This window comes from Janthinobacterium violaceinigrum (assembly GCF_009208555.1).
GTDB lineage: Bacteria > Pseudomonadota > Gammaproteobacteria > Burkholderiales > Burkholderiaceae_D > Janthinobacterium > Janthinobacterium violaceinigrum.
The window spans coordinates 53742-108970 of record NZ_WFLI01000005.1; the positions used below are offsets into that span (position 1 = coordinate 53742).

Below are 55229 nucleotides of genomic sequence, written 5' to 3' on the forward strand. Positions count from 1 at the left end.
TTCGCCGGCCGGCAGCAGGGCGGTGATCGTCGGGCCCGTCACCAGCACGTGCATGCCGGCGCGGGGCGCCTTGCCCGTGCCGTCGAACAGGCGCAGATTGGTCAGCAGCAGCGGCCGTTGCTGCACTTGCGGCTGCTGGGCGATGGCGCTGCTGGTGGACAAGCCGATGAAGGGCGCCAGCATGGCGGCCGCGCCGCCCAGGAATTGCCGGCGCCGCATGTCCGCCATCACCCGCTGGTGCAGGATGGTGAAGACGGTGCCGCCGCAGTCGCAGGCGCGCGGCTTCAAGCCGCCCGTCTGCCAGGTGTCCGCCAGTTGCTGTTCCTGTGCCAGGGCCATCGCGCCATCCTTTCATCGCTGCCGCGCCGTGCGCTGACACGGGGGCAATGTTAATAAGTGGAAACAATGACCATTGAAAGCCTGACGCGGCGCCAAGTCAAGCGTGCACTTGCTTTACGGCAAAGAATGTAGCATCGGCCGTTCAGGGTGCATGGTGGCCGTTGTTTTCCCCGTCTTCCGCCGTGTATTCGACAAAGCCGTCGCGGCGGCAAAAGCTGGCCAGCTGCATGCCGGCCTGGCGCGCGATGCGGATGGCCAGCGAGGTGGGCGCCGAGATCGTGGCGACGAGCCCGATATGCATGCGCGCCGACTTGCGCACCAGTTCATAGCTGGCGCGGCTGGACAGGAAGACGAAGCCGTCATGCATGGCGATGCGGTGCAGGGCCAGGTAGCCGATCAGCTTGTCGAGGCCGTTATGCCGGCCCACATCCTCGAACACTTTGACGATGGCGCCCTCGGCCGTACACCAGGCGGCCGCATGCACGCCGCCCGTCTTGTGCATCAGCTCCTGGTAGGGCAGCAGCTCGCGCGCGGCACGGCCGATGATGGCGCTGCTGGCGACCAGCGGCGGCAGGGGCCGCGTGATCTTTTCCGGCACCAGGTCCAGCAGGGCCAGGCTTTCGATGCCGCACACGCCGCAGCCCGTGCGGCCGGCCAGGGTGCGGCGGCGGCCCTTGAGGCGCAGCAAATCGGGCTGGGCGATGGTCAGCCGCACTTCCGCGCCATCCTCGCCGCAGCACACGTCGAGGTCGTAGATGTCGCGCACGCTGCCGACGATGCCTTCGGTCAAGGTAAAACCGACGGCGAATTCCTCGAGGTCGCGCGGCGTGGCCATCATCACCGCATGGGCGATGCCGTTGTAGACGAGGGCCACGGGATACTCCTCGGCCACCATGTCGCGGCCTGCCGTGGCTTCACTTCCCTGGTGGCGCACGATGGGAACGTCCAGGTAGCCGTCGCGTTCGATGGTGGTGATGTCGCATTCCATGATTTTTTCCTCCGGTTAATCGATCTGATAGCGCGGGCAGGGCTGGATCGAGGGCGGCAGCGGCTCGCCATGCAATTCCAGCAGCGAGCGTTCCGTTTCCCGCGTCATGGCATTGAGGGCCAGGCAGTTGGGCGCCAGGCCGAACGGTTCGGCGATCTGCTGCGCGATGGCTTCCAGCGCAAACAGGGTGTAGGCGACGAACACGGAAATGAGGGGCGTGGCCACGCCGATGGCGTCCACCAGGCCCAGCGGCAGAAGGAAGCAGTACATGTACACGGTGCGGTGCACGAGCACGCCGTACGGATACGGGATCGGCGTGTTCTTGATGCGCTCGCAGCCGGCCACGGTGGCGGCCAGGTCGTTGAGCTGCGTGTCGAGCATCCACAGCAGCTGCGTCTGGCCCCCCTGGCGCTGCACGGCGTCGTGCAGCATGGCGCGCACCGTGTGCAGCACGGCGACGGGCTTGAAGGTCATGCCCTGCAGCTGCTGTACTTCGGTGGCGGGCAGGTAGCGCGCCAGGTCTTGCTGCGGGTCCGTCTGGCGCAGCTGGTGCTTGAGCGCGTACACGAAGGCGATCAGGCGGCGCAGCAGCAACTGCTGGTCCAGTCCGCTTGTTTCCTGGGGTAGGTAGGTGATCGCCTGCGAGGCCAGCGCCCGCGCGGCGATCAGCAATTGCCCCCAGATATGCCGCGCCTCGGCAAAGCGCGCATAGCTGGCATTGTTGCGAAAGCCGAGAAAGATCGCCAGGCTGATGCCGACCATGGGAAACGGTGCCGTATCGAGCGGAATCTTGACGCCGAAGATACGGCCGTCCGTCAGCAAGGCCAGCGAACTGACGACCAGCATCAGCAGCAATTGCGGGATGATGGCTTGCAGTACCGAGCCGTTCCAGACGAACAGCATGCGGAACCAGTTGGTGGTAGGCCGAATGATCATATGTGATGTCGCTCAATGCTTGCGGGGCACGACTTTGCCCTCGAAGACGTAGTATTGGAACAGGTTGTAGCCGATCATGATCGGCAGCATGGAACCCATGCCGATCAGCATGAAGATCAGAGTGGGCTCATCGGATGAGGCCGCCGCGATGCTCAGCTTGCCCGGTACCAGGTCGGGGAAGAAGCTGATGGCCAGGCCCGCGAACGAGGCCAGGAACAGCACGATGGCGCCGCGGAACGGCCCGCGCACGCCATTTACGTGCACGGTCCACAGGATGTAGATAAATGCGCAGGCGGCGACGCAGGCCAGCGACAGCAGCACGCCGAACACGCCCGGCTGCGCCCAGCGGTCGTGGCCGATGGCGCTGAAGACCATGGTGCCGGCCGACAGCACGATGGCGGCCGCGACCGTCGCCAGTACGCTGGCCGTGGCGTAGCGGCGCGCGGCCGCTTCCAGCACGCCGCCCGTCTTCTTGATCAGATACGTGCTGCCCAGCAGGCAATAGCCGGCCACCACGCCCAGCGCCGTGCACGCCGTGAAGACGCCGCTCAGCCAGCCAGGCTGCAAGCCCGTGATGACCTTGCCCAGCACCACGCCCTGCGCCACGGCGGCCAGCAGGCTGCCCGCGCCGAAGACCAGGTCCCACAGGCGCTTGTTGCCGGCCGCATGGCGAAATTCGATCGACGCGCCGCGCATGATCAGGCTGGCGATCAGCAGCATGATGGGAATGTACAGCTGTTCCAGCAAGGTGGCGTAGGCGCTGGGAAAGGCGCCGAACAGGGCGCCGCCCACTACCACCAGCCAGGTTTCGTTGGCGTCCCACACGTGCTCGATGGACTGGAAGATCAGGTTGCGTTCCTGCTCGCGGCGCGTGAACAGGCTGAGGATGCCCACGCCCAGGTCGAAGCCGTCCGTGACCACGTAAAACACCAGCATCAGGCCGATCAGGCCGAACCAGGCATTGCCCAGCATGGCATGCGAATTCATATCCATTTTATATTCCTCATACTTCTCATATTCCTTGATTGATGGGGCCGCATCTCAGCGCCGGGCTTGCAGCAGGGCGCCCACGGCGTGGGAGGCGTGCGGCGGCAGCAGCGTCACGTCCGGGCCTCGTTGCAGCCATTTCTTGGCGAACACAAAGAAGGTGGCAAACAGCACGATGTAAAACACGAAGAACATCAGCATGCTGCCGGCCACGGCGTGGGCCGCCACGTCGGACACGGCGTCGCGCGTGCGCAGCAAGCCGTACACGACCCAGGGCTGGCGTCCCACTTCGCGCACGATCCAGCCGCACTCGACGGCGATGTAGGGCAGCGGAATCGTCAGCACCCAGGCCAGCAGCAGCTTGCGGTTGCGCACGAATTCCTGCACCCGTCCGCCCACCTTGCGCCAGGCTACGAAGGTCCAGAACGCCAGCAGCACGAACCACATGCCGATGCCGGCCATGGCGCGGAACGCGTAGTACAGCAGCGGCAGCGCAGGCGGCTGATCCGCGCGGGCGATGTCGGCCAGGCCCGTGATCTTGCCCGTGGCGCTATGCGTGGCGATCACGCTGAGCATGCCGGGCACTTCGAGCGACCAGTCGTTTTTCTGCTCCGCCTGGTTGGGCCAGGCCAGCAGCGACCAGGCCGCTCCCTCGCCATCGCGGTTCGTGTGCCAGTGGCCTTCGATGGCGGCGCCCTTGGCGGGCTGGGTCTTGAAGACGTCGACGCCGCTCGAGTCGCCCAGCCAGACTTGCAGCGGCGCGATGACGAGCAGCAGCATCAGGGCCAGCTTGAACGAGCGGGCGAAGAAGGCCGGTTCGCGGCGCTTGAACATATACCAGGCGGAAATGCCGGCAATGACGAACAAGCCCGTTTCCACGGCGGCCACCCACATGTGGCCCACGGCCCAGGCCATGTCGGGATTGAAGATGGCGGCCACGTAATCGGTGACGATGATCTTGCCGTCCACCACGCGTACGCCGGCTGGCGTCTGCATCCAGGAATTGGCGACCATGATCCAGAACGAGGAAATGCTGGACCCGAGCGCCACCATGCCGGTGGCAAACAGGTGCACGCCCTTGGGGACGCGGCCCCAGCCGAACATCATGACGCCGATGAAGCCCGCTTCCAGCATGAAGGCCATGGCGCCCTCGAAGCCGAGGATGTTGCCGATAAACTGGCCCGAATGGTGCGAGAACGGCGCCCAGTTGGTGCCGAACTGGAATTCCAGGGGAATGCCGCTGACGACGCCGACGGCAAAATTGAGCACCAGCAGCTTGCTCCAGAAGCGCGCGTGGCGGTAGTACACGGGGTCGCTGGTGCGCAGCCACAGCGCCTCGACGACGAACAGGAACAGCGACAGGCTGATCGTCAGGATGGGCCACAGGATGTGGAAGATGGCCGTCATCGCAAATTGCGCGCGCGACAGGTCCAGGGTATCGAAACCGAACATGGCGTTCTCCTGTTCAGGCGATGGCGGCCGACGGCGCCAGCAGCACGGGGATGGACTTGAAGGTCGGCGTGCGCGAACCGTAACCCACGCTGTCGAGCGGCACCAGCGGATTGGTTTCCGGGTAGTAGGCGCCGATGCAGCCGCGGGGAATGTCATACTCGACCAGCAGGAAACGGTCGGCGCGGCGCTCGATGCCGTCATGCCACACGCCGATCAGGTCGACCCAGTCGCCGGCCGCAAAGCCCAGCATGGCCAGGTCGTCCTTGTTGATGAAGACGACGCGGCGCTGGCCGAACACGCCCCGGTAGCGGTCGTCCATGGCGTAGATCGTCGTGTTGTACTGGTCGTGCGAACGCGTGGTCATCAGCACCATCAGGCGCTCGCCATATTGCTGGCGCGCACGGTGGATGGGCGTGTCCAGTTCCACGGCGTTGACGAGGAATTGCGCCTTGCCGCTGGCCGTCTTCCACACGCGCTCGCGCGAGGCGATTTCCAGGTGGAAACCGCCTGGCTTGGCCACGCGCAAGTTGTAGTCGAAAAAGTCGTCAAACACTTGTTCGATGGAATCGCGCAGCAGCGCATAGTTGCCCGAGTAGCGCAGCCAGTCGATCTTCTCGCTGCCCAGGGTCGCTTGCGCCATGCCGGCCACGATGGCGATTTCCGAACGCAGATTGGGCGAGGCGGGCTGGTTCATGCCGAACGAGATGTGCACCATGCTCATCGAGTCTTCCACCGTGACGCCTTGCGCCACGCCCGCCTGCACGTCGATTTCCGTGCGTCCCAGCGTCGGCAGGATCAGCGCATCCTTGCCGTGCACGAGGTGACTGCGGTTGAGCTTGGTGGCGATGTGCACGGTCAGGTCGCACGAGCGCAGCGCGTCCCAGGTGCGCGGCGTGTCCGGCGTGGCCATCGAGAAATTGCCGCCCAGGGCGACGAACACTTTCACTTTTTTCTCCAGCATGGCTGCTATGGTGCCGACGGCGTCGTAGCCGTGGTGGCGGGGCGGTTCGAAGTTGAACACGAGGCCCAGGCGGTCGAGGAATTCCTTGGTCGGCTGTTCCTCGATGCCCATGGTGCGGTCGCCCTGCACGTTCGAATGGCCGCGCACGGGGCACAGGCCCGCGCCCCGCTTGCCGATATTGCCGCGCATCATCATCAAGTTCGACAGGATCTGCACGGTGGCCAGCGAATTCTTGTGCTGCGTCACGCCCATGCCCCAGGTGGCGATGACGGCCTTGCCGTTCACATAGATCTGCGTCAGCTCCTCGATCTTGTCGCGCGCCACGCCCGACTCGGCCAGCAGCAAGTCCCAGCTTTCCGCGCGCAGGTCGGCCGCGAAGGCGTCGAAGCCGCTCGTGTGTTCGGCGATGAAATCGCAGTCGAGCACGCGCTCCTGGCCGTGGGCGACGGCCTCGTCATCGAGCTCGACGACGCGCTTGGCCATGGCCTTGATCAGCGCGAAGTCGCCGCCCAAGGTGGGGCAGATGAACAGCGAACAGATGTTGGTGCTGCCGCCCGTCAGCATTTCCAGCGGATGCTGGGGGCTGGTGAAACGCTCCAGGCCCCGCTCGTGCAGGGGGTTGATGGAGACGATGACAGCGCCGCGGCGCGACGCTTCGCGCAATTCGCCCAGCATGCGTGGGTGGTTGGTGGCCGGATTCTGGCCGAACAGCAGCAGGGTGTCCGCATGCTCGAAGTCGTCCAGCAGCACCGTGCCCTTGCCGATGCCCACCGTTTCCGGCAAGCCCCGGCTCGTCGCTTCGTGGCACAGGTTGGAACAGTCGGGGAAATTATTCGTGCCGTAGGCGCGCACGAACAATTGATACAAAAAGGCCGCTTCGTTGCTGGCGCGGCCAGACGTGTAGAAGGCGGCCTGGTCCGGGTCGTCCAGCGCGTGCAGGTGGTGCGCCACGAGGGCGTAGGCATCGTCCCAGGAAATGGCCTGGTATTTGTCGCTGGCCGCGTCATACACCATGGGGTCCGTCAAACGGCCATGCTGTTCCAGGTCATAGTCCGACTGTTCCATCAGTTCGGTGACCGTGTGTTCCTGGAAAAACTCGGGGCGCACGCGCTTGCTCGTCGATTCGGCAGCCACGGCCTTGACGCCGTTTTCGCAGAATTCGAACGTCGATGCGTGTTCGCGGTCGGGCCAGGCGCAGCCGGGACAGTCGAAACCGTCGGGCTGGTTTTGCTCGAACAGCGACCGGTAATTGCCCGCGCTGACTTTTTCCTTGAACAGGTTGATGGCCACGTACTTGAGGGCTCCCCAACCGGCCGCTGCATGGGTGTAGGGCGCGATGCGCGCGTCGGACTTTGGCTTGCTCATGATGACTCTCCTGATGATATGCGATGGGACAATCACATGGTAGGGGCGGCGCACTGCCCCGTAGGCGCACAGTTCCGGACAAAAAAACAGAGTACAGATGGGCATGCGGCGATTTGCATCGCGCCCGCCATGCCGCTGATTTATGATGCGGTTCAGGACGTGCATCGGGCATTGCCAGCATGGAGCGAGGAAAAACATGGAACAGGAAGATGGCATCGACGCGGCGCTGGTGGCCTTGCTGGCGCTGCTGTGGGAAGCACGGCAGGCGGCGCCCGCAAAACCGTGGTCGCTGGCCAAGCTGGCCAAGCGGGCAGGGGTACAGATGAGTACCTTGTTGCGCCAGCTCAATGCGCTGTCCAGCGCGGGATTGGTGAACGTGACGACGGCGGAGAGCGGCGGCGGCAGCGCGCTACTCAGCGCGGCGGGCGCGGAACTGTGCGCCACGGTATTTGCCGCGCCGCCAGCACCGTAGGCGCACGGTCCCGCGCGTCTGTACTCTATCGCCTGGCGCCGGACTGTACCTCTTTGCCCGCCCCCATTCGTCCTATGCTGGACCCTGACGAATGCCTATCGAGGGGAAGCACCATGAACACCATCCTGTATCCGCCGCCGGCGCTCCGGCAGCCAGGCCATATCGAACCGTGCGTGGACATGCTGGGTCGCCCCCTGACGGACTTGCGCATTTCCGTCATCGACCAGTGCAACTTCCGCTGCACGTATTGCATGCCGGCCGAGCTGTACCCCAGCGATTACCCGTTTCTGCCGTCCAGCGAGCGCCTGTCCTTCGCGCAGATCGAAACGATGGCGCGCGCCTTCGTGCGCCTGGGCGTCGACAAGATCCGCATCACGGGCGGCGAGCCGCTGCTGCGCAAGAACCTCGAGCAGCTGATCGAGGCGCTGGCGAGGCTCACCACGCCGGACGGGCGCGCCGTGAGCATCGCGCTGACGACGAACGGCAGCTTGCTGGCGGCCAAGGCGCGCTCGCTCAAGAATGCGGGCCTGGACCGGGTTACCGTCAGCCTCGACAGCCTCGATAACGGCATTTTCCAGCGCATGAATGGCGTCGATTTTCCCGTCGACAAAGTGCTGCACGGGATTGAGGTGGCGCAAGCCGTGGGCTTGAACCCCGTGAAGGTCAACATGGTGGTGCAGAAAGGCGTCAACGATAGCCAGATCGTGCCGCTGGCGCGCCACTTCCGCCATACGGGCGTGGTGCTGCGCCTGATCGAATTCATGGACGTGGGCGGCATCGGCGCCTGGTCGCGCACGCATGTCGTCACGTCGGAGGCGGCGCGCGCGCTGATCGCCGCCGAATTCCCCCTCGTATCGCTGGGCGAAGGCAAGCCCCTCTTGCACGAAACGGCCAGCCGCTACCGCTACCTTGATGGCGGCGGCGAAGTGGGTTTCATTTCCAGCGTGTCGCAGCCGTTCTGCGGCGACTGCAGCCGGGTGCGCGTGTCGTCGGACGGCAAGCTGTTTACCTGTCTGTTCGCCCAGGACGGCCTCGACCTGCGGCCTCAGCTTGACTCCGCGCAAGGGCTGGAAAGCCTGCTGCGCCGGCACTGGCAGCGGCGCGGCGACCGCTATTCGGAAGTGCGCGGCGCACTGGCCCAGGCCAGCGGCCGCAAGCAGTATCGCACCGTGCGCATGTCGCTGGTGGGCGGCTGAATGGTCTACAGGAATTCGGTGATGAGTTTGCCCAGCAGGATGATCGCCTGTTCCACGTCCACGCTCCACGGATAGCTGTAATTGAGGCGGATGCAATGTTTGTAGGCCTGGCTGACGGAAAACATGCGCCCCGGGCCCACCGTGATCTTGCATTCGAGCGCGCGCCGGTACAGCTGCATGGAGTCTATATTGCCGGGCAACTCCACCCACAGCACGTAGCCGCCCTGCGGGTGCGAGATTTTCGTACCGACAGGAAAGAAACGCAGCACGGCGGCCGCCATGATGCGCGCCTGCTGGGCATAGGCCTTGCGGGTGCGGCGCAGATGCTGTTCGTAGCCATCGTTTTGCAGGTATTCGGCGATGGCCAGCTGGGGAAACGAGGACGTGGCCAGGGTGTTGAGGAATTTGAGTTCTTCCACCTTGCCCCGGTAGCGTCCGGCCAGGGCCCAGCCCACGCGCTGGGCGGAACTGAGGCTCTTGGAAAACGAGGAACAGTGCAGCACCAGGCCCTTGCGGTCGTGGGACTTGAGCGAGGACGGGTGGGCGTCGCCGTAATACAGTTCGTTGTAGACGCCGTTTTCGATGGCGGGCACGTCGTGCTGCTCCAGCAGCTGGACCAGGGCCCGCTTGCGCTGGTCCGACATCTGGAAGCCCAGCGGATTCTGGAAGTTCGGCATCACCATGACGGCGGCGATCGGCTGCCGGGCCATGATGTCGGCCAGCGCCTCGATGCTGATGCCTTCATACGGGTCGGTGGACACTTCCACCACCTTCATGCCCAGCCGTTCGACGGCCATCAACATGGCATAGAAGGTGGGCGACTCGACGGCGATGGTGTCGCCCGGCTTGGCCACCGCTTGCAGGCACAGGTTGATGGCTTCCGTGGCGCCCACGGTGACGATGATTTCGTCGGGATCGACGGCCAGGCCGTTTTCCAGGTAGCGGCGGGCGATTTCGCGTATCAGCTGCGGGTTGCCCGGCGGCAGGTCGTCCGTCACGTTCCACGCGCGGTTGCGGCGCGCCACCGCGCCCGCATACTGGTTGATGCGTTCCCAGGGAAACAGCGACGGGTCGGGGTAGGGCGAGCCCAGCGGGATAGCGTCGTGCAAGCCGATCGAGCGCAGGGTCGACAGCACCAGGCGGCTCACGTGCACTTCCGCCGGCACGGGACTGGGGTGCGACGCCTGCATGCAGATGGACGGCGTGGCCGTGTCGCCGGCGCGGGGGCGCACGAAGTAGCCGGACTGGGGCCGGCTTTCGATCACGCCCATGCTTTCCAGCTTGACGTAGGCGCGCAGCACCGTGGTGATGCTCAGCTTGTGCTGCTGGCTGGTCTGGCGCACGGAGGGGATGCGTTCGCCGGGCAGGAGCACGCCCTTGGCGACCAGTTGCTCGATGTCGCCAACGAGCTTTTCATACAGTTTCATGCAATGGTATCCATTTTTATTCTTGCTCTACGTCATTGCATTATCGTTCAATTCATGACTACCTATAGTTACAGTTGTCGCATGTTGCTTAAATGAAACTGGCATCCGGCACTTCCTGGTTTACCATCCACATAGCAATCAAAAGAGGAGTATCGGTCATGGCAATTCCACAAAGCATGCTATCCGTCGTCGCGCGCGATGAAGTGCATTTGCAGTTCAATGTAAAGGCCGGCGTCGACATGCGGCAGTTGTTCAAGTTGCTCAGTAAACTGTGGGAATCCCAGGTCACGGGCATTTTGGATCCCACCCTGAACCGCCACCATCAGTTGACGGGCGGCACGGCCAACGTGGTGCTGGGTTTCCGGCCCGAGCTGTGGCGCGCCGCCTGCCCCGGCTGCGTGCCGGACAACATGGCGTCATTCGACCACGACCTCGTGGGCGCCAATGGCAAGACGGCGCCGGCCACCCAGCACGATTTCTGGGTCTGGATCACGCAGTCGAACGCGGCCACCCTGTACGACAGCATGCGCACGGCGCTTACCTTGCTGGGGCCTTTCGCCGAGCTGGCCAGCGAGCAGGTGTGTTTTCCCTACCATAACAATGTGACCTTCGACGGCTTTGCCGACGGCGTCGCCAATCCGAATCCGTTCCGTGCCCACGGCGTGGCCATCATTCCCGACGGCGAGAAGGGCGCGGGCGGCTCCACCGTGCTGCTGCAGAAATGGCGCATGGATGTGGAGCGCCTGCGCGCCTTGCCCGTGCACGCGGCGGAACAGGTGTGGGGCCGCACCAAGGCGGGCAGCCACGAATTGTCGCCGCTGCCCGTCGATTCCCACGTGGGCCGCAATCAATTCATCCGCGATGGCGAGGAAGTCGATATCGTGCGCCGCAATGCCAATTACGCCAATGCCGGCGAGGCGGGCGTCATGTTTGTCGGTTTTTGCAAGGACATCACGGTGACTATGGGCATGCTGCGGCAAATGTACGGCGTAGGCTATGATGGCATCACCAAAACGGACAGGCTGCTGGATTTTTCCACGGCGCTGTCGTCGGCGATCTATTTCGTGCCCAGCATCGATGCCTTGCTGGCAGTGGGTATTTCGCCGGCGGATCCCGGCTGAGTGCCATCCCGGCGCTTCCGCTTCCCGGTCCCTATTTTTACTTTACAAGGAGTTTTTCATGCGTATTCGTCCCGCCACACTGTTGTCCGCCCTGATACTGGGCAGCGTCGTCTTCAGCGCTTCCGCTTCCGCCGTGGGCCTGGGTTTCCTGGCCGATACGCCGATGGCTTACCTGAACAAGAACGACAAGCCCGTCTTCGTGAAGGCCGTGGGCGACGTGCTCAATGACAAGAAGGATGGCGAAACCGTGCAATGGAGCAATGAGGGCTTGCGCAATTCCGTGCGCATCGCCGCCGAGATCACGGCCAGCGACACGCAAAAGACGGACGCGCAAACCTGCCGCAAGGTGCAGGTGGCCCTGAGCGCCAAGGGCCAGGAACAGACCCTCAAGCTGACGGTCTGCAAGGCGGGCGCCGGCGACTGGAAAGTGAAAAAGCAATAAGAACCGGCCGCCCTTCCTTGCCGGGAGGGCGGCGGCGCGACGGCTGGCCGCAGCTGGTGCGCGGCTGCCTAGTCGTGGTTGATGGCGGCCACTTGCCGCAAGCTTGCTTCGTCGGTGAGCAAGGTGACCACGGCATTGGTCTTGGCATGCACGCGCACGCCCTTGAGCCAGTCCGGCAGGGCAAGGACGGCACCAGCGGCGATGGGCAGGATGACCTGAATCACGGGCTCGCTGCCCTTGGGCGGCGTCGCCTCGAAGTCCAGGTCCTGGATGCCGTCCTGCGGCGGCTTGATGTAGACGCGGGGCGCGAGAGTAGCCGCCTTCCAGCCGCCGGAGCTGACTTCGCCGATCGCGCTCACATGCAAATGCGGCGGATGGCTCTTGTCGATGGCGAGGTGCACGGCATTGACTTTGTAGATGGGAACGCTCATGGTATCTCCAGGAAGGGGGGCGCGCCGCCAGGCCCGCGGCGTGTAGGGCCAGTCCCGATGCCTCGGCATCGTTAAGCTAGCTCAGCAAGTGTAGGTCGTATTTTCACCATCACCATCTCCAATTGTCACGATGGCCATGCGCTTGCCGCCAGGCGCGCAAGCCATGCTTCTCTACTTTCTCGTGGGAAAGCCTCGCGCAACGGTTAGAATCACGTTTTACCTTCTTTTTTCCCATCTGCATGCAGCAAAGTCGCCTCCTGTTCTTCCGCCTGGCCGGCCAGTTTCGCCGGTATGGCGCCATCGTTGCCGCTACCTTGCTGGCCGTGGGCGTGGCGTCCGCCACCGATGTGTTGTTAATCCGCCAGTTGCAAAACGTCGTAGACGCCATGCGCGCGACGGCCAGCACGCAGGTCGCGCCCGCATCGGGCATGATGGGCATGCTGCAGGGCTGGGTTGACCGTTTCTTGCCGGCACAGGCGGGGCAGGTGGATCTGTGGGTGATTCCCGCCACCATCCTGGGCCTGGCCGTGCTGCGCATGGTGTCGAGCTTTGCCGGCGATTACGGTTCCGTCTGGCTATCGAGCCGCGTGCAGGCGGACTTGCGCGAAAAGATGTTCGCCACCATCATGCGCCTGCCCAGCCGCTTTTTCGATACCACCACCACCAGCCTGACGCAGTCGCGCGTGGCCTTCGACGCCAGCCAGGTGTCGCAGGCGGGCTTGAACGTGCTCAACGTGATGGTGCGCGATTCCGTCGCCACCATCGGCTACCTGATCCTGCTGTTCAGCATCGACGTGAAACTGGCCCTGTTCTGCATGGCTTCGATGCCCATCGTGGCCATCGTCGTGACCCTGGCGGGCCGGCGCATGCGTCACCTGAGCAAGAGTTCCCAGCAAGCCGTGGGCGAGCTGACGTCCGTGCTCGACGAAAGCATCGGCGGCCAGCGCGTGGTGAAAATCTTCGGCGGCCAGGATTATGAACAGGCGCGCTTCGTCGACGTGGTCAAGCGCAACCGCCAGCTGGCCGTCAAGCATGCGGCCACCTCGGCAATGAATTCCGGCTTCATCATGATGCTCGTCGGTATCACGCTGTCGTCCGTGATCTATTTCGCCATGCTGCGCGCGCAAAGCGGCGCCATCACGCCGGGCGCGTTTGTCGCCTTCATGGGCGCGCTGATGGCCATGCAGTCGCCGATCAAGAACCTGACCAAGATCAATGAGCCCCTGCAGCGGGGCCTGGCGGCGGCCGAGTCCGTCTTCGGCCTGATCGACACGCCGCTGGAACCGGACCCGGGCACCCTGGCGCCCGCCACGGTGCAGGGCAATTTGTCCCTGCAGAACGTCAACTTCCGCTACAACAGCGATGATCCCGATGCGCCCACGGCCCTGAGCGACATTTCGCTCGACATCCGTGCCGGCGAAACGGTGGCCCTGGTGGGCGGCTCGGGTGGCGGCAAGACCACCTTGCTGGGCTTGCTGCCCCGCTTCTATGACGTCAGCGGCGGCCAGATCCTGCTCGACGGCGTCGACGTGCGCGACTATGCCTTGCTGGCCCTGCGGCGCCAGTTCGCCCTCGTCAGCCAGGATGTGATCCTGTTCAACGATACGATGGCGGCAAATATCGCGTATGGCGATCCGGCGCCGAACCAGGACCGCATCGAAGCGTCGGCGCGCGCCGCCTACGCCCACGACTTCATCATGCAGCTGCCGCAAGGCTATGCAACGCAGGCGGGACAGAACGGTTCGCGCCTGTCGGGCGGGCAACGCCAGCGCCTGGCGATCGCCCGCGCCCTGTACAAGGATGCACCGATTCTCTTGCTCGACGAAGCCACCAGCGCGCTGGACACGGAGTCGGAGCGTTCGGTACAGGCGGCGCTGGAAGTGCTGATGCGCAACCGCACCACCATCGTCATCGCCCACCGTTTGTCCACCATCGAAAGCGCGGACCGCATCGTCGTCATGCAGGGCGGCCGCCTGGTGGAATCGGGCAGCCATGCAGCCTTGCTGCAGCAGGGCGGCGCGTATGCGCGCCTGCATGCGAGCCAGCTGTCGCCCGTCAAGGATGGCGTGGGCTGACGTGTGGCGCGCCTGCCGCGCCAGCGCATGTCCCCAGGCCGGGACCGGACCAGCAGGTCCGGTCCCGGTTTTTTATTTTGGGCGCGGCAATCGTGCCCGCGGCGAATGGCGCTTGCCTATATGATGGCAGCCGCAATGCAATATGAGCAATGGAGCAACATGAAGAATCAACAGACGATGCGCTGGCTGCTGGCCGCCGCGCTGGGTACGGCCTTGCCGCTGGCGGCCCAGGAACAGCCGGCGGAGACAACACCGACGCGACAGGAGGAAGACCGCAGCATGTATCTGGATGAAAATTTCGTACCCAGCAGCCAGGGCCGCGCCGCGTATGCGCTGCGCACGCCGCCCGTGCGCGACGAGGCGCTGGGCGCCTGGCATGTGCGGCTCGAATTTCCCGACACGCCGGGCGTGCTGGCCTTTGAAACCTATGCCACGGACCTGGACCTGAGCCAGGTCAAGTTCGTGAAGTTTCGCAAGTACTACCACGAGAATGGCCAGCTGTTGCGCGAAACCTGTTTGGATGCCCAGGGCGAGGAGCTGCTCGGCGGTAGCGCGTACTTCGAGAATGGCCAGGTCCAGCAGCGGGTGACCGCATTGCCGAACGGACGCGACAGCATCTCGGAAACGTATCACGAGAATGGCCAGCTGATGAGCCGAACGCTGTATCACGGCGACGAGATGGCCGATGGCGAGCATGTGTCGTATGGCGCGAATGGGGCCGTGAGCAGCCGCTCGTATCAGCGCCATGGCAAGATGGATGGCGTGCAGGAATTGTTTTATGCGGATGGCAAGCTGCACCGGCGGGGACGCTTCGTCGATGGCAAGCGCGAGGGCGAGTTTGTCCGGTATGCCCAGGATGGCAAGGTGCTGGCCAGCACCGTCTGGGAGCATGACCAGCCCGATGGCTGGTCGTTTGAAAGCCATGACAATGGCGTCGTGTCGAACAAGACGCTGTATCGGAAAGGCGCCGTGCTCAGCTTGCAAACGTGGGGGCCGAATGGCCGGCCCAATTTTGCATGGCAAAAAGACGCGCAGGGGCGCGACCACGGCGACACGACGGATTGGCATGCCAACGGCGTGCGCGCCAGCGTGACTCCGTTTGTCGAAGGCCAGCGCCACGGCTTGCTGCAGGCCTGGTACGACGACGGCAGCCTGCGCCAGATCGTGCCGTACGACCACGGCAAGAAGCACGGCATCGAACGTCAATGGGACCAGGCGGGCAAGCTGGTGCTGGAACAGGCGTGGCAGGCTGGCGAACCCGTCCCTGCCGGTCATTAGGCAGTAGGAGCGCGCCCGCCTTTGCAGGTATCATGTACGGATTCCGGCCCGCCAGCAGGCGCGAAGCCGGCAGGATAACTGGAGGCAATGGTGGTGGAAGCGGAAGTTTCGGCGATGGCCAGGGCGCAAGGCATGGCCTTGCAAAACATGCGCGTCGTCATGCGCGCGGCGCAGCGGCACTCGGCGCAGATCGAGAAGCAATGCGGCGTGTCGGGTGCGCAATTGTGGGTGATGCAGGAATTGCTGGAACGGCCGGGCCTGCGCATGGGCGAGCTGGCAAGCAAGATGTCGATCCACCAGACGACGGCCAGCAACCTGGTCGATGCGCTGGTGAAAAAAACCTATGTGCGCAAGGCACGCGACCAGCCCGACCAGCGCGTGGTCACCCTGACCCTGACGCTGGAAGGGCAAGCCGTGATCGCCGGCGCGCCGCAGCCGGCGCGCGGTTTGCTGCCCAGCGCGCTGGCCCAGCTGGACCCCGACAGCCTGGCCCACCTGAACCAGGGCTTGAACGCCTTGCTGGCCGTCGTCGCCCCCGATGACAGGCAGGCGGGCATGCAGCCGTTTCCGTTTACGATGTAGCGTCCCGGCTGGCCTGCGGCAGCCGTTGCAGCTGCAGCTGTGCCAGCGCCCCATACAGCGGTTCGCTGAGCACGCGCGACACGGTGCTGGCCACGACGGCGCACGCCATCAGGCTGAGCACCATGCCGTGGCCGTCGACCATTTCCATGACAATGATAAACGCCGTCAGCGGCGCCTGCGTGGCGGCAGCCAGGAAACCCACCATGCCCAGCGCGATCAGCGCGGGCGCGTGCGGATAGTGCAGCAGCACGGCGATATCGTGGCCGATGCCGGCGCCGATGGCCAGCGACGGGGCGAAGATGCCGGCCGGCACGCCCGACCACACGGTCAGCCACGTCGCCACATATTTGAAGGCCACGAAGGCGGGCGCCACGTCGGACGCGCCATCGAGCATGGCGCGCGTGGCCACGGTGCCGCTGCCGAACGTGGCGCCATGGCTGGCGATGCCGATGGCCGCCACCAGCAAGCCGCAGACGGCGGCGAACAGCACGGGCCGGCCTTGTCGCCACGCGGACAGCTTGCCCAGGGGATTGCCCCTGGCGGACGCCAGCAGCAGGCGCGCAAACAGGCCGCCCGCCACGCCCGCCACCAGGGTCACCAGCAAGCCGGGCAGGGCCAGCGCCAGGCCGATGGGGCCCGGGTGGATGATGCCGAAGTGGGTGGCGTTGCCGTGGATGGAGACGGCCATCATGCCGGCCAGCACGATGCCAGCCACGATGAGGCCGCTGTTGCGCTGCTCGGGCGAGCGCGATAGTTCCTCGATGGCAAACATGACGCCCGCCAGCGGCGTGTTGAAGGCGGCCGCGATGCCGGCCGCGCCGCCCGCCACCAGCAAGGAATGGGCGCTCACCTGCGAGTGGCGGGGCAGCCAGCGGCGCGCCGCCAGCATCACGCCGGCCGCGATCTGCACGGACGGTCCTTCGCGCCCCAGCGAGAGTCCCCCCAGCAAGCCGCCCGCCGTCAGGCCTATCTTCGCGGCGCTGAGTTTCAACGAGACAAACAGCGAGCGCTGCTCGGGCGCCACGGCAGGGTCCAGTGTCGCCATCACTTGCGGGATGCCGGAACCGGCCGCACCCATCGCGTAGCGGCGCGTCAGCCAGACGAGCAGGGCGGCGCAAATGGGCGTCCACAGCAGGGCAAACCACCAGGCCTTGCCGTTAAAAAACAGAAAACAATCGAGCGCCGTTTCCGCCAGCCATGTAAATCCCACGACGACGAGGCCCGCGATGGCGGCCATGCCGACGACGACGGCACGCGACCACCACAGGCGCGGGTTGGCAAATTCATGCTTGAAGGCAGAGGGGATGTCGTGCAAGTGCTTCATTGCGGCAAGTCCAGAAAGGGGCGCGCAGGGCGTCGGGGAGACTTGCCATTATAGAGATATATTTGTCCGAATGCTTTTCGTCTGCCTTATTTGTGGGCAATTGACGACAGCAGCCATACCCCGGCCGGAAAATCGGCAAGGGCCCGCCCTTGCGGCGCCAGGTGCGGCCCGGACGCCACAGGCTTACACGAACAGCTCGTGCCGCGCGCTCTGGCTGATGGCGACGGTGGCCGGGTGGCTCAGGCGCCGCTCCGTGGTGATCGCATACACTTGCTCGACGAGGCTGTCGACCCGGCCCAGCGCCACCACGGCATATTGTTCGCAGACCTGGGGCGCGATCACGGTGGGCGCAAAGAACAGGCCGGCGCCGGACTGGCCGAAGGCCTTCATCATGGCGCTGTCGTCGAACTCGCCGACGATGCGCGGATGCAGATTGTTGTCGCCCAGCCATTGCAGCAGGCGCCCGTAGATGGCGAAGTCTTCGCCCGGCAGCAGCAGCGGCGCGCCGTCCAGGCATAGCGGAAAGCCGCCCGTCAGGGTGGCGGCCAGCGCTGGCGTGCCGAACAGGGTCATGCCGCTTTCGCCCAGCAAGTGGTTAAAGCCGCGCACGCTCAAATGGGCCGGCATGGGGCGGTCCGCCATGATCAGGTCCAGCCGGTGCACGGCCAGGTCCGCCAGCAGGCTGGCCAGCCGGCCTTCGCGGCAAATGATGCGCAGCGGTTCGGCCAGGCTTAGCGCCGGCGCCACGAGGCGGCAGGCGATCAGTTTCGAGACGGAATCGGCGCAGCCCACGCGGAACGTCGTCGTCGCCGTGCGCGACTGGTCGCGCACGATTTCCAGCAATTCATCGCCCGTGCTGAAGATGCTTTCCGCATGGCTGAGGATGCGCCTGCCCGTGTCCGTCAATTCCAGCTGGCGCCCGCTGCGGCGGAACAGTTCCACGCCCAGGGTGTCGGCAAACTCGCTGAGCTGCCCGGAAATCGATTGCGGCGTCAGGTGCAGCTGCTCGGCCGCGCGGGCGATGCTGCCCGTCTTGGCCACCATCCAGAAATAGCGCAAGTGCTTGAAGTTGAGTGTCGACATGGTTTTCCCAAAGAATAATGCATCGAGTTTTTCGATGTATTTGTAAATTATATTCGATTTGTTCGATGTTTATATTCAGACTATGATGGCTGCTCAATTCATGCAAGGAGAGTGTCATGGACTACAGAATACAAACAGAGCAGTGCGGAGGCCGCCGATGAACGGCCTGGAAAGTATTGCAACGGCACCCATGTGGGCCGGCTTCATCGTGTTCGTCCTGTTCATGCTGGCGCTGGACTTGTTCGTCTTCGGCGGCAACAAGGCGCACAAGGTGGGCGTCAAGGAAGCGGCGACGTGGTCGCTCGTGTGGGTCAGCCTGGCCCTGCTGTTCAACGGCGGCCTGTGGTGGTATCTGAACGGCACGGCTGGACCCGAGATCGCCAACCAGAAGGCGCTGGAATTTTTCTCCGGCTACCTGATCGAGAAAGCGCTGTCCGTCGATAACGTGTTCGTCTTCCTGCTGATCTTCAGCGCGTTCCAGGTGCCGATCCAGTACCAGCGCCGCGTCCTGATTTACGGCGTGCTGGGCGCCATCGTCATGCGTGCCGTGATGATCATGGCCGGCGCCTGGGTGGTGAGCGAGTTCAGCTGGGTGCTGTACCTGTTTGGCGCTTTCCTGTTGATTACCGGCATGCGCATGCTGGTGGCGGCCGATGCGGAGCCGGACGTGGCGAACAACCCCGTGCTGCGCTTTGCCCGCCGCCACTTGCGGGTGGCCGATGGCGACCACGGCGAGCGTTTCTTCGTGGCAAAGAATGGCTTGCGCTATGTGACGCCCCTGTTCCTCGTGCTGATCCTGATCGAGGTGACGGACCTGGTATTTGCGGTGGACTCGATCCCGGCGATTTTCGCCATCACGACGGACCCGTTCATCGTCTTCACGTCGAACCTGTTCGCCATCATGGGCTTGCGTGCCCTGTACTTCCTGCTGGTGGACGTGGCGGACCGCTTCCACATGCTCAAGTATGGCCTGGCGATGGTGCTGGTGTTTATCGGCGCAAAGATGCTGATCATGCCGTGGTACCACGTGCCCGTCGAAGCGTCCCTGCTGGTGGTGGCGGTATTGATCGTGTCGAGCTGCGTGGCCAGCGTGTTCATCACCCGCAGCGACAAGAAGTAAAACGGCAGTACGGCGCGCCTTGAACTCACAATGAAAGAGAAATTATGCGTACGTATGAAATGAACAGTCCCCAGGCAGCGGGACGTATCCTGGCCCTGATGATGGTGGTTGACGGCAACCTGGCCAGCGCCGAGCTGCAAGCCATGCACCGCAGCAAGATCCTCGAGCATATCGACCTGGAGCCGGCCGCCTTCCAGCAATTGCTGCAAGACTTGTGCGACGACATGCTGACGTCCACCGTGCATGGCGCCATCCAGCTGGGCAATGGCGTGATCGACAGCCTGCTCGATGAAATCACGGACCCGGACTTGCGCCGCAAGCTGCTGCAAGCCATGTGGAAGATCGCCGATGCGGACGACTGGCTGGCCGATGGCGAAGCCGTCTTGCTGGCCCGCGCCAGCGCGGCATGGTCAGCGGAAACGAATTTCCGCGCGCATGCCGCCTGATGCACATCAGGCTGTTTTATGGCCCATGGCAATGACGGCAGCGCCCGCCAGGGCCAGGCCCACGCCCGCAACATCGGTCCAGGCGGGCGTGATGCCGTCCACCAGCCACAGCCATCCCAGGGCCGTGGCGATATAGATGGCGCCATACGTGGCGTACACCCGGCCGCTGGCGGCCGGATGCAGGGTCAGCAGCCACACGAAGATCAGCAGGCTGATGGCGGCCGGCAACAGCAGCCAGGCGCTGCCCTTGTTGCTCAGCCACAGCATGGGCAGGTAGCAGCCCAGCAGTTCAGCCACGGCCGTGACGGTAAACAGCCCGAAAGTGCGGGCAAGGCTGGTCCATTCGATGGCGTCGTTCATGCTATTCCTGTTGTGCGGTCAGCCGCCATTGTAGACGGACGTGCCTCAATTGAGCTGCAGGGCGACATACAGCAGCAGGCGGTCATCCGTGTCGTCCAGGTCCAGCCCCGTCAGTTCGGCGATCTTTTGCAGCCGGTAATCGAGCGTGTTGCGGTGGATGTGCAGGGCCCTGGCCGTGGCCATCGGGTGGCTGTGGTGGCGGAACCAGGCGGCCAGGGTACGCATCAGGGTGCCTGACTTGCGGTCGTGCGCCTGCAGGCGGGCCAGGGTCTGGCGCAATTGCTCCGCCTGCCAACCGGCTTGCAGGCCGGACAGCAGCACGGGCAGGCTCAGTTCCAGGTAGGAAAAAGTGGCTTGCGCGCCATCGCGGGCGCGCCCCACGCGCGCCGTCTGCTTCGCCGATTCATATGACGCCGTCGCGCCATCGAGGCCCGGCAAGGCCACGCCCATGGACAGGGTGGCGGGCGGCGTGAGCGCCTGCTGCGCCACCTGGTGCAGTTCGAGCAGGCGCTGCCTTGCCTGCGCCGCGCGCGCCTGCTGCGGGCCGCTGGCGGGAAAAGCGTCGAGCAGCACCAGTTCGCCCGGGGAGACGACGGCCGTCAGCAGGGCAGGCCATCGCGCCGACAGGTCGGACTGCACCTGCTGCAACTGCGTCAGCACCTGGTCCAGCCGTTCGCCCGGGCCTTCTCCCGCATCGGGAATTTCCAGCACGAACATGGCGCGCGGCACGCGCAAGTCCAGCGCCAGGCGCGCCGCCCACGCCTGCATGCTGGCATCCGAAATGCCCGTGCGGTACACGAGCTGGAACACGAATTCCTCGCGGTAGCGCTTTTCGTGCTGCAATTCGCTGACCAGCCGTGCCTGCTCCAGCATCATTTCCGCCATGGCACGCACCAGTTCGCCGAACTGGCGCACGTCGTCCGGCTCGCCCGTCAGGCCCAGCACGCCGCAAATCTCGCCGCGCACGGCCAGGGGCAGGTTGATGCCGGCCCGCGTGCCCGGCAGCCTGGCCATGTCGGCCGTGCCGATTTCCACGCTGGCGCGCCGGGCCAGCGCCAGTTGCGCGCCCGGATGCAGGTCGCCCACGCGCTGCGGGTCGCCGCTGGCCAGGATCACGCCGCGCGCATCGATGACGTTGACGCTGAAGGGAATGATGTGCATGGTGCGTTGGACGATGTCCTGCGCCAGGGGAAAATCGATGCTTTGCATGATGTCTGCCTCTGCTCTTGTGCATTTGCATGAAATCATCGTATTCGGCACTCGTGTTTCTTCGTGCATCCGCACGATGACTGTTTCTGTGGGCGATTGTACGATGGGCTGCTCGTATTCCATAAAAAAATAGTCAGGAGACACCCATGACCACCCATCCAGGCGCCAGCCTGTCCGCCGGCGCGTCCGCGCAGGACCGCGTGCGCGAAGGCGCCTACCGCAAGGTCACCTTGCATCTGATCCCCTTCATCTTCATCTGCTACCTGTTCAATTATCTGGACCGGGTGAATGTCGGCTTTGCCAAGCTGCAAATGCTCGATGCGCTGCAATGGAGCGAGAGCGTGTACGGCCTGGGCGCCGGCATTTTCTTCATCGGCTATGTGGCCAGCGGCGTGCCCAGCAATCTGCTGCTGCACCGCCTGGGCGCGCGCAAGGTCATCGGCACCCTGATGATCGCCTGGGGCGTCGCCTCGGCCTGCCTGATGTTCGTCACCACGCCGGCCGCGTTCTACTCGCTGCGCTTCATCACGGGCGTGTTCGAGGCGGGTTTCTTCCCCGGCATCGTGCTGTACTTTACGAACTGGTATCCCGCGTCGCGCCGGGGCCGTATCATGGGCCTGTTCATGTCGGCCATTCCCATTTCCGGCTTGCTGGGCAGCCCCCTGTCGGGCTGGATGATGCAATCGTTCGCTGGCCACGGCGGCCTGGCCGGCTGGCAATGGATGTTCCTGTTGCAAGGCATCCCCACCGTGCTGCTGGGCTTTCTCGTGTATGTGCTGCTGAACGACGGCATTGCCCAGGCGAAGTGGCTGAATGCGGAAGAAAAGCAGCTGCTGCGCGCCGACCTCGACGAGGACGAACGCCAGCGCCGCAACAGCGCGAATACGGCCGACACCTTCGCCAGCGTGCTGCGCAACAAGCACGTGTGGATGCTGGGCCTCGTGTATTTCTGCATCCAGATGGGTGTGTATGCGATCAATTTCTGGCTGCCCACCATCGTCAAGTCGCTGGGTTTCGCCAGCCCCGTGGCCGTGGGCTGGATCAGTGCCATTCCCTACCTGTGCGCCAGCATCTTCATGATCTGGGTGGGCCGTTCGGCCGACAAGCACAAGGAACGCCGCTGGCATTTGAGCGGCCCCCTGCTGATGGCGCTGTGCGGCTTGCTGCTGGCCACCCAGGCGCATGGCAACGTGGTCGTCGCCCTCATCGGACTGTCGCTGGCGACCATGGGCGCGCTGTCCGGCCTGCCCATGTTCTGGCCTCTGCCGACGGCGTTTCTCGGCAGCGCGGCGGCGGCCGGCGGCCTGGCGCTGATCAATTCGCTGGGCCAGGTGGCGGGCTTCGTCAGCCCCTTCCTCGTCGGCTGGATCAAGGATGCGACGGGCGGCACCGATGTGGCCCTGTATATTCTTTCCGCAGTCATGCTGCTGGGCGCCATACTGGTGCTGCGCGTGCCCGCGCGCATCGTGAACCGTTGAACGAAGCTGCCATCGAACCGGAGGAATTGACCATGACGCCCCCCCCAGCGCCGCGCGCCTTGCTGCAAGCCATGTTCCACGCCGCCGTCGCCGCGGCGCAACCGTCGCACTGCGTGCCGCCCCATCTGCCGCCCGCGCCCAAGGGGCGCTTGATCGTCATCGGTGCCGGCAAGGCGTCGGCCGCCATGGCGCACGCCGTGGAACAGCACTGGCCGGGGCCGCTCTCCGGGCTGGTGGTGACGCGCTACGGTTACGCCGTGCCGTGCGAGCGCATCGAGATCGTGGAAGCGTCGCACCCCGTGCCGGATGCGGCCGGCATGCTGGCGGCGCGGCGCATGCTCGATCTGGTGGGTAACTTGCAGGCCGACGATACGGTGCTGTGTTTGATTTCGGGCGGCGGCTCATCGCTGCTGGCCTTGCCCCTGGATGGCATCAGCCTGGAAGACAAGCAAGCGTTGAACCGCGCGCTGCTGGCGTCGGGCGCCACCATCGGTGAAATGAATTGCGTGCGCCGCCATTTGTCCGCCATCAAGGGCGGCAGGCTGGCGGCCGCCTGCCATCCGGCGCAAGTCGTCACTTTGGCGATTTCCGACGTGCCCGGCGACAAGCTGGGCGATATCGCGTCCGGCCCCACGGTGGGCGACGCGACGACGTGCGACGACGCGCTGGCCATCGTGCGCCGCTACGGCATGGACTTGCCGGACAGCATACGCAAAACGCTGGAAAGCGGACGCGGCGAATCCGTGAAACCCGATGATCCCCGGCTGGCGCGCACGCGCACGACCCTGATCGCCACGCCGCAGCTGGCACTGGAAGCGGCAGCTGGCGTGGCGCGCGCGGCCGGCGTCACGCCGTATATATTGGGCGACAGCCTGGAAGGCGAGGCGCGCGACGTGGGCAAGGTGATGGCCGGCATCGCGCTGCAAACTGCCTTGCGGGGCCAGCCGTTTCCCGCCCCGTGCGTGCTGCTGTCGGGCGGCGAAACGACGGTCACCGTGCGCGGCAACGGCCGTGGCGGGCGCAACGTGGAATTCCTGCTGGCGCTGGGCATCGCGCTGGACGGTCAACGGGGCATCCACGCGCTGGCGGGCGACACGGATGGCGTCGACGGCCAGGAAGACATTGCCGGCGCGCTTCTGGCGCCCGATACCTTGCAACGCGCCTGGGCCCTGGGCATCAAGCCCCGCGACAGCCTGGACAACAACGATGGCCACGGCTTTTTCCAGGCGCTGGGAGACAGCGTGATCACGGGCCCGACATTGACGAACGTCAACGATTTCCGGGCCATCCTGATTACCACTTCAGAAAACGTCAGATAAAACCGTCGCGAGCGGAAGGAAGTTGTGGCCGAGAAGCGCAACCGTACGAAGTACGGGGCCGCAGAGGCGGTGAGCATCGCAGGCCGCAAATTCCGACGCGCAGCAGGTTTTAGCGGCGTTTAGAAATTTTCCAGCACAATCTTGCCCTTGGCGGTATTGCTTTCCAGCAGGGCATGCGCGCGCTTCAAATTCGCCGCGTTGATCGTGCCGAAGCGCTCGGCCAGGGTGGTCTTGATCACGCCCCCGTCCACCAGCTGGGCCAGTTCCTCCAGCAATGCATGCTGTTTGACCATGTCGTCCGTCTGGAACAGCGAACGGGTAAACATCAGTTCCCAGTGCAACGACACGCTCTTGCCTTTGAATTTGCGCACGTCGATGTGTTCAGGGTCGTCGATCAGGGCGAACTTGCCTTGCGGCGCGATCAATTCCACGATCTGGTCGAAATGCTTGTCGGTCTGGTTCAGGCTGATCACGTAATCGACGGGCGGCAAGCCCAGGCGCGTGATTTCGGCGGCCAGGGGCTGGCTATGGTCGATCACGTAGTGGGCGCCCAGTTCCTTGACCCAGTCGGCCGTTTCCGCGCGCGAGGCCGTGCCGATGATGGTGACGCCCGTTAATTGCCGCGCCAGCTGCACCAGCACGGAACCGACGCCGCCGGCCGCGCCGATCACGAGCAGCGATTTGTCCGTCAGATTCTTGTCGCGGCTGATCTGCAGGCGGTCGAACAGCAGTTCCCAGGCCGTGATGCTGGTGAGAGGCAGGGCGGCGGCGGGCGCAAAGTCCAGGCTGGCCGGCATGTGGCCCACGATGCGCTCGTCGACCAATTGAAATTCGCTGTTGCTGCCGGGCCGGTTGATGGCGCCCGCGTACCAGACCTTGTCGCCCACCTGGAACAGGGTGACGTCGGGACCCACGGCCGTGACGACGCCGGCCGCATCCCAGCCCAGCACTTCCGGCTGTCCCTCTTTCGGCGCGCGGTTCTTGCGCACCTTGGCGTCGACGGGGTTGACGGAAATGGCCTTGACGGCGACGAGCAGGTCGCGCCCCGTGGCGACGGGCGTGGGCAGCTCGATGTCGAGCAGGGCGTCCGCATCCGTGATGGGCAGGCTGTGGCGGTAGGCGATGGCTTTCATGGTAATCCTTGGTCGAGAGTGGGGAGGCGATGACGTATGATGGTGGCTTTCGCGTCCAGGAAAAAGAGGGCGCGTACCGAAACACTTTCAAAGGAATGCTGAAAATTGCTGCGACTCGATGACTTGCAGGTATTTGTCCGCACGGCCGACCGGGGCAGCCTGTCGGCGGCTGCGCGCGAGATCGGCATTTCGCCCGCGCTGGCCAGCGCCGCCGTCAAGCGCCTGGAAGGGGAATTGGGCCTGCGCCTGCTGGCCCGCACGACCCGTTCGCTGAGCCTGACGGCGGAAGGCACGCAATACCTCGAACATGCGCGTGAAGCCTTGCGCCTGCTGCGCGCGGGCCACGACGCGCTGCTGGCCGGCAAGGACAGTTTCGGCGGAACCTTGAAAATTGCCATGCCTTCCGACCTGGGACGCAACCTGATGCTGGGCTGGCTCGACGAATTCCAGACGCGCCACCCGAAGCTGCAGTACCAGCTCAGCGTCAGCGACCGGGTGGCCGACATGGTGCGCCAGCAAGTGGACATTGCCTTGCGTTACGGCCAGCAAGACGATTCGAGCATGGTCGCCATGCCCATCGCGCCTGCCAACGACCGGGTGCTGGTGGCGTCGCCCGGCTACCTGCGCGAGCATGGGCCTTTGCTGGCGCTGGAAGACTTGTCGCAGCGCAATTGCCTGCGCTTTGCGCTGGAAGACGGCATGCACGACCGCTGGACTTTTTACCGCCTGCCCCAGCGCGAGCAGGTGACGGTGCAAGTGAGCGGCAACCGCAGCGCGGACGACGCCGAGCTGGTGCGCCGCTGGGCCGTGGCGGGCCTGGGCATCGCGTATAAATCGCGGCTCGACGTTGCCGGCGACGTGGCCGCCGGCCGCTTGCAGGTGCTGCTGCCCGAGGCGGCGGGCGAGGCCACGCCCCTGCAGCTGGTCTGCATGCATCGGGCGCAGGTAACGCCGCTGGTGCTGCAACTGCGCGATTTCCTGCGCGACAAGTGCGCAGAGTTATTAAAACAACATTATTAATTACAACTCGTTGCAAATGGCAATCATGCGCAGGTCAACCTGGGCGTACCCTCAGGCATTCTGCATGAAACCGCTTGAAGGATTGCCATGACCCCTAACCGACTGTTGCCGACGACCTTGATTTCCTTGCTGTTGCTGGCCGGCTGCGCCGGCACGGGCGGCAGCGGCGGCCCGCTGCCGCCCTCCGCCAGCCCCCGCGCCGGCGCGCCGGACAATGCCGCGCAGGGCATCGCCATGCTCGAGCGCGTCAGCTGGGGCGTGAATGCGGGCAGCGTGCGCCAGGTGCAGGCGCAAGGGTGGAATGCTTACCTGCAGGCGCAGCTGCATCCAGGCAAAGCCAGCCTGCCGCCCGCCATCCAGGCGCAGATCGATGCCATGACCATCAGCCAGGTGCCGCTCGACCAGCTGGTGCTGTCCATGGAGCAAAAGCGCAAGGAATCGGCCGGCGTCATGGACGACATGGCGAAGCAGCAGGCGCAAAAGGATTACCAGCAAGAACTCAACCGCCTGGCGCGCGAGGCGGCCACCCGCTCCGTGCTGCTAGACGTGTATTCGCCTAACCAGCTGCAGCAGCAGCTGAGCTGGTTTTGGCTCAACCATTTCAGCGTGCACCAGGGCAAGCACAACTTGCGCGCCATGGTGGGCGATTACGAGGCGAACGCCATCGCGCCGCATGCGCTGGGGAAATTCCGCGACTTGCTGGGCGCCACCGTCCACCATCCGGCCATGCTGCGCTACCTGGACAATGAAGCCAATGCCGTCAAGCGCATCAATGAAAACTATGCGCGCGAACTGATGGAGCTGCACACCCTGGGCGTCAACGGCGGCTACAGCCAGGCCGACGTGCAGGAGCTGGCGCGCATCCTGACCGGGGTGGGCGTGAACCTGGGACCGGATGCGCCGAAAGTCAGGCCGGCGCTGCAGGCGCAGTATGTGCGCCGGGGCTTGTTCGAATTCAATCCGAACCGCCACGATTACGGTGATAAACAATTCCTGGGACACACCGTGAAGGGCAGGGGGCTGGCCGAACTCGACGAAGCGCTGGACCGCCTCAGCCGCAGTCCCGCCACCGCGCATTTCATCAGTAGCAAGCTGGCCCAGTATTTCGTGGGCGACAATCCGCCCGAGCCGCTGGTGGCGCGCATGGCGGCCACTTTCCAGAGCAGCGACGGCATGATCGCCGACGTGCTGCAGACCATGTTCGGCAGCCCCGAGTTCAAGCAATCGCTGGGCAAGAAATTCAAGGACCCCATGCATTACGTGGTGTCGGCCGTGCGCCTCAGCTATGACGACAAGCCCATCCTGAACGCGGGCCCCATGCTGAACTGGCTTTCGCGCATGGGCCAGCCCCTGTACGGGCGCCAGACGCCCGATGGCTATCCGCTGGCGGATGCCTCCTGGGCCAGTCCCGGGCAAATGACGACGCGCTTCGATATCGCCCGCACCATCGGCTCGGGCAGCGCGGGCCTGTTCAAGACGGATGGCCCGCAGCCGCAGGAAAAGGTGGCGTTTCCCCAGCTGGCCAGCGCCCTGTACTACCAGTCGCTGCAGGCAAGCCTGAGCCCGGCCACGCGCCAGGCCCTGGAGCAGGCCGCCACGCCGCAGGAGTGGAACACATTTCTTCTTTCCTCGCCGGAAATGATGCACCGTTAGATTAAAGGAGTTGCCATGAACCGTCGTGACCTGTTGAAAGCCCTGGCCGCCGCGCCCCTGCTGTCGCATGCAGGCAGCTTGCTGGCCGCGCCCGCCACGAATGCCCGGCTGCTGTTCGTCTTTTTGCGCGGCGGCTATGACGCGAACAATCTGCTGGTGCCGGTCGGTAGCGATTTTTACTATGCATCGCGACCGAATATCGCCATTGCGAAGCCGGGCGCGGACAATGGCGCGCTGGCCCTGAATGCGGACTGGGGTCTGCATCCGGCCCTGCGCGAAACCATCTATCCCATGTTCACAGGCGGCGAAGCGGCCTTCATACCGTTTGCAGGCACGACGGATTTGACGCGCAGCCATTTCGAGACGCAGGACAGCATCGAGCTGGGACAGGAGATCGGCGGACGCCGCGATTTCCGCTCGGGCTTCCTGAACCGGCTGGCGCAAAGCTTGAACAGCAATCAGGGCAATCACGCCATTTCCTTCACGGACCAGCTGCCCCTGATCTTCCAGGGCGGCGTGCAGGTGCCGAACATGGGGCTGCGCTCCGTGGGCAAGTCGGGCATTGATGCGCGTCAAAGCCAAGTCATCGCATCCATGTACCGGGGCACGCCCTTGCAGCAACCGGTCAGCGCGGGCTTTGCCGTGCGCGATGATGTGAACAAGGAATTGACGGGAGAGATGCAGGCGGCCAACCGCAACGCCATCAGTACCAAGGGTTTTGAACTGGAAGCGCAGCGCATCGCCCGCCTGATGAAAGACAAATACAACATCGGCTTCGTAGACGTGGGCGGCTGGGATACGCATGTGGGGCAGGGCGGCGCCAACGGCTACCTGGCGGGGCGCTTCGATGAGCTGGGACGGGGCCTGGCGGCGTTTTCCCAGGAAATGGGCAGCGAGTGGCGCAATACCGTGGTGGTGGTGGTCAGCGAATTTGGCCGCACCTTCCGCGAAAACGGCAACCGCGGCACGGACCACGGCCACGGCAGCGTATTCTGGGTGCTGGGCGGCGGCATCAAGGGGAAACAGGTGGCGGGCGAGCAAGTGGCGATTTCGCAGGCAACCCTGTTCCAGAACCGCGACATGCCGGTGCTCAACGAGTACCGCGCCGTGCTGGGCGGCTTGCTGCGCCGCACGTTCGGTTTGACGCCGGCGCAACTCGAGCACGTGTTTGCCGGTGTCAAGCCGGTGGAGCTGGGCCTCGTGTAAGCGCCTGCTCCAGCGGCTGCCTGCGGCAGGGCGGGCGCGGGATCGCCATGCTGCCGTGTTACGCTACGCCTGCGCAACTGGCGCGTAGCTAAGCGCCGTCACCGGTCACGGTGCGGGGCACGAATGGAGTGGTATGAGCGATACCCAGCGCGACATCGTCAGCGCAGGCTTTTCCCTGGCCCTGATCGCCGTGACGGCCTTCGTCATGCAGCGTTTCTTTTTGCCGCTCGTGTGGGCGGGCATCCTGTGCGTGGCCACCTGGCCCCTGTATGTGCGCGTGCGCGCGGCGCTGGGCCAGCGCACCATCGTGGCCGCTGCCCTGCTGACCCTGGCGTTTGCCTGCATCTTCATCATCCCCGTGCTGTTCGGCGTGGCGCAGGCGGCGCGCGAAGTGCCCGTGCTGGCCAATTTCGTCGTCCATGCGAATACGGACGGCTTGCCTGCGCCGGACTGGGTGGCGAACATTCCGCTGGCCGGCAGCGCCATCGGCGACTGGTGGCAAGCCACCCTGAGCCAGCCCCATGGCCTCAGCCACTTCTTTGCGGGCAGCGCCGTGGGCGGCTTTCATTCCGCGCGCGACATGCTGAAAATCCTCGGCGCGGACGTGTTCCATCGCCTGGTCGACTTCGGCCTGGCCTTTCTGTGCCTGTTTTTCTTTTACAAGGATGGCGAAGCGCTGACGCGCCAGATCACGGCCGTCGGCAGCCATTTCCTGCGGCCCGAACGCTGGGGCCGCTATGCGCAAAAAATCCCCACGGCCATCCGCGCCACGGTCAACGGTCTGGTGCTGGTGGGCCTGGCCGAAGGCGTGCTGATCGGTATTGCCTATGCCATCGCCGGCTTGCCGTCGCCGGCCCTGTGGGCGTTTGCCACGGGCATCCTGGCCATCATCCCGTTCGGCGCGCCGCTCGCCTACCTGTGTGCGGCCGCCTTGCTGGTCTTCCAGGGCAACGTGGGCGCCGCCATCGGCGTGGCCGCGTGGGGCACCGTGGTGCTGTTCGTGGCCGATCACTTCGTGCGTCCCGGCATGATCGGCAACGCCACCCGCTTGCCTTTCCTGGCCGTGCTGTTCGGTATTCTGGGCGGCGTGGAAACCCTGGGCCTCGTGGGCCTGTTCATCGGCCCCGTCGTGATGGTGCTGTTCGTTACCCTGTGGTACGAAGCGAATGTGTTTGACACGGTGCCGCTTGCCAACGCGGGTGCCAACGTTGATATCACGCCGGTGGCGACAACACCTGCCAGCCCGGCCGCGCCGGAACGCACACAGTAATGAGGGGTCGGCCAGCGTGCTGCTGGCCGGTACTGGTGCGCTCCCGGCGTGGCCGGGCGGGGTTTTCAAGCAAGGTCGCCGAAAACCCCGGAATACGCCGAGAAAAATCGTAGCGAGCGGCAAGGAGTGGTGGCCAGGAAGCGCAGCTGTACTTTGGTACAGCGAGCATCGCAGGCCGCAAATCGCGCCACGCAGTCGATTTTAAGGCGTATTTAATGCGCTTTAGATAAGATCAACAACCAACGGCGCATCAGCAGCACTTCAACATAGCCCGGCTCGATGCCCGTACCGCACTCGATCAAGGGATTGACGGTGTAGTAGCGCTTGCGGAAGTCGCGGCAGACGAGGATTTCGCGCTTGCCCATGCGGACGAGGAAAGAGCTTGGGGCGTATTCCAGGCCGAACCGTGAGCCAAAACCGCTATTCAATGTTGCCATGACAATTCCTTTGAGGGAGATGTGTTGAACGAGTCATCAGAATAGCATAACTACTGTATGAAAACACAGCTACTGTATGAATAAACAGTATTTTTTTACTGGTGTGGTTTTTTTGATCAGCACCAAAAACAGGAAAGCGAGAGCAGTTTGCAAGAGAAGAATGACATGGGCATGACCACGGGCTGGACCACGAAACTGCGCCGCTTCGTCGAGGCGCGCCTGTCGCCCGAAGGGGAGCTGGGCCTGCATATGACGGTGGGCGTGGCCCTGATGCTGGTCGCCATCGTGGTCTTCCACGAGATCGCCGAAGCCGTCATGGGCATGGCCCAGATCACGGTGATCGACCTGCAGGTGGCGCAATGGTTCAACCAGCATGCCGTGCCGTGGATCACCAGTTGCCTGCTGGTCGTCACGCACCTGCATGGCGTGATCGGCGCCATCACCCTGGCCACCTTGCTGGGCTGGTATCTGCACCGCAAGGGCGCCACCTACTGGCTGTTTACCCTGGTCATCACCATGCCGGGCGTCATGTTTTTGAACCTGCTGCTAAAGTACATTTTTGTCCGCGCGCGGCCCAGCTTTGACGCCCCCATTTTGCAGACGGCCTTGAGCACGTACAGCTTTCCCAGCGGTCATACGGCCACGTCGACTGCCCTGTACGGCTTGCTGGGCGCCTACCTGATTTGCCAGACGGCGCCGGGCGCCTGGGGCAAGCGCATCGCCATCGCGCTGGCGGCCTTTCTGATGGCGGCGCTGGTGGGTTTCAGCCGCATTTACCTGGGCGCGCACTACCTGAGCGACGTGCTGGCGGCCATGGCGGAAAGCTATGGCTGGCTGGCCATCTGCATCGCCGGCGTGTCGACCCTGCGCCGCCGCCGGCATATCCGGCAAACCACATAAGGGGACGATCCTGAGCAAGATTGCAGTCATCATCAACGCGAGCGCCGGTTGCGGCTATGCGTCCGACTGGGCGCAGCAGCTGGAAGCGCAGTTCCTGGCCGTGGGCCTGGATGCCGCCATCACCTTGGCCCAAAGCGGGGCCGAGATGATCGCCACGGCCGAACAGGCCTTGCGCGATGGCGCACCCATCGTCGTGGCCGGTGGCGGAGACGGCACCATCAATGCCGTCGCGTCCGTCGTCACGGGCAGCGGCACGCCGTTTGGTGTCTTGCCGTTGGGCACCTTGAACCATTTCGCCAAGGATTTGAATATTCCATTGACGCTCGAGGCGGCCATTGCCAACGTGGCGCAGGGCGTGCCGCACCAGGTCGATGTGGGCGAAGTGAATGGCCGCATCTTTCTGAACAATTCCAGCCTGGGCCTGTATCCCGATATCGTGCGCGACCGCGAAAAGCAGCAGCGCCGGCTGGGACGGGGCAAGTGGCTGGCCTTCAGCTGGGCCCTGGTGGCCGCCTTGCGCCGCTATCCCTTCCTCAGCGTGCAATTGAAACTCAACGACGCCGTGCATGCGCGCCGCACGCCGTTTGTGTTCATCGGCAATAATGAATACCTGATGGAAGGCTTGAATATCGGCGAGCGCGAGCGGCTCGATGGCGGCCAGCTGAGCCTGTACGTGGCGCAGCGTCCGGGCCGCCTGGGCTTGCTCAAGCTGGCCTTGCACGCGCTGTTCGGCAAATTGTCGCAAGCCAAGGATTTCGATGTGCTGACGGCCACGGACCTGGAAATCGCCACGAAACACCGCCGCCTGCGTGTGGCCACCGATGGCGAAGTGACCATCATGAATACGCCGCTGCACTACCGCATCCGTCCCGCCGCGCTGGCCGTGCTGGTGCCCGCTCCCGCCGCGGCGCCAGGCGGGGAGTAGGCCATGCGTACCCTCGTGCATTTGTCCGATTTGCATTTTGGCCGCGTCGACGCAGCCCTGCTGGCGCCCTTGCGCGCGCTGGTCGAACGGCTGGAACCGGACGTGGTGGTGGTGTCGGGCGACCTCACGCAGCGGGCCCGCAGCGCGGAATTCCAGCAGGCGCGGGCCTTTCTCGACAGCTTGCCGGGGCCGCAGATCGTGGTGCCGGGCAACCATGACGTGCCTCTGTACAACGTTTTTTCCCGCTTCCTGACGCCGCTGGTGAAGTACCGGCGCCATGTTACGGACGATTTGTCGCCCGAATATGTGGACGAAGAAATCGCCGTGCTGGGCATTAATACGGCCCGTTCATTGACGTTCAAGGATGGCCGTATCAGCCATGAACAGATCGATTTCCTGCGTGAACGCCTGGGCCGTTTGCCGCCCGGTTTGACGCGCATCATCGTCACGCACCATCCATTTGACTTGCCCGAGCATTTCGACAAGGATGATCTGGTCGACCGCGCGCCGCTGGCCCTGCAAATGTTTTCCGAATGCGGCGTCGACCTGCTGCTGGCGGGCCATTTGCATGCGAGCGTGGCGGGCAACACGGCCGAACGCTACAAGATCGACGGCTACGCTGCCCTGATGGTGCAGGCGGGCACGGCCACGTCCACGCGGGGCAGGGGCGAGTCAAACTCCTTCAACGTCATCCGCATCGAAGCCAGCTGCATCCGCGTCGAGCGCTACAGCTGGAACGACGACAGCGCCGGCTTTGACAAGGTCAGCACGGAAGCGTTCCAGCGCCAGGGCGGCGTGTGGGCCAGCTTGCGGCCGCTGTAAGCCCGATTGGCGGGACATGGTCCCGTGTCATCCGACGCTATTGTTGGCGGTGGCGTTATCGGTGACGCGCAAATGACGCCTCGCTCCCCCCCGCCTGTGCCGGCCCGCGCCTGTCGACGCCCATCCTTGCACGCCGCGCCTGCCATAATTATTCTATGGCAACTTTATGTTTTTGGTCATGCTTATCTGCTAAGATTGGCAGTTTTTACTCTGCAGCGACGCGGCGGCGGTCTTGCCCGTGGTGCCCACTTTTCTCCAAGGATACAATGTCAGCCAGATTGTTTGCCCATGCCGCTTGCCTGTGCAGTTTCTTCGGCGCCTCGCCACTGTTGGCTGCCACCGCAGCGGACCTGCCGCCCCCTCGGGGCTGCGATGTGATTGCCGCCGGCGCGCCCGCCCGGGCGGCCACCACCGTGCAGACGATCGTGTTTCCACCGCCCCAGCTCGACATGCGCACGCCGCTGGAACCCACCGTATTGGCCGGCACGGGACGCAATTATCTGCTCTACGAATTACACCTGCATAACTTTTCCGACGAGGCCATGACCTTGCGCGGCCTGGAAGTCCTCGCGGGCAGCGAACGGCAAGCCTTGCTGGCGCTGACAGCCGCGCAACTGCGGCAGCGCGTGCGCGTGGCCGGCGCCAGCAGCGAGGAGGGAGCGGCGCAACTGGCGGGCGGGCAGGGCGCCGTGGTCTATCTGTGTCTGGCGTTTGACGCCAGCGCCGCCGTGCCGGCCACCTTGCGCCATCGCTTGCTACTTGACGGGGCGCTGGCCGACGGTCCTCCCATCGGCACGCGCCATACGCTGCTGGCCGTGCTGGGACGTCCGCTGCAAGGCACGGGCTGGACGGCCGACAACGGCCCCAGCATCGATTCTCATCACCGCATGGGCGTGTTCGTGGCCGGCGGCATGGCACAGCTCGCCCGGCGCTATGCGCTCGACTGGAAGAAATATCGCGATGGCAGCATGTTCGCAGGCGATGCGCGCGACGTGCGCAGCTATCACGCGTATGGCGAAAATGTGCTGGCGGTGGCCGATGGCGAGATCGTCCAGGCGCGCGATGGCATGCCGGACAATATTCCCCGTACGCCGGCCGGCTTCACGCCAGCCGTGCCCATCTCGATGGAGAATGTTGCCGGCAATGTGGTCACGATTGCGTTGGGTAATGGACAGTTCGCGCAATATGCGCACCTGCAGCCGGGCAGCGTGCAGGTGAAGACGGGACAGCGCGTGCGGCGCGGCCAGTTGCTTGGGAGGGTGGGCAATTCCGGCGATGCGCGGGTGCCGCATTTGCATTTTCAGGTGGCCAGCAATCCCGACATCCTGGCCAGCGAAGGCTTGCCTTTCCTGTTCGATCAGTACCGTCTGAAAGTGGCCGAGAACGCCTGGGAGGCGCGTGCGCGTGAATATCCGATCGGCGATGGCGTCATCGATTTCGGCACGCCCTAGTCGCCGTTCAAGCGGGCGCGGCCGCTACAGCCAGTAATGCATGAAGCGCGCCGCCCACTCCTTCATGCGGTCGCCCCAGGGCCGCGATTCCCACTTGGCCTTGGTGATTTCCTCCGAGTCGCGCAAGTCTTCCTGGAAGGCGTTTTCCATTTCGCGGCCGAAGCTGTCGCCCAGCACCACAACGTTCAGCTCGCTGTTATGCAGGAAGCTGCGCATGTCGATGTTGGTCGAACCCACGGTCGACCAGGCGCCGTCGATGACGGCCGTCTTGGCGTGCAGCACGGCCAGTTTCAAGTGGAAGATGCGGATGCCGCCCGCCAGCAACTGGTCGTACAGCGCGTGGCCCGCATGGAACACGAGGCCGCTGTCGGACACGCCGGGCAGCACCACGGTGACGTCCACGCCCCGTTTCGCGGCCGCGATCAGCGCGTCGACCGTCTGCTGGTCGGGCACGAAGTAGGCGGACGTGATGTGGATGGATTTTTTCGCTTCCTGGATGGCCAGGATATACGCCTTGTAGATTTCAAAGCCGCCGTCCGGTTCGCTGGCCACCACGCGCACCAGCTTGTCGCCCACTTCCGACAGGGTAGGGAAATAATTGGCGTCCGGTAAATCGGCCTGGTCTTGCTGGGCCCAGGTGCGGATGAACAGCCACTGGAAGGCGGCCACGGCCGGGCCTTCCACTTTCACGTGCGTGTCGCGCCAGCCCACGTCCTTCTTGTCGGTGGGCTTCGATTTCGAGCGGAACAGCGAGCTTTTCGCATAGGTATCGCTGATGTTGATGCCGCCCGTAAACGCCGTCTTGCCGTCGACGATCAGCACCTTGCGGTGGTCGCGGTTGTTGATCTTCCAGTCGTCGCCCTTGAGCTTGGCAGGATTGACGGGGTTGAAGGCCACCAGGTGCACGCCGGCCGCGCGCATGCGGTCGAAGAACGCCTGCGGCACGCCCAGGGTGCCCACGCTGTCGTAGATGACGTTGACCGTCACGCCCGCCTGCTGCTTTTCGATGAGCATGTCGGCAAACTTCAGGCCCAGCGGGTCCTGGTCGAAGATATACGTTTCCAGGTTGATGCTGGTCTTGGCCTCGCTGATGGCCTGGAACATGGCTTCCATCGTTTGCGGGCCGTCAAACAGCAGGGTCACCTTGTTGCCCTTGATTAAAGGCACGCCCGTGGCCGCCTCTTCCAGCGCGGCCTGGGCTTTCAAGTCCATGCCGGACCTGGCCCAGCGCTTGTTGAGCAGGGCGGCGCGGCTGTTGACGTTCAGCACGGCGCCCTTGCCCGTGATGACCTTGGGCTTGGCCACCGGTTCCAGCGTGGTGTTGAGATTCTTGACGTTGGGCAGCGAGGCGCATGCAGCCAGAGTCCAGCACAGCAGTAGGGCGGTGAGGCAGGGTTGCATGCGCCTGGCGGTCATTTTTGAGCCTTGGTCGTGGGGGACAGGTTTGCCGAATCATCGGCCAGTGCCAGTGGCGGCGGGTTTTTCGAGCCGAAGAAGAAGACGATGGGCGACTTCAGGAAACGCTTGCCCAGAATCTTCAGCAATTGCATGCCGTGCTTGAAGCGCACCTGGCGCGAACGCAGCGCCACCCACAGGGCCAGGCCGAAGCTGACCAGCAGGTTGGCCGTGCCGATGGCGAAGATGCCCGACAGCGACTTGACGGCCAGCTGCCAGCTCATGTTGTGGTCGAGTCCCACCAGGGCCGTGGCGAAGTTGGCGGCCGAGAAGGTGATGTGGCGGATATCGATCGGCAAGCCGATCAGGAAACCCAGGGTGCCGATGGAGCCCAGCAGGATACCGAAATAGAAGTTACCCATCAGGCCGCCCAAGTTGTTTTCCAGGTACAGGCCCAGCCGTTGCAAGCGTTCCTGGCCGATGACACGGCCCAGGCCGCGCAATTGCGCGATGCGCTGCGCCCAGCGCGTGTACAGCGCCTGGTTGTCGTAGTAGCCGGAAATCAGGCCCGCCACGAACAGGCAGACGCCGGCGATCATGGCGTAGAAGATGGCGGGACTGCCGATGGGGTCGATATCGTGCAGCAGATGCATGGCTTTTTCCGGCGTCACCAGGTTGTGTCCCGTAATCGCCTTGTAGCCGAGCGCGATCAGCCACGCCGTGGGGATGGCCGTGGCCAGGTTGCCCAGCACGGCCATGTTTTGCGTGCGGAACACCTTGTTGATCAGTTCCGCCATGCTGTCGAGGTCGATATTCCGTCCATCCTTGCTGTGCAGGCCCGCGGCGATGCGCGACGCCGTCATGGCCGGCTGCTTGGTGGCCACCGTGAAGTGCAGCAAGTGGATGAACATGAAGCCGATCGAGTAATTCATGCTGAACATGAACGCTTCGACCAGCGGCGCCGAGCGCAGATACGACATCAATATCTTGAACAGGGCCATGAAGCCGATGATGATGCCGGCGCCCGCGGAGGACAGGAACATGGCGCCCATTTCGCGGCGGTTTTCCGCGATGTAGTGCTCGCCCGTGCGGCTGGCGTTTTCCGTCACATTGCGTGCCAGCAAGTTGATATTGTCGGAAAACAGGTCGCTGACCTTGTATTTGTTGTTGTGCGCCTGGATCAGTTCCAGCGCCAGGCCCACGGCGCCCGCGCGACGGCGGCTGACGGGCTGCGCGTCGAGCAGGTCGGCCGTGGCGTCGACGGTGATGGCGGCGATGTCCACGTTGGCGGAGGCGGGCAATTCGCCGCTCGTGTCGACGAGGAACAGCAGCTTGCGCAGGCGCTCGATGCTTTGCGCCAGCGCCACCAATAAATAGGTGAGGGGAATGCTGGTGCCCTGGTACAGCGCCTTCTTGCGGATCTTGGCGATGACGGCGTCGCACTGGTCCAGCATCACCAGCAGGTGGCGCGCATCCTCGATGTGCTCGATGTTGCCGTGCAATAGATTCGTGTAGGCATCGAGGTAGGCGTTCACTTCCGTGTTCTGCACCATGAACGGCGACTGGAACACTTCGATTTCGCTATGGAAACGTGTCAATTCCGGTTCCAGGCCCATGGCGCAGACGCGGTAGGACAGGGTGCGGATGGCGTCGAGCATACCCGGCAGCATGATATTGCCGTCGCCGACGGCCAGTTCGATCTCGTCGCTGGTCAGTACGTCGAACAGTTCCAGCCAGTCCGTGGCGGGTACGTTGCTGATCCACAAATAATCGGTCTTCAGGTACAGCACCTGGTCGAGCGCGTCGTTCAGGTATTCGTCGCCGAGGGCGGGCGGCAGCATGCGGTAGGCGATGCGGCGTTTCAATTCCGTGAAAAAGCCGCTGTTCGACAGCACGCCGATATCCGTGTACAGGCTGGCGTGGCGGCGCGCGGCCAGCACGCGCAGCACGTATTCGTGCAGGGCGCGCGCTTGCGCGGGATTACCTTTGAGAAGCTGGCGCAGGGTGCGCACGTTGGCGATCGCGGTAGCGCTGTCGTGGGGGCGCTTGGGACGCAGTGAGTTGAACAATTCCACCAGCAAGTCGATATTGCTGGAGTTGGGGTCAATGCGTTCGAGGATAGCTAGCATGCAGAAAAAACGGGCGAGCCGCTGTCGGTAAAACCAGTAGTGTACCGCCTGCGCGAAACTGCGCAACGTTCGCCAGCGAACATTGCTTTACGGCAGGGCCTGCATTTAACGCCATTTTGCCGCAAATTGCCACAATCATGGTCAAACTTGCGTGTTGTCAGTGCGCGACGCAGTTCCCGGGGCTAAGCTGAAGTTTCTGTTGTACAACGCACGGATGGCTGGACAAAAAGCGAGGATAAGGTAACACTAAGATCAGACACACAGCGCATGTCCTGATCAATACCGGGAAGTTTCAATTCACGTTACCGAGATATTTATCATGAAGACCTCGTATTTTGCGCTTGCTGTGATAGGGATGGGGCCTTGGGTGCTCTTTGCACCGGCCCAGGCCGCCGATGGCGCGGGCGGTGCCGCATCCAGTAATGTTGCCGTGTATGGCGTGCTCGACGCGGGCATCGTGGCCGAACGGGGCTGTGCCGCCAATTGCGCCAGCACCAAGGTGTCGGGCGGCGTCGCCTCCGGCTCGCGCCTGGGGGTGCAGGGCCGCGAAGCGCTGGGCAACGACGTGTCCGCCGTGTTCACCTTGGAAGCGGGCATCGAGAACGACACGGGCCAGTCGGAAGACGGCCGCCTGTTCGGCCGCCAGGCCTACGTGGGCCTCGACAGCCGCCTGGGTGCGCTGACCCTGGGGCGCCAGTACAACCCCCACTACCTGGCCCTGACCGACGTGGCCGACCCGTTCAAGGGCGGCATGGCCGGCAGCGCCAGCAACCTGGCCGGCTACAGCGTGAAACGCTACGACAATACCGTCAAATACGTGACGCCCGCCTTGCGCGGCGTGTCCGCCAGCGCCATCTACAGCTTCGGCGAGTCGCCGTACAGCAGCGCCAACAACCGCGCGTATGGCGCCACGCTCGGCTATTCGGCCGGCGCCGTGAATGTCAGCATTTCGCACCAGCGCAAGAATAGCCTGATCCTCGCTTCCGGCACCTTGCCCGCCATCGACATGTCGGCCCGCAACACCCTGATCGCGGCGAACATCGACCTGAAAGTGGCCACCGCCTTTGCCGCCGTGGGCGTGAACAAGGGCTATGGCAGTTCGCCGTGGGACCCCAGCAACGCCTACAGCGCGCTGGCCCTGTCGATGTCGTCCTCGGACAGCCGCGACACCTTGCTGGGCGTGTCCGTGCCCGTGGGCGGCTTCAAGCTGCTGGCGTCCTGGGTGCGCAAGGATGACCGCGACCTGGCCAACCGCGACGCCAGCCAGGTGGCCGTCGGCCTCACGTACACGCTGTCAAAACGCAGCGATTTCTACGCGTCCTATGCGAAGATCCACAACAAGAACGGCGCCCGCTACACGGTGGGCAATGCCAGCGACGCGGGCCGCGGCGATGCGGCATTCAACCTGGGCTTCCGTCACGGCTTCTGAACGTTCCGCGCCTGGGCCGGGCAGCTGGCGCCCAGCCATTTGCCGTTGCTCGTCACATTCACCTGTTCCGGCGCGCCCCGCGCACTGGTCGTCACCGCCAGCTGCATGTTGAAGGCCTGGTCGCCGCTGAACAGCACCTTGCCTTCGCCGCTCGATTTCGGGTTCGCGCATGTAAACGACACCTGCATGCCGCCCGCGATGTCCGTGTTCTTCGATTTGCAGTCGCCGGGCTGGCCCGTGGGAATCTGCTTGCGCGCGGCCATGTCCGGCGTCACGCAGGCCGTCACGCGCACGGCGCCGTCGGCCGCCACGGTGGGCATGGCCATGCCGCGGCTGGCCGCCATGGCTTCCAGCTGCTTGCGTTGATCGGGAGGAAGGTTGCCCAGCTGTTGCAGCACCATGGACATGGCATTGTCCGTGGCCGCGTCCGGCGACGCCATCTTGCTGTCGACTTGCCACAGGCCCGGCTTGATGGCGGGGGACTGCGTGGCGGTCTGGGCGCTGGCTTGGGCGCCGAAGGCGGCGCAGGCCAGCAGGGTCAGGCTTGACAGGGAAAATTTCATCGGGGGTCTCCGTATTGGCAGACCCCAGCATACGGCATGGCAAGCGGGACACGCTTGCCATTGTGTTACAAACTGTGATCGGGTTCGATGCGGCGCACGTCCACGCAGGCGATGCGGCGCTCGTCCGCCTCGACGATTTCATAGCGCAAGTCATCGAGTTCCAGCACTTCGCCCACGGCCGGCATGTTCTCGAAATGCGCCAGCAGGAAGCCGGCCAGCGAGTTGTACTCGCCGTCTTCGCTGACCAGGGTTTCCGTCTCGAACACTTGCTCCAGATAATGCAGGTCCGTGGCGCCGTCGATGCGCCAATGGCCGGGGCCCAGCACTTCCACGTCCGGCTGCTCGTCTTCGTCGGGGAATTCGCCGGCGATGGCTTCAAGGATGTCGATGGGCGTGAGCACGCCCTGCACGGTGCCGAACTCGTCGACCACCAGCACCAGCTGGCCGCGCGAGCGCTTCAGGGTTTCCATGGCTTTCAGCACGCCGGCCGCTTCCGGCACGACGACGGCTTCGCGCATGCTGGCCGGGTCGATCTTGCCGTGCGATACCAGATCCTCGATCAAGTCCTTGCTGCGCGCGATGCCCACCACATTGTCCAGGTCATCGTTGCAGACAGGAATCATGCTGTGCGGCGTTTCGCGCAGCAATTGCAGCATCTTGTCGCTGCTGTCGTTGAGGTTGACCCACGACACGTCGCCGCGCGGCGTCATCACGGAGCGGATCGAGCGTTCGGCCAGGGTCAGCACGCCGCTGACCATGTTGCGCTCTTCCACGCCAAAGGCGGAGACGTCGGGCATTTCCTTGACTTCGTGCTCTTCCACGGCTTCGCGGCCCTTGCGTCCGCCCAGCAGGCTCAGCACGGCTTGCGCCGTGCGGTCGCGCAGCGGGGCGTTCGACTGCAGCTTGAGGAAGTTGCGGCGCGCCAGCTGATTGAAGAATTCGATGACGATCGAGAAACCGATGGCCGCATACAGATAGCCTTTCGGAATGTGGAAGCCCAGGCCTTCGGCCACCAGCGACAGGCCGATCATCAGCAAAAAGCTCAGGCACAGCACGACGACGGTGGGGTGGGCGTTGACGAAGCGCGTCAGCACTTTCGACGCGAGCATCATGACGACGATGGAAATGACGACGGCCGCCATCATCACGTACAGGTTTTCCACCATGCCGACGGCCGTGATGACGGCGTCGAGCGAGAAGACGGCGTCGAGCACGACGATCTGCGCCACCACCAGGCCGAAGCCGGCGTAGACCTTGGGGCCCGTCTGGGCGTGGGTGACGCCTTCGAGGCGCTCATGCAGCTCGGTGGTGGCCTTGAACAGCAGGAACAGGCCGCCCACGAGCAGGATCAGGTCCCGCCCCGAGAACGAAAACGTCCATATGGAAAACAGTGGCGTGGTCAGGGTGACCAGCCAGGAAATCAGCGAAAGCAGGCCCAGGCGCATCACGAGGGCCAGGGTCAGGCCCAGCACGCGTGCCCGGTCGCGCTGGTGCGGCGGCAGTTTTTCCGCCAGGATGGCGATGAAAATCAGGTTGTCGATACCCAGTACGATTTCCAGTACGACCAGCGTCAGCAGGCCGACCCAGATTGTCGGGTCAAATAACCATTCCATGTGTGTAACCTTGTAAAGTCAAATCAATATAAAGCGTGCCTGGCAGCGTCTGCTCCAGGGAACCATGTTGCTATTGCGTGAAGTGGCGGCGGACGCGCGGCGGCCGGGTGGCCCGCCGCGCGTCCGCTTCGGCAAGTGCTCCCGGTCCCGCTTGCCAAATGATGGCGCAAAACGGCGCCCCCTGGCGCGAGGTCGGGTACAGCGTGATGGGATCGTTGTCGCATTCGTCGGCGCCGCAATTGTCGCCGGGCAAGCCGGCATGGGCGTCGGCATCGTGGCAATCCGCGACGAGGGCAGGCGTGGCGGCAACGCCGGCCGCGTTAGCGTGCTGGAATGGGGAAGGGCTGGCGTAGGCCATGCTGGCGAACGCCTGGGGTAACGCGATGAAAACAAAAAGGCAGAGCAGGACGAGAGCTCGTCTCATATACAGGCAGATAGTTCTGGAACCGCGGAGTATAACACGGGCACATAACAGCTTGATGACAAGGACTTGCGTAACTGATAAGTATGCCGTAAATTGTGAAATAGTAATAATTTCACCTGGCGGCGAAGACGCAGCGCGGGCCCGGTGAACATTCTTGCGTTTGTCTTCCATGGCGCCCGCTTGTGCGCTTGTCTAATAACGTAGTGTTACCAGGACTCCGACTTGAAACCAATTACCGCCCTCCTGCTTGCCGCCGGCATCCTCTCGCCGTCGTTCGTCTTGGCCGCCACCCCTGTCGAAGCCGCGCCGACCCAGAAAACCGGCAAGGCAGCCCCCAGCCGCACCGCCGTCAAAGTCACGTCCGTCGAAGGCATCACCGAATACCGGCTGGCCAATGGCTTGCGCGTGCTGCTGTTCCCCGATGCCAGCAAGCCCACCCTGACCACCAACATCGTCTATCTGGTCGGCTCGCGCCATGAAAACTATGGCGAAACGGGCATGGCCCACTTGCTCGAGCATTTGCTGTTCAAGCCCAGCGCCAACTTTGGCGTCAAGAAGGGGACCAAGACCCCCGTCGAGATACTGAACTCGACAGGCGCCCAGTTCAACGGCACCACGTGGTACGACCGCACCAATTACTACGCCACCTTCCCCGCCAACGACGACAACCTGCGCCAGATGCTGGCCATGGAAGCGGACCGCATGGTCAACGCGGCCATCGACCAGAACGACCTGTGGAATCCGAAGACGCAAAAGGGCGAGATGACGGTCGTGCGCAACGAGTTCGAGATGGGCGAGAGCGACCCGATCGGCGTGACCAGCGAACGCATCCAGGCCATCGCCTACGATTGGCACAACTACGGCAAGTCGACCATCGGCGCCCGTTCCGACATCGAGCAGGTGAACATTCCCCGCCTGCGCGCGTTCTATCACAAATATTATCAGCCGGACAACGCCGTGCTGATGGTGGCGGGCCGCTTCGACGAAGCGACGGTCTTGAAGCAGATCAATGACTTGTTCGGCAAGATCCCGAAACCCACGCGCGTGATCGAGCCCACCTACACGGCCGAACCCGTGCAGGATGGCGAGCGCGCCGTGACGGTGCGCCGCAGCGGCGGCACGCAGTTCGTCGGCGCCGGCTACCATGTGGCGCCGTCCGGCAACCCGGAAGCGGTGGCCATCGAGGTGCTGGGCCACGTGCTGACGGACGCGCCGGCCGGCCGCCTGCACAAGGCGCTGGTGGAAACCAAGCTGGCCAGCAAGATCGAATACAACACGGTGAGCAACCTGGAACCGGGCTACAACCTGTTCGGTGCGCTGGTGCCCGTCGATGGCAACCTCGATGCGGCGCAAGCGGCCATGCTGAAAGTGCTGGAAGAGCTGAAATCGCAGCCCATCACGGATGCGGAAGTGGCGCGCGTGAAGCAGCAGCTGAGCAAGCAGGTGGAACTGATCACCTCGAACACGGCGCGCATGACGATTGCCCTGACGGAATCCTTGGCGGCCGGCGACTGGCGTTTGTTCTTCCTGCAGCGCGACCAGCTCGACAAGCTGACGACGGCGCAGGTGCAGGCGGCGGCCGAGAAATACCTGAAGAGCTCGAACCGTACCCTGGGCCGCTTCATTCCCACCGATGCGCCGGACCGCACGGTCGTGCCGGCCTACGCCGATGTGGCGCCGCAGCTGGCCGGCTACACGGGCCGCGCCGTGGTGGCGCAGGGCGAAGCGTTCGACCCCAGCCCCGACAATATCGAAGCGCGCACCACGCGCTTCACCTTGCCGAACGGCTTGAAGGGCGCCTTGCTGCCGAAGAAAACCAAGGGCAGCACGGTCAGCGTCGTGTTGAAATTGCAGATCGGCAGCGAAGAGAGCTTGCGCGGCAAGGCGCAGGTGGGCAGCTACACGGCCAATCTGTTGTCGCGCGGCACGGATAAACTGTCGCGCCAGGAAGTGAAGGACAAGTTCGACCAGCTGGGCATGCAAGTGGCCATCGCGGGCGGCGCCGAGGGCGTCACGGCCACCCTGACGGGCAAGCGCGACAATTTGCCGGCCGCCATGGACCTGCTGGCGCAAGTGCTGCAAAAGCCTGCCTTGAGCGAAACGGAATTCCTGGAATTGCAGCGCGAAAGAGTGGGCCGCGCGGAGCAGGAATTGCCTGAACCGCAGCCGCTGGCCGTGAACGCCTTCCGCCGCCTGCTCGACGCCACGCCGGAAGGCCATGTGCGCCACGTGGCCACCCTGCCGGCCGAGCTGGCCCAATGGAAAGCCATCCAGGTGGCCGACGTGAAAGCCTTCCATGGCGCCTACTATGGCGCGTCGAACGCCACCTTTGCGGCCGTGGGCGATTTCGACCCGGCCGCGCTGAAGGCGCAAGTGGCCAGCCTGTACGGCAGCTGGAAGGCGCAGCAGCCGTATGTGCGCATTCCTGATGCCGTCAAGCCCGTCAGCGGCGAGAAAGTCGCCCTGGAAACGCCGGACAAGGCCAACAGCGTGCTGTTCGCCATCCAGCCGATCCCCCTCAAGGATGACGCTGCCGCCTATCCCGCCTTGCTGATGGCCAATCACATGCTCGGTGGCGGCGCCTTGCGCAGCCGCCTGGCCGACCGCATCCGCCAGAAGGAAGGCCTGTCGTACGGCGTCGGATCGCAAGTTTCCGTGCCGTCGCGCGAGCCGGCCGGCTACTGGATGGCGTATGCCATCAGCGCCCCGCAAAACACGGTCAAGGTGGAAGCTGCCCTGCGCGAGGAAATTGCCAAGGCGCTGGCCGACGGGTTCACGGAAACGGAACTGGCCGAAGCAAAGAAAGGCTGGCTGCAGTCGGAAGAAGTGGGCCGCACGCAAGATGCGGGCCTGGCGCGCGAACTGGCCGGCTACCTGGCGCAGGACCGCACCATGGCTTACGACAAGGATCTGGAAGCGAAAGTGGCCGCCTTGACCCTGGCGCAAGTGAACCAGGGCTTGCGCGACTACCTGAAGCCAGCGGCCGTCTCCGTCGTCACGGCGGGCGACTTTGCCAAGGTGGCGAAAGAGGGCGACAGCGGCGCCAAGGCAACGACGTCGAAGTAAGCTGTTTTAAATAAAGAAGCCCGCTGGCAAATTATTTGCCAGCGGGCTTCTTTTATTTCAGGACGTTGACGTAACAGTCACGACGCCGGACAAAACCGTCGCAGGCCGCAAAGCGCCGCGCAGCAGGTTGGGTTCGGTGTTAGCCCCGTGGCGCCATTTCGGCGACGTAGATTTCCACGCGGCGATTGCGTGCGCGTCCCGAGGCATCCGCATTCGAGGCGATCGGCTCGCGTGCGCCGCGGCCTTCCGTGACGACGCGCGTGGGCGACACGCCGCGCATGGACAGGTAGTCGCGCGTGTGGGCTGCGCGTTCCACCGACAGCGGTTCGTTGATGGAATCGCTGCCCGTGCTGTCCGTGTGGCCGATGATGCTGACCGTGGTGTTCGGGTTTTCGTTCAGCGTGGCGGCAAAGCGGTCGAGGATGGGGCGGAAGTTGCCCTTGATGTCGGCGCGGTTGGTATCGAAGGAAATGTCGCTTGGAATTTCCATTTTCAGGCGGTTATCGGCCGTCTGCGTCACTTGCACACCGGTACCCTGTGTCGCCTGTTCCATCGCGCGCTTCTGGTTTTCCATGCGGGTCGACCAGATATTGCCCACCACGGCGCCAGCCGCTGCGCCCAGCAGGGCGCCGCCAGCCGTGCGGCCGCTGCTGCCGCCGCCGGTGGTGCCGCCGATCAAGGCGCCCAAGCCAGCGCCGATGCCCGCGCCCGTGGCCGTGCCACGTTGCGTCGAGGACATGTCAGCGCAGCCGGTGGCAGCCAGCGCGAGGACCAGCATGCCGACCAGGGATTTGGCGCCAGCGCCGTTTTTCAATGCTTTCATGGATTTTCTCCTTGTTTTGTTATTGGGACATACCCAGGAACTACCTGCACACGTTACTGCAAAATGCATCGGCGTGCCAGTGCGCACACCGTACGTAAAAGAGCGGCGCCCGTTTGCACGCGCGCCGCTCCTGTCAGCCTGCGCTAACGACCGGGTCTAAAGCCCGCGTCCGCTAATCAGGCGCAACAGGATCATGATGACTGCAACGACCAGGAGGATATGAATGAAGCCGCCGATGGTATAGGAAGTGACCAGACCCAGCAGCCAGAGAATGATGAGTACTACTGCGATTGTATAGAGCATGATATGTCCTCCGAGAGTAGTGTGTGGATGACGGCTGCCTGGCTGGCAAGTTGCTGGCTTCCGGCGCCGTCATCGGTTTTTGTCATTGCGCGGCGACCGGGTCGCTGAACGCTGATGCCATGACTTATTGTCTACTTTGTTTCTGAAATTTTCTGTACGCTGCCGTACACAACCCTCATTTAGCCTGTCAATTCACCCGATTTGGGCAGATTGCGCTCGCGGAGGCGCCGTTGCGGCTGCGCACGCCGTTCCGCTTCGCCCTCCATGCCCGGTATCCAGGCCAGCATGCCGGCCATGCCGACGGCGCCCGCCAGGCAGCTGACCATGCCGCCCGTCAGCAACAGCATGACGCCGAACACGGGTGCGCTCGCTTGCGCCGGCGCCAGGTCCAGCGCGCAAAAGCCCAGCGCGGTGGCCAGCATGCCGCCGCCGATAAAGCCGAGCCAGATCCTGTTGCTGCCTGCCTTGTCGTTTTCCATCGCTGCTCCTTGAGGGGATTATCCGTTGAACTTTCCTGAATGCATCATCTCGCGGGACGGCAAGCTCATCTTTACGCCAACGAACATTGCCAAAAAGAAAACGCCCGGACAGGCCGGGCGTGTGTTTAATTTGCAACTAATCGCGGCAGCGCTGCCGCGGCGGCGTTAGCCGATGGCGCGCAAGCCGCCGTTGACGACGCGCACGCGGTCGCCCTGGCGCCAGTTGGGCGCGGCGCTCTGGTGCACGGTGCGCGTCTTGCCCGTATCGAGGCGCACGACGATGTTGTAGCTGCGCGTGGCGCGCACGCTGCCTTCGATCTGGTTGCCGGCGACGGCGCCGCCCACGGCACCCAGCACGGTGGCCAGCTGCCTGCCGTGGCCACCGCCCACCTGGTTGCCCAGCAAGCCGCCGACGACGGCGCCGCCGGCCGCGCCCACGCCGCTGCCTTCGGCGCGCGTATTGACTTCATGGATGGCTTCGATCACGCCGCAATTGCCGCATACCTGCGGTGCGGGCGCCGGCGCTGCTGCATATTGCTGTTGCGGCGGCTGTGGCTGCGGCTGGCGCACGGGCTGCTGCTGCTGCTGCTGCTGCTGCTGCTGCTGCTGTGGCGGCAGGGCGGCCAGCGGCAAGGCGCCGGCCGGCTGCAGGTTCGCTTGCGGCTGGTTCGCCTGCAGGCTGGCCAGCTGTTCGGCCGAGGCGCTGGCCGCCAATGGCTGGGCATCGCCCTGGGACGAAGGCAGCCAGCCCATCAGGGCAGCCGTGCCGACGCCGCAAAACAGCAGGACGGCGACGGCGGCGGCAAGCACCAGCGGATGGAGGGATTTGGTCGTGGTGGTCATGGAAGGCTCCTTGATTTTTTAAAATAATGAAAAGGGTAGTGCGTGTTATTCGTGTGTGTTGCCAGTGTGCTGCGCCGCTTGCCCCGCTTCCGTGCGTCACCGTACATACAGGGCCCGTACAGCACCGTAGGCTAAGTAAAAATTATGTCGAGTTGTAACGACACCAAGGAAAAGCAATGCCACCAACGACTGCCAGCATGACCCTGTCCCGCGACGCAGGCCGATCCGGCCTGGGTACGCCCGCGGGCGCGCCCACTGCCGGCAACCGCTTGCTGGCCAGCCTGCCCGAGCACGACTTGCGGCACCTGGCGGCCCTGTTCGATACCGTCACGGTCGAGGTAGGCGAGGTGCTGTACGAGCCGGGCCAGCCTATCGGCCACATTTATTTCCCTGGCGACTGCCTGATTTCGCTGCTGGCCGTGGCGGAAGGGCGGATGACCCTGGAAGTGGGCTCCGTCGGCCGCGAAGGCGTGCTGGGCGCTTCCGTCGCGCTCGGTCATGACCTGGCGCAAGTGCGTGCCGTGGTGCAACGTTCCGGCACGGCCAGCCGCATCGCGCGCGCCGATTTCTGCGCCGAATTCGCCCAGCTCGACTCCCTGCAGCGCCTGCTGTACCGCTATACGGACACCTTGCTGGCGCAAGCCATCCAGATTGCCGTGTGCAGCCGCTTCCACGTGCTCGAGGCGCGCCTGGCCCGTTCGCTGCTCATCACGCGCGACCGCCTGCAGTCGGAAAAATTCCACCTGACGCATGAATTTCTCGCCCATACCCTGGGCGTGCGCAGGGTCGGCGTGACCAAGGCAGCCAGCGCGCTGCAACAGCAAAAACTGATTACCTACAGCCGCGGCAACATCGAAATCCTCGATTCGGCCGGCCTGGAAGCCGTTTCCTGCCGCTGCTACGAGCTGGTCAAGGACAGCGGCGCCATCGGCATGGCCAACGTCTTCGTCTGATCTCCCCGCGAGTCTGCCAGTCTTTGTCCCGCTTACCTGCCGCTTACCTGCCGCGTGCCTGGCTGCTGCCTGCACGCCGGCTTCCCCGTGCCGCAAACGCAAAAAAGCGGGGCGGGCGCCTGGGCACCCACCCCGCTTTCTCCATCAGCGATTACTTCGGCTTGACCTGATTACCGATCACGCCGCCGACAGCGGCGCCGCCGACGGCGCCGACGGCGCTGCCGCCCGTCAGCACGGAGCCGGCAACGGCGCCGACACCGGCGCCGATGGCCGTGTTTTTATCCTGGCCGGACATGTTGGCGCAAGCGGTCAAGCTCAACAGCAGGGCGGCAACGGAAGTGGTAGCGGCGAGTTTTTTAATGATTTGCATGATAGTTCTCCTATGAATTCGGACCTCGTGGCGCCGGCGAGGTATGGGCCGGTAAGACTTCGTATCGCCACGTCTTGGGTGTTTCAGGCACGATCACAGAATAGGATTGTGACAAGGCAGGGTCTGTTCGGCAACGCACATAGGTGTGTAACAATTGTAATTGCCCACGGCGGCCATGCCCGTCAGCGCTTTGGGCGCGGTGTCTTGACCGGTTTCGGCGCCACGGGTTTGACGCGCGCCTGGGCCAGCAGGGCCGCGCATTCGCTGTCCTCGCCGGGGCCCGTATTTACCAGCGGCAGCAGCGCCGCCACGGGCGCCACCACGGCCAGCGCCAGGGCGCCGCCGGCGCGCAGGGCCAGCACGCCCTTGTCGACGCTCACGTCGGGCTTGCTGAAGGTGCCCCGCACATACAGGGGCGAGCGCAGCGAAAAGATGCGCAAGCCCTTGCTGTCCGGCTGCAGGGTCAGGTCCAGCTGTTCATTGCCCAGATTGACCGTGCCGTCGACATGCAGGACGGCATCGTCTGTGTCGACGAGGAACTGGCGCGTGCGCATCAGCCCCTTGGTGACGACGAAATCGGCGGCCATGCAGTTCAGCTTGACCTGCTTGTCGCCCACCAGCTTGGTCAGCACGATGCTGCCGATATTCAAGCCCATTTCTTCCAGCAGCAGCTTGCTGATGCTGCCCCGGTTGATCAGCGCGCGCACTTCGCCATTCGAGCTGCCCAGCAGGCTGGCGACGGAATTGCCCGTGGCCGACAGCGAGGCGTCGCCATTGATCTCGCCCACGCTGGCCTGCAGGGCGGGCAGGCGGGGAAACAGCTGCTGGATGTGCAGATGGCGGGCGCTGGCCTTGAGTTCGGCCGCGATGCCGTTGGCGATGACCTTGCCGCTGCCGTCGAGCTTGATCTGCGACGTCAGGGTGCCGCCCGCCACGTTGAAGTTGAGCGGCGTCAGCGACAGCACGCCGTCCGTCAGCACCACATGCGTGTCGAGCTTGCTGATCGGCAGCTCGGCGTCGCGCGTGATCTTGTCGGCCGTGTAGCGCACGTCGGCGTCCAGGCTGGTCCAGCGCTCCGTCTTGAACGTTTCCACGGGCAAGACTCGTCCCGCCGGCTGCGTCGACGCCACGCCCCGCTCCTTCTTGCTGGCGCTGGAGTCGGCGCCCACCAGCGGGCCCAGGTCGGAAAACTGCAGCAGGCGCGAATGCACTTCGCCCGTCAGGCGCTTGCGCGGCTTGCTGGCCGAAAACGCCAGCTTGCCGCTGATGTCGCTGGAACCGACCTTGCCGCTGAACTGGTCGTACACCCATTCGCCGCCGCCGGGCGCCAGGGTGCCCGTCAAATGGCCTTCCGTGCTGAAGTGCGGCGTTTCCGGCAGCAGCACGCCCGTCAGCGGATACAGGCGCGCCATGCTGGGCCCCGCTATCTTCAGGCGCACGTCGAGCGCGGCCAGGTCTGCCGGGCGCGTCAAGGTGCCTTCGATGGCCATGCTGCTGCCGCCTGCGCGCATGTCGGCCTGGATGGGGAAGGGCGTGCCCTGCTGCTGCAGCGACAGCACGCCGCCCGCCTTGCCGCCGCCCTTGACGGCTTCGCCGCGGTATTTGCCCGACAGCGTCCAGGCGATGCCATAGCGCTTGTCGTCCGCCAGGGTATCGACATCGGCGCGCATTGCCGTCTGCGTGACGGCATCGTCCAGATAGACGGTGCCCTTGCTGAAGACCACGCTCTGCAATTCCAGCTGCCAGGGCGACGGCTGGTCCTGCTTGTCGAAGGTCCAGTTGTTGTTGCCATCCTTGCTGCGCAGCAAGCGCACCTGCGGCGCATCGAAACGCAATTGCGGGATGATGATTTTCTTGTCCAGCAGGGCCAGGGGATTGAGCGAAAACGCCAGCTGGCTGACGGTGGCCAGCTGCGCCGCCTCGCCATCGGCTGCCGCCATGCTGCCCGGGTTGCCCAGGTGTACGTCCTGCGCCTGCAGATGAGGCCATGGCAGGTAGTCGCGCCAGCTGGCGCGGCCTGCGGCATTGTTGGGCTGCTGCCACGTCAGCGACAGGTCGCCCACGATGGCGAACGGGCGCCCCAGCGCTTCGCTGGCACGCCCGTTGAGCCAGGGCTTGGCGCGGTTCCAGTCCATATTCAGCAGGACGACGGTGGCGGCGACGGGCACGGCGATCAGTACGGTGGCACTGGCGAGGGCGATTTTCTGGCGGCGGGAGAGGGGCATGAGCTGATTCTTTCTGGACAAGTAGTCACGATGCTACAGGAATCGCCCTGAGGCCGGGTCCGTTTCAGATTTTGCTGGCGGGCACGTGCGCTGGCGCACGTTGCCCATGCAAGTATTGTCGATTTCCTACCCTATGTGCGGCACCGAACGGATATGCGGGGTGCCGGGGCCTATAACGTCATACATCAAACGCAGTTCCTGATTCGTTCCATGTATGACTTATATCGTTACCTCACTCTCCAGGAGAAGAAAAATGACAAACCGAGATTCCATCAAAACCCCCTTGACCGCCCTGGCTGCCTGCATCAGCGCCGTTGTCCTGATGACGGCCTGTTCCAGCCTGAAAACGCCTGCCACGGCTGACGTCGCCGTGTCGCGCGCCGCCGTCGATAACGCGGCCAGCGCCGGCGCCGCCGACCTGGCACCCGATGAAATGCGCTCGGCCCGCGAAAAAATGCGCATGGCCAACCAGGCCCTGAAAGACCGCGACTACAAGACGGCGCGCGACCTGGCCGACCAGGCGCAAGCGGACGCCAAGCTGGCGCAAAGCAAGGCCAACTCGGCCAAGGCCACCAGCGCCGCCGATGAAATCAACGAGAACATCCGCGTCATGCGCGAAGAACTCGACCGTGCCAACCAGCAAGCCCCGAAACAATAAGAACAGGATCCCACCATGAAAAAAGCTCACTACACCTCCATTCCCGGCCTGCTGGCCATGGCCGCTCTTGTTGCCGCCTGCAGCTCCGCACCGACCACCACCAGCCTGCTCGACCAGACGCGCGGCGACTACATGGCGGCGCAATCGAACCCGCTCGTATCGACCTATGCGCCACGCGAATTCCGCGAAGCGAGCGCTGCGCTGGAAGCGGCAAACGCGGCCGCCACGCGCCAGGATGACAGCGAAAAGGTCGACAAGCTGGCCTACCTGGCCAAGCAAAAGATAGCCACGGCGCAAGAAGTCGCCAAGCAGAAGGCGGCGGAAGCCGATATCGCCAACGCGGGCAAGCAGCGCGATCAGTTGCGCCTCGATGCGCGCACGCAGCAGGCCGACCAGGCCACGGCGCGCGCCCAGGCGGCGCAAGCGGATGCGGAAGCGGCCAAGGCCCAGGCGCAGTCGGCCGAAGCATCGGCCCGCGACGCCACGGCCCGCGCCGCCGCGCTGGAAGTGCAGCTGGCCGACCTGGCCGCCAAGAAAACGGAGCGGGGCATGGTCATCACCTTGGGCGATGTGCTGTTCGGCACGGACAAGGCGAACCTGACGGCCGATGGCGCGAATACGGCGCGCAAGCTGGCCGATGTGCTGAAAAACAACCCGCAGCGCACCGTGCTGATTGAAGGCTTTACGGATAGCACGGGCGGTTCCGCGCACAACCTGGAATTGTCGCAACGCCGCGCCGAGTCCGTGCGCAATGCGCTGCTGGAGCAAGGCATCAGCCGCGACCGCATCGCCACGAAAGGCTATGGCGCCGCCTATCCGGCCGCCGGCAACGACAATGCGGCGAACCGCCAGTTGAATCGCCGGGTGGAAATCGTTTTGTCTGAAGATAACACCGCGATTCCCGCCCGCCGTTAAAACACCAGGCCAAACCTGCTGCGCGGCGCGACTTGCGGCCTCCGATGCTCACTGTGCTATAGCACAGCTCCGCTTCCCGGCCACAATTCACTGCCGCTCGCAACGGTTTTGCCCAGTGTTTGATTTGTTAGTAGGCAGCACCGGCCGCTACCTGGCCGGTGGATACCCATGCAAGACTTGAAAGGAAGCATCATGACCCAAACATCTGTTGAGATTCCAGCTGGCATCGATACGGCCGCCATCCGCGCTGCCGCCAAAAACCTCGATGACGGCGCCGTGACGGCCGGCTACCAGGGCGACCGCCAGGAGTTGATCACCCTGTTGAATGGGGCGCTGGCCACCGAACTGGTGTGTATTGCGCGCTATAAACGCCATTACTACACCGTGAGCGGGCGCGACAACGGCACCATCAAGGCCGAGTTCCTCGAGCATGCGCAGCAGGAACAGGAACATGCGGACTGGCTGGCCGAACGCATCGTGCAATTGAATGGCAAGCCAGATTTTAATCCTGCAACATTGCTTGCGCGCAGCCATGCCGAGTATGATGACTCCGAAGACGTGCAAAGCATGGTGCGTGCCAATCTGATCGCGGAACGGGTCGCGATTGAATCGTATCGCCAGATGATCGTGAAAATTGGCGACAAGGATCCGACGACCCGCCATTTGTTGATCAAAATCATGGCTGTCGAGGAAGAGCACGCCGATGATATGCGCGATCTAATGGAATAGTGTTTTTGAGTAAAGTAGGTATAGTAACTACATTCATCCATAGCTAAGGAGCTAAACCATGTTGGAAAACAATATCACCACCGTCAATAACGATGTCAAAACCCTGGTCAAGGATGCGCAAGCCCTGTTCAGCGCCGCTGCCGCGCTGACCGGCGAAAAAGCCGATGAAGTACGCGTCAAGGGCATGAAAACCCTCGATGCAGCCCTGGCCAAGGCGCACGAAGCGCAAGCGTCGGCCATCGTCGCCACCAAGCAGCTCGCTTCCCAGGCCGATGGCTATGTCAAGGAAAACCCATGGCGCACGGTGGCTGTCGCCGCTGGCGTCGGCGTGCTGGTCGGCTTCATCCTGGGCCGCAAGTAATCCACTGTCAGGAGCGATATGGACAAGTCTGCTTCGTCTCACCAGGGGCCGGGATTGATCGGCTCGGTTGCCGGCCTGGCCAAAAACGCCGTCGGACTGATGCTGTCGCGGCTGGAACTGGCCACCATCGAACTGTCGGAAGTGCGCAATCACATGCTGCAGCTGGTGGTCATTTTCGCGCTGGCGACGGTGGCGGGCTTGTTTGCCATCGCTTACGGCAGCGTGCTGATCGTCTTCCTGGCCTGGGATAGCCTGGGCTGGAAGATCCTGGCGATCATGACGGTCGTGTTCGTACTGCTGGCCATTGCCCTGGTCATCTATGCGCGCGCCATGCTGCGTCAAGGAAAGCTGTCCATGCCCGCCACCATGGCGGAATTGAAGGCTGACCGCGACATGCTGATGTAAGCTGCTGGCGGGAACCAGCCGGACCTGTGCCGGTGCGGGGCTCGCCATGTCCTGCCTGCCTTACGAGGAGAATTCATGTCGGAACACGACAAACTGGCGGCGCAAGCCGCCCGCAAGCGCCTGCTGATCGCCCAGGGCGAAATGTACCGCGTGGGCATCGTGCATGCGCGCGCCAACGTGGGCTATGCCCTGCGTCCCGAATCGCTGCTGCAGGGCGTGGTCGAGACGGCGGTCGGCTTTGCCGGCCACCGCGTCGAATCGCTGCTGGCGCCGGGCGGCATGCGTTTGCAAGGGGCCATGCCCTATGTGCTGACGGCGTTATCGTTTATCGGACGCAA

General features: G+C 64.1%; 53 protein-coding genes (2 of these 53 cut by a window edge). 28 read left to right on the forward strand and 25 right to left on the reverse strand.

Annotated elements, in window-relative coordinates:
- From GCN75_RS05760 to GCN75_RS05785, 6 genes are all read right to left on the reverse strand, one after another.
- On the reverse strand, positions 1-339 hold the beginning of the coding sequence (locus GCN75_RS05760; protein ID WP_152281765.1) for a metal-dependent hydrolase family protein. It extends 1155 nt beyond the left edge of the window; 339 of the gene's 1494 nt are visible here — the first part of the coding sequence; its start codon is at positions 337-339; the stop codon falls past the left edge of the window.
- Between the two features lie 142 nt (positions 340-481).
- Entirely contained in the window at positions 482-1327 is an 846-nt protein-coding gene (fdhD, locus tag GCN75_RS05765; RefSeq protein WP_152281766.1) for a formate dehydrogenase accessory sulfurtransferase FdhD, read from the reverse strand.
- 15 nt (positions 1328-1342) lie between these two features.
- Complete coding sequence (locus tag GCN75_RS05770) at positions 1343-2263, reverse strand: bestrophin family protein (protein ID WP_152281767.1); 921 nt, start codon at positions 2261-2263, stop codon at positions 1343-1345.
- Between the two features lie 12 nt (positions 2264-2275).
- Positions 2276-3256 (reverse strand): cytochrome d ubiquinol oxidase subunit II, encoded by a 981-nt coding sequence (locus GCN75_RS05775; protein WP_193317393.1) that lies wholly within the window; start codon positions 3254-3256, stop codon positions 2276-2278.
- 48 nt (positions 3257-3304) lie between these two features.
- Positions 3305-4702 carry a cytochrome ubiquinol oxidase subunit I gene (locus GCN75_RS05780; RefSeq protein WP_152281768.1) on the reverse strand — a complete coding sequence of 466 codons (1398 nt, stop codon included), beginning with the start codon at positions 4700-4702 and terminating at the stop codon, positions 3305-3307.
- Between the two features lie 13 nt (positions 4703-4715).
- On the reverse strand, positions 4716-7028 hold the full coding sequence (locus tag GCN75_RS05785) for an FdhF/YdeP family oxidoreductase (RefSeq protein WP_152281769.1): 2313 nt from the start codon (positions 7026-7028) through the stop codon (positions 4716-4718).
- 196 nt (positions 7029-7224) lie between these two features.
- On the opposite strand from GCN75_RS05785, the gene GCN75_RS05790 reads away from it, so the two are divergent.
- Positions 7225-7500 (forward strand): helix-turn-helix domain-containing protein, encoded by a 276-nt coding sequence (locus tag GCN75_RS05790; protein WP_152281770.1) that lies wholly within the window; start codon positions 7225-7227, stop codon positions 7498-7500.
- A 113-nt stretch (positions 7501-7613) separates the two neighbouring features.
- Positions 7614-8696 carry a GTP 3',8-cyclase MoaA gene (gene moaA / locus GCN75_RS05795; protein WP_152281771.1) on the forward strand — a complete coding sequence of 361 codons (1083 nt, stop codon included), beginning with the start codon at positions 7614-7616 and terminating at the stop codon, positions 8694-8696.
- 5 nt (positions 8697-8701) lie between these two features.
- Here the strand turns inward: moaA and GCN75_RS05800 are convergent, their stop codons facing one another.
- Positions 8702-10123, reverse strand: coding sequence for an aminotransferase-like domain-containing protein (locus GCN75_RS05800; protein ID WP_152281772.1), 1422 nt, complete (start codon positions 10121-10123; stop codon positions 8702-8704).
- Between the two features lie 158 nt (positions 10124-10281).
- On the opposite strand from GCN75_RS05800, the gene GCN75_RS05805 reads away from it, so the two are divergent.
- Positions 10282-11244 (forward strand): Dyp-type peroxidase, encoded by a 963-nt coding sequence (locus GCN75_RS05805; RefSeq protein ID WP_193317394.1) that lies wholly within the window; start codon positions 10282-10284, stop codon positions 11242-11244.
- 58 nt (positions 11245-11302) lie between these two features.
- Positions 11303-11686 carry a hypothetical protein gene (locus tag GCN75_RS05810; RefSeq protein ID WP_152256331.1) on the forward strand — a complete coding sequence of 128 codons (384 nt, stop codon included), beginning with the start codon at positions 11303-11305 and terminating at the stop codon, positions 11684-11686.
- Positions 11687-11754: 68 nt separating this feature from the next.
- On the opposite strand, the gene GCN75_RS05815 is transcribed toward GCN75_RS05810, so the two are convergent.
- Positions 11755-12117 (reverse strand): hypothetical protein, encoded by a 363-nt coding sequence (locus GCN75_RS05815; RefSeq protein ID WP_152256330.1) that lies wholly within the window; start codon positions 12115-12117, stop codon positions 11755-11757.
- A 239-nt stretch (positions 12118-12356) separates the two neighbouring features.
- Between GCN75_RS05815 and msbA the strand changes: the two genes are divergently transcribed.
- The 3 genes from msbA (at position 12357) to GCN75_RS05830 (ending at position 16052) form a co-directional block, all read left to right on the forward strand.
- Positions 12357-14192 (forward strand): lipid A export permease/ATP-binding protein MsbA, encoded by a 1836-nt coding sequence (gene msbA / locus GCN75_RS05820; protein ID WP_152281774.1) that lies wholly within the window; start codon positions 12357-12359, stop codon positions 14190-14192.
- Between the two features lie 159 nt (positions 14193-14351).
- A complete protein-coding gene (locus GCN75_RS05825; protein ID WP_193317395.1) occupies positions 14352-15470 on the forward strand; it encodes a toxin-antitoxin system YwqK family antitoxin in 1119 nt (372 codons plus the stop codon).
- 87 nt (positions 15471-15557) lie between these two features.
- Positions 15558-16052 (forward strand): MarR family winged helix-turn-helix transcriptional regulator, encoded by a 495-nt coding sequence (locus GCN75_RS05830; RefSeq protein ID WP_152281776.1) that lies wholly within the window; start codon positions 15558-15560, stop codon positions 16050-16052.
- Here the strand turns inward: GCN75_RS05830 and GCN75_RS05835 are convergent.
- Positions 16042-17376 (reverse strand): chloride channel protein, encoded by a 1335-nt coding sequence (locus GCN75_RS05835; RefSeq protein WP_152281777.1) that lies wholly within the window; start codon positions 17374-17376, stop codon positions 16042-16044. The genes GCN75_RS05830 and GCN75_RS05835 overlap by 11 nt on opposite strands.
- Positions 17377-17559: 183 nt before the next feature.
- Complete coding sequence (gene nhaR, locus GCN75_RS05840; protein WP_152281778.1) at positions 17560-18459, reverse strand: transcriptional activator NhaR; 900 nt, start codon at positions 18457-18459, stop codon at positions 17560-17562.
- Between the two features lie 157 nt (positions 18460-18616).
- Here nhaR and GCN75_RS05845 point away from each other — a divergent pair, with 157 nt between their 5' ends.
- Positions 18617-19579: a TerC family protein gene (locus GCN75_RS05845; protein WP_102294253.1), complete on the forward strand. Its 963-nt coding sequence runs from the start codon at positions 18617-18619 to the stop codon at positions 19577-19579.
- A gap of 44 nt (positions 19580-19623) precedes the next feature.
- Complete coding sequence (locus GCN75_RS05850) at positions 19624-20025, forward strand: tellurite resistance TerB family protein (RefSeq protein ID WP_226941145.1); 402 nt, start codon at positions 19624-19626, stop codon at positions 20023-20025.
- A 6-nt stretch (positions 20026-20031) separates the two neighbouring features.
- On the opposite strand, the gene GCN75_RS05855 is transcribed toward GCN75_RS05850, so the two are convergent.
- Both GCN75_RS05855 and GCN75_RS05860 read right to left on the reverse strand, forming a co-directional pair.
- Complete coding sequence (locus GCN75_RS05855) at positions 20032-20385, reverse strand: YnfA family protein (RefSeq protein ID WP_152256324.1); 354 nt, start codon at positions 20383-20385, stop codon at positions 20032-20034.
- Positions 20386-20430: 45 nt separating this feature from the next.
- Positions 20431-21594, reverse strand: a complete 1164-nt coding sequence (locus tag GCN75_RS05860; protein WP_152281779.1) for a sugar diacid recognition domain-containing protein — start codon at positions 21592-21594, stop codon at positions 20431-20433.
- A gap of 146 nt (positions 21595-21740) precedes the next feature.
- Between GCN75_RS05860 and GCN75_RS05865 the strand changes: the two genes are divergently transcribed.
- Both GCN75_RS05865 and GCN75_RS05870 read left to right on the forward strand, forming a co-directional pair.
- Entirely contained in the window at positions 21741-23072 is a 1332-nt protein-coding gene (locus GCN75_RS05865; RefSeq protein ID WP_152281780.1) for an MFS transporter, read from the forward strand.
- Between the two features lie 32 nt (positions 23073-23104).
- A complete protein-coding gene (locus GCN75_RS05870; protein WP_152281781.1) occupies positions 23105-24391 on the forward strand; it encodes a glycerate kinase type-2 family protein in 1287 nt (428 codons plus the stop codon).
- A gap of 119 nt (positions 24392-24510) precedes the next feature.
- Here GCN75_RS05870 and GCN75_RS05875 read toward each other — a convergent pair whose 3' ends face one another.
- Entirely contained in the window at positions 24511-25524 is a 1014-nt protein-coding gene (locus GCN75_RS05875) for a zinc-binding alcohol dehydrogenase family protein (protein WP_152281782.1), read from the reverse strand.
- Between the two features lie 105 nt (positions 25525-25629).
- On the opposite strand from GCN75_RS05875, the gene GCN75_RS05880 reads away from it, so the two are divergent.
- From GCN75_RS05880 to GCN75_RS05895, 4 genes are all read left to right on the forward strand, one after another.
- Entirely contained in the window at positions 25630-26544 is a 915-nt protein-coding gene (locus GCN75_RS05880) for a LysR family transcriptional regulator (RefSeq protein WP_152281783.1), read from the forward strand.
- Positions 26545-26631: 87 nt separating this feature from the next.
- Positions 26632-28197 carry a DUF1800 domain-containing protein gene (locus GCN75_RS05885; RefSeq protein ID WP_152281784.1) on the forward strand — a complete coding sequence of 522 codons (1566 nt, stop codon included), beginning with the start codon at positions 26632-26634 and terminating at the stop codon, positions 28195-28197.
- A 15-nt stretch (positions 28198-28212) separates the two neighbouring features.
- Positions 28213-29403: a DUF1501 domain-containing protein gene (locus GCN75_RS05890; protein ID WP_152281785.1), complete on the forward strand. Its 1191-nt coding sequence runs from the start codon at positions 28213-28215 to the stop codon at positions 29401-29403.
- A 133-nt stretch (positions 29404-29536) separates the two neighbouring features.
- The gene (locus tag GCN75_RS05895) at positions 29537-30673 is read left to right on the forward strand and encodes an AI-2E family transporter (protein ID WP_152281786.1); all 1137 of its coding nucleotides are present in this window, start codon (positions 29537-29539) and stop codon (positions 30671-30673) included.
- Positions 30674-30885: 212 nt separating this feature from the next.
- On the opposite strand, the gene GCN75_RS05900 is transcribed toward GCN75_RS05895, so the two are convergent.
- Positions 30886-31110 carry a hypothetical protein gene (locus GCN75_RS05900; RefSeq protein WP_010396348.1) on the reverse strand — a complete coding sequence of 75 codons (225 nt, stop codon included), beginning with the start codon at positions 31108-31110 and terminating at the stop codon, positions 30886-30888.
- Positions 31111-31275: 165 nt separating this feature from the next.
- Between GCN75_RS05900 and GCN75_RS05905 the strand changes: the two genes are divergently transcribed.
- The 4 genes from GCN75_RS05905 (at position 31276) to GCN75_RS05920 (ending at position 35208) form a co-directional block, all read left to right on the forward strand.
- Positions 31276-32010 carry a phosphatase PAP2 family protein gene (locus tag GCN75_RS05905; RefSeq protein ID WP_152281787.1) on the forward strand — a complete coding sequence of 245 codons (735 nt, stop codon included), beginning with the start codon at positions 31276-31278 and terminating at the stop codon, positions 32008-32010.
- Complete coding sequence (locus tag GCN75_RS05910; protein ID WP_226941146.1) at positions 31937-32935, forward strand: diacylglycerol/lipid kinase family protein; 999 nt, start codon at positions 31937-31939, stop codon at positions 32933-32935. Before GCN75_RS05905 ends, GCN75_RS05910 begins: the two co-directional genes overlap by 74 nt.
- Positions 32936-32938: 3 nt before the next feature.
- Positions 32939-33757, forward strand: coding sequence for a metallophosphoesterase family protein (locus GCN75_RS05915; RefSeq protein ID WP_152281788.1), 819 nt, complete (start codon positions 32939-32941; stop codon positions 33755-33757).
- Between the two features lie 266 nt (positions 33758-34023).
- Positions 34024-35208: a M23 family metallopeptidase gene (locus GCN75_RS05920; protein WP_152281789.1), complete on the forward strand. Its 1185-nt coding sequence runs from the start codon at positions 34024-34026 to the stop codon at positions 35206-35208.
- Positions 35209-35232: 24 nt separating this feature from the next.
- Here GCN75_RS05920 and cls read toward each other — a convergent pair whose 3' ends face one another.
- Together cls and GCN75_RS05930 are read right to left on the reverse strand one after the other, a co-directional pair.
- Positions 35233-36624 carry a cardiolipin synthase gene (cls, locus tag GCN75_RS05925; RefSeq protein WP_152281790.1) on the reverse strand — a complete coding sequence of 464 codons (1392 nt, stop codon included), beginning with the start codon at positions 36622-36624 and terminating at the stop codon, positions 35233-35235.
- A complete protein-coding gene (locus GCN75_RS05930; RefSeq protein WP_152281791.1) occupies positions 36621-38732 on the reverse strand; it encodes a site-specific recombinase in 2112 nt (703 codons plus the stop codon). Before GCN75_RS05930 ends, cls begins: the two co-directional genes overlap by 4 nt.
- A 367-nt stretch (positions 38733-39099) precedes the next feature.
- Here GCN75_RS05930 and GCN75_RS05935 point away from each other — a divergent pair, with 367 nt between their 5' ends.
- On the forward strand, positions 39100-40161 hold the full coding sequence (locus GCN75_RS05935) for a porin (RefSeq protein ID WP_319633284.1): 1062 nt from the start codon (positions 39100-39102) through the stop codon (positions 40159-40161).
- Here the strand turns inward: GCN75_RS05935 and GCN75_RS05940 are convergent.
- The 3 genes from GCN75_RS05940 to GCN75_RS05950 all read right to left on the reverse strand — a co-directional run bounded on the left by GCN75_RS05940 (position 40149) and on the right by GCN75_RS05950 (position 42695).
- Positions 40149-40724 (reverse strand): DUF3617 domain-containing protein, encoded by a 576-nt coding sequence (locus GCN75_RS05940; RefSeq protein WP_152281793.1) that lies wholly within the window; start codon positions 40722-40724, stop codon positions 40149-40151. The genes GCN75_RS05935 and GCN75_RS05940 overlap by 13 nt on opposite strands.
- A gap of 65 nt (positions 40725-40789) precedes the next feature.
- Entirely contained in the window at positions 40790-42337 is a 1548-nt protein-coding gene (locus GCN75_RS05945) for a TerC family protein (protein WP_152281794.1), read from the reverse strand.
- 70 nt (positions 42338-42407) lie between these two features.
- On the reverse strand, positions 42408-42695 hold the full coding sequence (locus GCN75_RS05950) for a hypothetical protein (RefSeq protein ID WP_152281795.1): 288 nt from the start codon (positions 42693-42695) through the stop codon (positions 42408-42410).
- A gap of 288 nt (positions 42696-42983) precedes the next feature.
- On the opposite strand from GCN75_RS05950, the gene GCN75_RS05955 reads away from it, so the two are divergent.
- Entirely contained in the window at positions 42984-45827 is a 2844-nt protein-coding gene (locus tag GCN75_RS05955; protein WP_152281796.1) for a M16 family metallopeptidase, read from the forward strand.
- Between the two features lie 139 nt (positions 45828-45966).
- On the opposite strand, the gene GCN75_RS05960 is transcribed toward GCN75_RS05955, so the two are convergent.
- The 4 genes from GCN75_RS05960 to GCN75_RS05975 all read right to left on the reverse strand — a co-directional run bounded on the left by GCN75_RS05960 (position 45967) and on the right by GCN75_RS05975 (position 48275).
- Positions 45967-46650, reverse strand: a complete 684-nt coding sequence (locus GCN75_RS05960; RefSeq protein ID WP_152281797.1) for an OmpA family protein — start codon at positions 46648-46650, stop codon at positions 45967-45969.
- Positions 46651-46806: 156 nt separating this feature from the next.
- Complete coding sequence (locus GCN75_RS05965) at positions 46807-46953, reverse strand: lmo0937 family membrane protein (RefSeq protein ID WP_121670992.1); 147 nt, start codon at positions 46951-46953, stop codon at positions 46807-46809.
- Between the two features lie 179 nt (positions 46954-47132).
- Positions 47133-47432, reverse strand: coding sequence for a hypothetical protein (locus GCN75_RS05970; RefSeq protein ID WP_152281798.1), 300 nt, complete (start codon positions 47430-47432; stop codon positions 47133-47135).
- 165 nt (positions 47433-47597) lie between these two features.
- Entirely contained in the window at positions 47598-48275 is a 678-nt protein-coding gene (locus tag GCN75_RS05975; RefSeq protein ID WP_152281799.1) for an outer membrane lipoprotein, read from the reverse strand.
- Positions 48276-48451: 176 nt separating this feature from the next.
- On the opposite strand from GCN75_RS05975, the gene GCN75_RS05980 reads away from it, so the two are divergent.
- Positions 48452-49228: a Crp/Fnr family transcriptional regulator gene (locus GCN75_RS05980; RefSeq protein ID WP_152281800.1), complete on the forward strand. Its 777-nt coding sequence runs from the start codon at positions 48452-48454 to the stop codon at positions 49226-49228.
- A gap of 151 nt (positions 49229-49379) precedes the next feature.
- On the opposite strand, the gene GCN75_RS05985 is transcribed toward GCN75_RS05980, so the two are convergent.
- Together GCN75_RS05985 and GCN75_RS05990 are read right to left on the reverse strand one after the other, a co-directional pair.
- Entirely contained in the window at positions 49380-49598 is a 219-nt protein-coding gene (locus GCN75_RS05985) for a glycine zipper 2TM domain-containing protein (protein WP_092800789.1), read from the reverse strand.
- A 182-nt stretch (positions 49599-49780) separates the two neighbouring features.
- A complete protein-coding gene (locus GCN75_RS05990; RefSeq protein WP_152281801.1) occupies positions 49781-51823 on the reverse strand; it encodes an AsmA family protein in 2043 nt (680 codons plus the stop codon).
- Between the two features lie 253 nt (positions 51824-52076).
- Between GCN75_RS05990 and GCN75_RS05995 the strand changes: the two genes are divergently transcribed.
- The 6 genes from GCN75_RS05995 to GCN75_RS06020 form a co-directional block, all read left to right on the forward strand.
- A complete protein-coding gene (locus tag GCN75_RS05995; protein ID WP_152281802.1) occupies positions 52077-52481 on the forward strand; it encodes a DUF4398 domain-containing protein in 405 nt (134 codons plus the stop codon).
- Between the two features lie 15 nt (positions 52482-52496).
- Positions 52497-53396 (forward strand): OmpA family protein, encoded by a 900-nt coding sequence (locus GCN75_RS06000; protein ID WP_152281803.1) that lies wholly within the window; start codon positions 52497-52499, stop codon positions 53394-53396.
- 168 nt (positions 53397-53564) lie between these two features.
- Positions 53565-54125 carry a ferritin-like domain-containing protein gene (locus tag GCN75_RS06005; RefSeq protein WP_405002786.1) on the forward strand — a complete coding sequence of 187 codons (561 nt, stop codon included), beginning with the start codon at positions 53565-53567 and terminating at the stop codon, positions 54123-54125.
- Positions 54126-54183: 58 nt separating this feature from the next.
- Positions 54184-54486, forward strand: coding sequence for a DUF883 family protein (locus GCN75_RS06010; RefSeq protein ID WP_034786336.1), 303 nt, complete (start codon positions 54184-54186; stop codon positions 54484-54486).
- Between the two features lie 18 nt (positions 54487-54504).
- A complete protein-coding gene (locus tag GCN75_RS06015; RefSeq protein WP_152281804.1) occupies positions 54505-54891 on the forward strand; it encodes a phage holin family protein in 387 nt (128 codons plus the stop codon).
- Positions 54892-54966: 75 nt separating this feature from the next.
- A protein-coding gene (locus GCN75_RS06020) for a hypothetical protein (protein WP_100429292.1) crosses the window boundary here: on the forward strand, positions 54967-55229 show its 5' portion. It continues 76 nt past the right edge of the window; the window shows 263 of its 339 coding nt (coding positions 1-263); the start codon lies at positions 54967-54969; its stop codon lies beyond the right edge, outside the window.

What these genes read in the sequence shown, in the direction of transcription:
- GCN75_RS05905 (WP_152281787.1), top strand. Translation starts at nt 31,276, where the DNA reads ATGGGCATGACCACGGGCTGGACCACGAAACTGCGCCGCTTCGTCGAG.
- GCN75_RS05855 (WP_152256324.1), bottom strand. Translation starts at nt 20,385, where the DNA reads ATGAACGACGCCATCGAATGGACCAGCCTTGCCCGCACTTTCGGGCTG.
- GCN75_RS05830 (WP_152281776.1), top strand. Translation starts at nt 15,558, where the DNA reads ATGGTGGTGGAAGCGGAAGTTTCGGCGATGGCCAGGGCGCAAGGCATG.
- GCN75_RS05965 (WP_121670992.1), bottom strand. Translation starts at nt 46,953, where the DNA reads ATGCTCTATACAATCGCAGTAGTACTCATCATTCTCTGGCTGCTGGGT.
- nhaR (WP_152281778.1), bottom strand. Translation starts at nt 18,459, where the DNA reads ATGTCGACACTCAACTTCAAGCACTTGCGCTATTTCTGGATGGTGGCC.
- GCN75_RS05940 (WP_152281793.1), bottom strand. Translation starts at nt 40,724, where the DNA reads ATGAAATTTTCCCTGTCAAGCCTGACCCTGCTGGCCTGCGCCGCCTTC.
- GCN75_RS05825 (WP_193317395.1), top strand. Translation starts at nt 14,352, where the DNA reads ATGAAGAATCAACAGACGATGCGCTGGCTGCTGGCCGCCGCGCTGGGT.
- GCN75_RS06015 (WP_152281804.1), top strand. Translation starts at nt 54,505, where the DNA reads ATGGACAAGTCTGCTTCGTCTCACCAGGGGCCGGGATTGATCGGCTCG.
- GCN75_RS05960 (WP_152281797.1), bottom strand. Translation starts at nt 46,650, where the DNA reads ATGAAAGCATTGAAAAACGGCGCTGGCGCCAAATCCCTGGTCGGCATG.
- GCN75_RS05845 (WP_102294253.1), top strand. Translation starts at nt 18,617, where the DNA reads ATGAACGGCCTGGAAAGTATTGCAACGGCACCCATGTGGGCCGGCTTC.
- GCN75_RS05985 (WP_092800789.1), bottom strand. Translation starts at nt 49,598, where the DNA reads ATGCAAATCATTAAAAAACTCGCCGCTACCACTTCCGTTGCCGCCCTG.
- GCN75_RS05870 (WP_152281781.1), top strand. Translation starts at nt 23,105, where the DNA reads ATGACGCCCCCCCCAGCGCCGCGCGCCTTGCTGCAAGCCATGTTCCAC.
- GCN75_RS05915 (WP_152281788.1), top strand. Translation starts at nt 32,939, where the DNA reads ATGCGTACCCTCGTGCATTTGTCCGATTTGCATTTTGGCCGCGTCGAC.
- moaA (WP_152281771.1), top strand. Translation starts at nt 7,614, where the DNA reads ATGAACACCATCCTGTATCCGCCGCCGGCGCTCCGGCAGCCAGGCCAT.
- GCN75_RS06005 (WP_405002786.1), top strand. Translation starts at nt 53,565, where the DNA reads ATGCAAGACTTGAAAGGAAGCATCATGACCCAAACATCTGTTGAGATT.
- GCN75_RS05865 (WP_152281780.1), top strand. Translation starts at nt 21,741, where the DNA reads ATGACCACCCATCCAGGCGCCAGCCTGTCCGCCGGCGCGTCCGCGCAG.
- GCN75_RS05920 (WP_152281789.1), top strand. Translation starts at nt 34,024, where the DNA reads ATGTCAGCCAGATTGTTTGCCCATGCCGCTTGCCTGTGCAGTTTCTTC.
- GCN75_RS05835 (WP_152281777.1), bottom strand. Translation starts at nt 17,376, where the DNA reads ATGAAGCACTTGCACGACATCCCCTCTGCCTTCAAGCATGAATTTGCC.
- GCN75_RS05810 (WP_152256331.1), top strand. Translation starts at nt 11,303, where the DNA reads ATGCGTATTCGTCCCGCCACACTGTTGTCCGCCCTGATACTGGGCAGC.
- GCN75_RS05785 (WP_152281769.1), bottom strand. Translation starts at nt 7,028, where the DNA reads ATGAGCAAGCCAAAGTCCGACGCGCGCATCGCGCCCTACACCCATGCA.
- GCN75_RS05805 (WP_193317394.1), top strand. Translation starts at nt 10,282, where the DNA reads ATGGCAATTCCACAAAGCATGCTATCCGTCGTCGCGCGCGATGAAGTG.
- GCN75_RS05895 (WP_152281786.1), top strand. Translation starts at nt 29,537, where the DNA reads ATGAGCGATACCCAGCGCGACATCGTCAGCGCAGGCTTTTCCCTGGCC.
- GCN75_RS05815 (WP_152256330.1), bottom strand. Translation starts at nt 12,117, where the DNA reads ATGAGCGTTCCCATCTACAAAGTCAATGCCGTGCACCTCGCCATCGAC.
- GCN75_RS05900 (WP_010396348.1), bottom strand. Translation starts at nt 31,110, where the DNA reads ATGGCAACATTGAATAGCGGTTTTGGCTCACGGTTCGGCCTGGAATAC.
- GCN75_RS05945 (WP_152281794.1), bottom strand. Translation starts at nt 42,337, where the DNA reads ATGGAATGGTTATTTGACCCGACAATCTGGGTCGGCCTGCTGACGCTG.
- GCN75_RS05800 (WP_152281772.1), bottom strand. Translation starts at nt 10,123, where the DNA reads ATGAAACTGTATGAAAAGCTCGTTGGCGACATCGAGCAACTGGTCGCC.
- GCN75_RS06000 (WP_152281803.1), top strand. Translation starts at nt 52,497, where the DNA reads ATGAAAAAAGCTCACTACACCTCCATTCCCGGCCTGCTGGCCATGGCC.
- GCN75_RS05975 (WP_152281799.1), bottom strand. Translation starts at nt 48,275, where the DNA reads ATGACCACCACGACCAAATCCCTCCATCCGCTGGTGCTTGCCGCCGCC.
- GCN75_RS05970 (WP_152281798.1), bottom strand. Translation starts at nt 47,432, where the DNA reads ATGGAAAACGACAAGGCAGGCAGCAACAGGATCTGGCTCGGCTTTATC.
- fdhD (WP_152281766.1), bottom strand. Translation starts at nt 1,327, where the DNA reads ATGGAATGCGACATCACCACCATCGAACGCGACGGCTACCTGGACGTT.
- GCN75_RS05990 (WP_152281801.1), bottom strand. Translation starts at nt 51,823, where the DNA reads ATGCCCCTCTCCCGCCGCCAGAAAATCGCCCTCGCCAGTGCCACCGTA.
- GCN75_RS05930 (WP_152281791.1), bottom strand. Translation starts at nt 38,732, where the DNA reads ATGCTAGCTATCCTCGAACGCATTGACCCCAACTCCAGCAATATCGAC.
- GCN75_RS05860 (WP_152281779.1), bottom strand. Translation starts at nt 21,594, where the DNA reads ATGCAAAGCATCGATTTTCCCCTGGCGCAGGACATCGTCCAACGCACC.
- GCN75_RS05780 (WP_152281768.1), bottom strand. Translation starts at nt 4,702, where the DNA reads ATGTTCGGTTTCGATACCCTGGACCTGTCGCGCGCGCAATTTGCGATG.
- GCN75_RS05850 (WP_226941145.1), top strand. Translation starts at nt 19,624, where the DNA reads ATGCGTACGTATGAAATGAACAGTCCCCAGGCAGCGGGACGTATCCTG.
- GCN75_RS05995 (WP_152281802.1), top strand. Translation starts at nt 52,077, where the DNA reads ATGACAAACCGAGATTCCATCAAAACCCCCTTGACCGCCCTGGCTGCC.
- GCN75_RS05775 (WP_193317393.1), bottom strand. Translation starts at nt 3,256, where the DNA reads ATGGATATGAATTCGCATGCCATGCTGGGCAATGCCTGGTTCGGCCTG.
- GCN75_RS05890 (WP_152281785.1), top strand. Translation starts at nt 28,213, where the DNA reads ATGAACCGTCGTGACCTGTTGAAAGCCCTGGCCGCCGCGCCCCTGCTG.
- GCN75_RS05980 (WP_152281800.1), top strand. Translation starts at nt 48,452, where the DNA reads ATGCCACCAACGACTGCCAGCATGACCCTGTCCCGCGACGCAGGCCGA.
- GCN75_RS05910 (WP_226941146.1), top strand. Translation starts at nt 31,937, where the DNA reads ATGGCTGGCTGGCCATCTGCATCGCCGGCGTGTCGACCCTGCGCCGCC.
- GCN75_RS05950 (WP_152281795.1), bottom strand. Translation starts at nt 42,695, where the DNA reads ATGGCCTACGCCAGCCCTTCCCCATTCCAGCACGCTAACGCGGCCGGC.
- GCN75_RS05885 (WP_152281784.1), top strand. Translation starts at nt 26,632, where the DNA reads ATGACCCCTAACCGACTGTTGCCGACGACCTTGATTTCCTTGCTGTTG.
- GCN75_RS05770 (WP_152281767.1), bottom strand. Translation starts at nt 2,263, where the DNA reads ATGATCATTCGGCCTACCACCAACTGGTTCCGCATGCTGTTCGTCTGG.
- cls (WP_152281790.1), bottom strand. Translation starts at nt 36,624, where the DNA reads ATGACCGCCAGGCGCATGCAACCCTGCCTCACCGCCCTACTGCTGTGC.
- GCN75_RS05875 (WP_152281782.1), bottom strand. Translation starts at nt 25,524, where the DNA reads ATGAAAGCCATCGCCTACCGCCACAGCCTGCCCATCACGGATGCGGAC.
- GCN75_RS05790 (WP_152281770.1), top strand. Translation starts at nt 7,225, where the DNA reads ATGGAACAGGAAGATGGCATCGACGCGGCGCTGGTGGCCTTGCTGGCG.
- msbA (WP_152281774.1), top strand. Translation starts at nt 12,357, where the DNA reads ATGCAGCAAAGTCGCCTCCTGTTCTTCCGCCTGGCCGGCCAGTTTCGC.
- GCN75_RS06010 (WP_034786336.1), top strand. Translation starts at nt 54,184, where the DNA reads ATGTTGGAAAACAATATCACCACCGTCAATAACGATGTCAAAACCCTG.